Below are 56,810 nucleotides of genomic sequence, written 5' to 3'. Positions count from 1 at the left end.
GGATGGAGCACTGGTAGGACTGCCCACCCGGTCGCCTCTGGCGTGGCGGTATGGCGGGCAGTGTCTGCCCCGCGTCTCGGTCCGCGTTTGCTCCCGCGTCTCGGAGAGGGGAAACCCGACGAACCAAGTACCGCCTCATCGTCCCGGCTACGGCATCGCCTGTGGTGATCCCGTCTGATGTTTGGCTGCTGAGACCGGCTGTCACGGATAGTCGGTATTGGACCAGCCCGTCGATGCCTATGGTCGCGCGGGCCCGTTGGCGGGCGGCGCGTCTGGGCTCAGGGCGGCGTGGATGAGCCCGGACTCATGCGCGTACACATGGCGCCGCTCGATGGAGTTTCTCCTCATCGTCCCCGAGTGATTCGGCGATGTGGTCGAGCAGCGCGGGCGGCTCCTGCGGTGGAGTTGGCTCGAACGGCGCGATCCGTCAGTGGAGTACGCAGAATCGGTTGCCTTCCGGGTCGGCCAGTACGGTCCAGCCCGGGAACTGGTTCACCTGCGTCGCTCCGGCGTTGAGCAGGCGGTCGATCTCCGCTTCGGGTCTGCCTTGGGCCTTGAGGTCGACGTGCCAGCGGCCCGTGGCGGGCTCGAGGTCCGCGACGTTCTCCAGGTACCAGATGGTGTTCGGCGCGGACGGGTCGGTCAGCGAGGCCGACCCGTCGGCGCCGACTTTCCGGTCCCATCCGAGCGCTTGGGCCCAGAAACTGGAAAGCAACTCGGCGTTGTGGCAGTGGATGGTCAGGTTGGCGATGGTGCTCATGGCTTCCGTTCTCCGGGACGGCGGGTACTGGGTGATGAGGTGTCGGCCGCGGCCGCAGTGCGGCGCCGGTAGTAGTCGCGTGCTCGGTTGCGGTCGCCGCACCCGGACGCCGAGCACCAGCGCCGGTTCTCGGCTCGGCTGGTGTCGAGGTAGATCCAGCCGCATTCCGCGTCCGCACACTGCCTGATCGCCGCGGACCTCTCGCTGGTCAGCAGTTCGACAGCCGACCGGGCCAGCCGGTCGGCCGGGGTGTTCGGGCCCAGTTCGACGTCCTGCCACGCCCAGCGCCGGTTGCCGCGCGTCAGCCGCGCACGGTGGAGCCCTGCCGTGAAGGCATGCGCCAGGGCGTCGGCCACGTCTTGCGACATGGCTGCCTCGTAGATCGCTTCCCGGAGTCCTCGTGCGTCGTCGACCGCGTCGGCAGCGACGCCACGGACATCCGACCGCAGCGTGGCGGTCTCGCGTGCGTCGAGGATGCCGGCACGTGAGGACCAGGTCACCAGGTCGTCGAACGTTGTTAGGGCATCGAAGTGGCGGCTCGGGGCCAGGCGCCAGTGCAGGGTGTTGACGAAGTCGAGCGCCGGATGCCCGCCGATGAAGCCGAACCTCTCCACAGCCACCACCCTCTCATGCGTTCGGACCATCTTGACCGTGAGAATCTAGCATGACACAGTCTCACGGTCTTCAGCGTATGAGCCCATGAGGATTGGAATGGGATGGTGGCAACTCTGCTTGGACGAGACGCGAACTTCCGCTGGTACTGGCTGAGCCGGACGGTGTCGCTGGGTGGCAGTCAGGTCACCGCGTTCGCGCTGCCGCTGGTCGCTGCGGTCAGTCTCGGCAGCGGCCCTGCAGGCGTCAGCGCAGTCGCGGCCGCGACGTTCCTGCCCAACCTGATCTTCCCGCTGTTGGCCGGTCACCTGCTCGAGCGGATTCGGAAACGGCCGGTGATGATCTGGTCGGACGTACTGCGGGCACTACTGCTGATGGTGGTACCAGTCGCGTGGTGGACCGGCACGCTTAGCCTGCCGCTGGTCATCGCCGTCACGTTCGCGTCCGGGACGATCACCGTCTTCTCCGACATCAGCGGCTTCGCCCTCATTCCGACGCTCGTGTCCGAAAAGGACCTGCAGGCAGCCAACCAGGCCGTGCAGGGTTCCGCCACGGTGTCACAGATAGCCGGCCCGGGGACGGCTGGCGTGCTCGTACAGACGTTGGGAGCACCAGCGGCGCTTCTCTGCGACGCTACCTGTTACCTGGCAAGCGCCTTCTGGCTCAACCGGACACGCGGCGGCGACGACCACGTCACTGCCCAGCGAGGGCGGGTGCGAGACGGAATCCTCCTACTGCTCCGCAACGTCCACCTCCGCGCACTCACCACGCACGCGGCCCTCTACAACGCCACCGCGCAGATTCTCACCATCAACCTGCTTATCTGGGCGATCCAGCAGCGCGACCTGTCCGCCGGCGCCTACGGCGTCGCTCTCAGCTGCGCCGGAGTCGGCGCCCTTGCCGGCACGCTGCTCGCGACAGGGGTCCTTCGGTGGCTCTCCTTCGGCGGCACCTTCGCCACCGCACTCTGCTTCTCCACCGGCGCCCCACTGGCCATCCCCCTGATCCCGGGATCCGGCCCGCCGTTCGCGATCGCGCTCGGCGCGATCCAACTCGTGTCCGGCCTCGGGCTGGGCTGCGCGAACGTCCTGTCCACGACCCTGCGACAGATCGTGGTACCCAAGGACCAGGTCGCCCGCACCAACGGCGGCTACCGGTTCCTGATGTTCGGCTCCATCCCCATCGGTAGCGCCGCAGGCGGCATCCTCGGCTCCACCTTCACCCCGCACCTGGGCGTCACGGTGGGCACAATCGGCCTCGCGATCTCCGCCCTGCCAATGCTCACACCACGAGTGCGCCGCCTGGCAAAGCCACAGGACGCGACAGACCCAACCGCCTCGAGTACGTCGAAAACCGCACACGACGCGTCTCGATGAACGCGATGACCCTGCGGGCAACGCTGACGTCCACAGTCGGCGGCGTTCACGAGACCCCGAAGATCGGAGTGCTGACGCCGTTGACGCAGGCGATCACCTCAGCGAACTTCACGTTCGCATGTTCCCAATACACGCGCCAGAGGTCGTGGGACTGTTGAGCACCCGCACTCGGTTCTTGGTTCCTCACGATTGCCCTCTGATACCCCGGGCAAGATGTCCGATTGTTCCCTTATGAGGCCGAGGGCAAGTCCGCCAAGAACCGCGTCCACCTCAACGTCCGCGCCGCGCCCGGCTTGCAGGGCGAGGAGCCCCCGATGGGTTTCGGCCACATCGTGATGACCGACCCCGAGGGCGACGAGTTCTGCCTCGACTGAAGATCAGGCTTCGCTGAAGGTCCGTCGATAACTGCCGGGCGTGGTGCCGAGATGCACCCGGAAACGGCGACGCAGGTTGACCGCCGAGGCGAGTCCGACCCTGGTGGCGATGGCCTCCACCGGAAGGTCGGTCTGTTCCAGCAGTATCCGTGCCGCGTTGAGGCGTTGGCCGAGCAGCCACTGTCCCGGGCTGGTGCCGAGCTGTTCGGTGAACCGCCTGGCGAGGGTGCGGCTGGACAGTCCGGCGCGTTCGGCGAGGTGGTCGATGGTCAGTCGGGTGTCGAGATGGGAGGTGGCCCACTCCAGCAGTGGCGCCAGCGACTCGTCCGCCCTGGCCGGTGCGGGGTGTGCGGCGTACTGGAGTTGGCTGCCCTCCCGGTGCGGTGGCAGGACCATGCGCCGGGCGACCTGAGCGGCGTACGCCGCGCCGTGGTCGGAACGCACCAGGTGTAGGCACAGATCGATGCCGGCGCCGGTCCCGGCGCTGGTCGCCACGTCGCCGTGGTCCACGAAGAGCACGTCCGGATCCACTCGCACCTCGGGGAAGGCGGCCGCGAACCGGGCGGCGCTGCGCCAGTGGGTGGTGGCACGGCGACCGTCGAGCAGTCCGGCCTGCGCGAGGACGTGCGCCCCCGTGCAGATGGCGACGATCCTGGCCCCGCGCCGGTGGGCGCTCCGCAGCGCCTCGGCGACGTTTGGCGGCACGGTTGCGTCGGGCGGCTGCCGGCCGGGGACGACCACGGTGTCCGCTTCCTGTAGGGCGGACAGCCCTGCCTCGACGAGGATCGCGTAGCCGGCGGTGGTCGGCAGGGGTCCGGGGCGCTCGGCGCAGATCCGGAAGCTGTAGCTGGGCGGCGCGCCCTCCGGAACGGTGCCGAAGACCTCGGAGGCACAGGCCAGCTCGAAGGGCGGCTGCGGCGCGCTGACCAGGGCCACCACCCGGTGAAGGGTCATGGCAGGAATGTACCCAAGGGTGTCTTTCCAGACTCTCGGCGGGAAGGCTGACCCCCGTCAGAGTGGACCCATGAGCGAGATCGTCGAAACGACAGTGCTGCGGACCGAGATCCAGGTCGACGGCGAGATGGCCAGCTACCTGACCGTGGAGCGGGACGGCCCGGCCGTGTTGCTGCTGCACGGGACGTACTGGAGCCGGGTCTGGCTGCCGGTGCTGGACCGCCTCGCCGCGGCGGGGCTGCGACCCATCGCGGTCGACCTGCCTGGACTCGGGCGCTCGGACGGCGAACTCACCCTCGAAACGGGCACGGTCCCCGCCCTCGCGGATTGGGTGGCGCGCTTCGCCGCGGCGCTGCGGCTCTCCGGGCCGATCGCCGTGGCGGGTCACGACATCGGCGGCGCCATCGCCCAGCACCTGCTCGTCCACGATCGGCTGGACGTGTCCCGGCTGGCATTGGTCAACTCGGTCACCTACGACTCCTGGCCGGTGGCCGGCGTGGCCCGGTTCCGGGACCCGCGGGTCGTCGCCGCCATCACCGCCGACGAGATTCTCGCCGCCCGCCGGCAAGCCGTGACAGCGGCCCTGGCCGGTGCCGCCACCGAGGAGCGGATCGCGGACTATCTGGATCCGTGGGCCGACGCCCGGGTACGCCGCTCCTGGATGGCCCTGGCCGGCGCGGCCGACAACCGGTACACCCGCGATGCCGTTCCCGCGCTGCGGCAGGACGCGACACCCAAGCTGCTGATCTGGGGCGAGGACGACGGCTTCCAGAAGGTGGAGTACGCCGAGCGGTTCGCCGCGGAGATGCCGCACACCACCCTCATACGCATCCCGAACGCCGGGCACATCCCCACCGAGAACGCGCCCGCCCAGGTCGCGCGCGCACTCGCCGACTTCTTCACGCCATAGCGGCTGAACGGTCGGTCCATTCGTCGGGCAGGTCCTCGGGCAGCAGGGTGGTCAGCTCCTCAGCGGTGTGCGTACCCGAGCGGGCCAGCCGGTTCGCGTGCTCGGCCACCATCGTCTCGAAGGTGCGGCGAGCCTCACGGCCGTTGCCGAAGCCTTCGCCGCGCGGCAGCTGCGCGTAGTAGGCCAGCAGGTCGCTGCGGGTCCGCTCGGCCTGCGCGTGTAGTCGCGCTGGCCCGTCAGCGACTCGAATTGGCCTTGAGCTACCGCGGCGTCCGCCGTGCGCGGTGCCCGTTGCTCCCGCGGCCTCACCCTCCGCGGCCACACAACCTCCCCGCGGACCGCCCCGCGTCAGGGGAAGTACTCGAACAGGGAGCGGGTGAACGAGACGTTGATCTCCCGTGGCCCGAACCAGCCTCCCTTGGGATTGGTGGAGACCTTGACCTCCCAGTCGTTGAAGTTGATCAGGCCGTTGTCCTTGACGCCCCAGCCGACCGAGTACCGGCCGACCGTGATCGACATGCTCTGCTTCTCGCGGTTGCCGGCCTTCGCCGAGTAGCCGAAGTTCGGAAACAGCGTGTCGATGCCGGGTGTCGACGACTTCAGCTGCCGGGCGATACCGAAGCGGAACTTGCCGTCCTGGATCTTGATCTTCGTGCAGTTGTGGCCCTGGCACAGCGACCACTCGGAGAAGAGGCGCTTCTTGAGGTGGTCGAGGATGCCGCCGCCGCTCGACTTGGCCGCGATGGGGCGGCTGCCGCACTTCGCCGAGCGTTGCGCGCCGTACTGGGCCACGCAGGCGTTCCACTTCTTCTGAGCCGCCTTCTTCGCGGCCTGCCTGGCCTTCTTGGCCGCCTCCTCGCGGGCCTTCTTCGCGGCGTACTCCCGGGCCAGCCGGCGCGCCTCGGCCGCGATCCGGTTGTCGTGCGCGCGCAGGTCGCCCGGGTACACCTTCTTGGCGGGCCGCTGCTTGTAGTAGTTGCAGCTGTCGCAGTAGTACGTCGTCCGCTTGCTGCTCTTCTTCTTCGCCTTCTTCTTTTTCGACTTGGAAGGCTTGTGGACGTAGTCGCCGCTGCAGCCGTCGCAGTAGTGACCGCCCGGCAGCACCGCCCACCGGCCATCGGGGTCGTGCAAGGTGACGGGGGTGTTGTTCGAGTACGCGTACGCGTTCATCTGCTGCGGGTCGTTGTGGTCGATCACCGGGTCGACCGACATGAACCGCCCGAGGTCCGGGTCGTACTCCCGGGCGCCGAGGTGGGTCAGGCCGGTCTCGTCGACGGTGCCGCCGATGTAGCCCTTCTCCGTCGGCCAGCTCGCCGGTGCCGCGCCGCGCTGCTCGCCGAACGGCAGGAACCGCCGCTGCGTCACCGCCAGGTCGTCCGCGTCGACGGAGAGCTGGGCCGTGCCCAGCCGGTCCTTGGCCTCGAACGACAGGCCGCCGCCCGTGGAGCGCACCGCCGTCACGCCGCCCAGCTGGTAGAACCGGGTCGCCTCGACCGCGTTGGTCGCCTTCGTCAGCTCCAGCTCGGTGCCCTCCGTGTAGAGGGTCACCTTGTCGGCGTCCTTGCGGAGCAGCCGGTTGCCCTCCGCGTCGTACAGGAACTCGGACGTCTTACCGTTCTCCGTCACCGTGGCCAGGTGCCCCTCGGCGTCCCATGTGAGGGCCTGCCCCGGCCGCGTGGTGGTGTTGCCGGCGGCGTCGTAGCCGTAGCTGGAGGTCTGACCGTTGGTGGTGACGCTCGTGAGCGCGTGCGGCCGGATCCCGCCGGCGGCCGGGTAGGTGTAGCCGCTGGTGGTGTTGGCTTTGTGGTCGGTCTCCGTCAGCCGGTTGCCGGTCTTGTCGTACGTCCACGCCTGCCAGTACGGCGCCGGTCCACCCAGGACAGACGCGCTCGGGCCGGTGGCGCACTGGTTCGTCGCCGTCCACGCGCTCGACAACCGCTTCAGGTAGTCGTACGTGAAGCACTGCACGTCAGACCCGTCGGCGATCTTCGTGACGTTGCCCGCCGCGTCGTAGCTGTAGTTCACGTCCGCCAGGCGGGTGGGCGAGACGTTCCGGTCGACGATGGTCCGGCTGAGCTTGCGCGTCGCGTCGTCGTACATGAGCGTCTGCACCATCTGCTTACCCGTGACCGCCTGCAGCGTGTACTGCGCCGGCTCACCGTACGGCGTGTACGTCGTGCCGGTGAGCAACGTGGACAGTCCTGTTTGGGCGGTGACGAGCCGGTCGTGGGCGTCGTAGCCGTACCGCAGCGTCTCCGCCGCCAGGCCGCCGGCCGCCGGGTAGCTGACGAGCAGCGGCTGGCCGGTGTCGGTGTACCCGTTGTTGACCCGGTAGCTGCCGGCGAGCGCGCCTTCCGCCGCCGGGATCGACACCGTCGAGCCCAGCGAGCGGTACATCGGGTCGTAGGCGTTGACCGCGGTGGTGTAGGCGCTGCCGTTCACGTACCGGGTGGACGAGGTGAGCTTGCCCTTCACGAGCGTGTCGTACGTCCACTCGGACAGCTTCGTCCCGGACGTCGAACCCTCGTGGATGGCCGTGCGCCGGCCCAGCGCGTCGTAGCTGAACGCGAGCGTCCTGGTGCGCGCGTCGGTCGCGGTGAGCACCTGGTCGGCGTTGTCGAACGTGTACGTCGTGACGCCCTTGTCCGGGTCCTCGTCCCTGGTCTTGCGGCCGCGCAGGTCGTAGCCGTACTTCCACACGTTGCCCGCCGCGTCCGTGACGCTCGCGATCTCACCGGCGCGGTTGTACGTGTACTTCGTCGCGTCGTACCCGCTGGCCGTGGTCGCCCCGGTGTGCTGCCACAGCTCGGTCGTCTTGCCGGCGGCGTCGCTGATCGTCGTGGTGACGGTGCCGCCGGCGGGCGGGATGACGGAGACCCGGTCGCCGCCGTACGTGGTCAGCGTCCGCCACTTCTCGGTGCCGTAGGAGCGGAAGATCTCGGTCGTCTCCCGCTCGTCGCCGTCGTAGACGTAGACGGTCTGCGCCGGCACCGTGTTGTCGGTGACCGTGGCGAGCGTGGTGCCCGCCGTCCCCTCGTTCCAGTACACATCGTTCGTCTTGGCCTTCAGGCCACGCGAGTCGTAGAAGGTGTCGGTGACGACCCGGCCGCCGTCGGGTGCCGGCTTCTGGGTCTGGCGCTGCCGCAGCCTGCCGTCGAAGAACTCGTACTCGGCGTCGTACCCGCCGTCGTCGCGCACCGCCTCGGTGGTGATGACGCTGGGCGCGCCGGTGCGCACGAGATACGTGTACTTCTCGTTCGGCGTCTGGCCGTCCGCTTTGGACCGGTCGGCGAGCCACACGGCGGTCACCTGGCCGAGCGGGTCGTAGGTGAGGTCGGTGCGCCGCCCGTTGGCGTCCACGATGGAGGTCTCCTCGCCCCACGCCGTCTCGTACGTGGTGGTGACCACGTGCCCGAGCGGGTTGGTGAGGGTGCTGCTGGTCGCCAGGCCGCCGGTCGGCGGCGTGAACCGGGTACTGGTCTTGCGGTCCAGCGCGTCGAAGCTGTCCAGCGTGCGGCCGTAGATGTCGTAGGTCGCCCGGGTCGACTGCACGTACACCGGCGTGGTGCCCGAGTACGAGGCCAGCTCCTGGGTCAGCGTCTCGTCACCCTTGGTCGGCGCGGCACCCGCGGTGGTCGAGCCGTCGTAGAACGTGCGCACGTCCGAGAGCACGTCGCCCGGGCGGGACGGTGTCGCCGCACAGGCCACCGAGACCCGCTCCTCCCGCGCCGGGAACGCGATCAGCCACCTCGTGGTGTCCCTTGTGGTGTATGTCGTGCGCACGCACTCGTCGTCGTCGCTCCTCGACGTGTCGCCCAGGTCGTTGGCCTGGATCGGCAGGCCGTACGAGTCGTACGAGGTCTGCTCCTCGGTGCGGCGCCAGCCACCCGCGGCGAGCGCGAGCCGGTTGCGCTTCTTCGACACGTCGCTCAGGTACGCCTTGGTGGAGCCGCGCGTCGCGGTGGCCGCCGAGATCCAGTAGTCGCGGATCTCCCCGTCGAGCACCGCGCCGCCCGGCCCGTTGTAGGTGATGAGCTCGCGGGGCTGTCCGGCGAGCGCTTCGTGGTCCGTGACCGCCACGCCTTCGGAGTCGGTCAGCGACGCGCTACGGGTACCACTGGATAGCTTGTCGCCGTCCATGCCCCGGTAGTACAGCGTCTCGGTCTGGGAACGCACGTCGCCCGGCGCGCCATGCGTCACCTTGACCCGCGCGAACCCGCGCCACTCGCTCCACGTCCGGTACTTGGCCGGCGTCAACTCGTTGTCGTCGTACCGCCACGCGCCACCGCCCACGTACTCGTAGTCGGTCTGCTCGATCCCTGCCACCCCGGACTGGTCGTCCTGCAACACCTGCACCGCGACGTACTTGTGGAACCAGTCGAGCTTCGGCGCGCTGGCGCCCTCCGGCGTCCAGTAATGGGGGAAGCACCGCTTGGTGTTCGAGTCCGGCGCCGGCACGCTCGCCCGCGCGCACTCCTTGCCCGAGTAGTTCACCCGCACGTGCCCGCCGAACTCGTCGTACACGTCGGTGAGGCGCCACCGGTACATCGGCGGGATGCCCTCCTCGGCGTCGACCCGGTTCTCCAGTTGCGTGCCCTCGAAGGTGACCGAGGGCACCGGCGCGGTGCCGCCCACCTTGCCGCTATGCGCGATCGACGACAGCCACAGCTGCTGCGAGGTGCCGTCGCCGGGCTCCCGGAACGCGTACCCGAGGGTGTAGGCGTCGACGTCCTTGTACGTGGTGCCGGAGACCAGGACCCGCGTCGTCACCGTCTTGAGCCGCTTGCGCGACCAGAACGTCGGCGCGAACAGGTCGGTACAGGTCGCGCCCTCGTTGCAGTTCTGGTCGTACGGCACGTCCGGCCAGTTCTTCGCGGTGTCCTTCGTGATGGTCGCCGTGCCGCAGGTCGCGCCCGCCGCGCACCGCTCCTCCACGCCGAAGACCACCTGCGCCGGCGCCGCCGCGCTGTAGACGGTGTCCGAACGCTGACCGTAGTCGATCCGGCTCAGGTAGCCGCCGCGCACGTACGCGGTGTCGTCGGTGGCGACGCGGTTGCGGCCGTAGTAGTTCCACTCCTTCGAGTACCAGTACGACATCGCGTTGCCGTTCGGGTCGACCACGTAGTCGAGGTTCCACCGCCAGGCCTGCGTGCAGTGCGAGGCGGCGAACGTCGTGGCGTGGCACGGCTCGCCGGAGTCGTTGCCGTAGACCGGCGCGGTCCACACCGACTGGGTCACCGCCGCGCCGTCGGTCCAGCCGGGCAGCCGGTGCATGCCGAAGAAGTACTGCGTGCCGTCCGTGGTGGTCAGCTTCCAGTACTCGCCGTCGTTGTCCCAGTTGGTGGCGCCGGTCAGCCGCTCCACCTTGGACCCGTCGTCGTTGCGCAGCTTCCAGGTGCCGCTGCTGGCGTCCTTGACCAGCTCGGCGGTCTTGTCACCCAGGTTGAGGAACGCGTTGTCGGTCTCCCAGCACAGGTCGTACGGCTTGGTCGTGGTCGTGACATCGTCCGAACAGGACTTGTAGCGCCGCTCGACGAAGCCCTCGGTCAGGTCCCAGCCCTCGCCCACCCAGGACGTCTGGTTGTTGGTGCTGGCGGTGCGGCCGTCGACCGCGCTGGAGTTGTACCGCAGGTCCAGGTCGGGCGCGGGGCCGCCGAACGCCGGTGGCGTGTCCATCTGGTACGACCAGGAGAAGTCGCCGGCCGCGCCGCCGACCTCCCACGACGACGAGCGCGACAGGGCGGTCGCCTTGTAGTCTCCCGCGCTGCCCGACGGGGCCGCCGCGGCGGCGAGCACGGTGGCGGCGCCGGCGGCCACGTTCGCGCTCAGGGTGCCCGAGCGGACCTCGTTGGTCGTCGGCAGCGGTGTGGCCGTGCGGCACTCGGCGCGGTCCGGAGTGGACAGCGCGCACGCCGGCAACGCCACCAGGCGCAGCCGCGACGCCCAGTCGCCGCCGTACGCGTGCCGGAACGACGAGTAGTCCACCTCGACGGACATCGGCGAGCGCGCGGCCCCGGCGTCCACAGTGAACAGCAGGCCGGAGACGCCGGCCTTCTCGGCGGCCAGCCGGTCGTGCACGCGCACCTTCGCCGTGCCGGCGCTAGCCGCGGCGAGCGAGACCGGCAGCTTCCCGGCCCTGGTACGGGAACGGCTCAGGGACACCGACGCGTCGCCGGGCGCCGGCCAGGCCACCGTCGCCGGCTTCGCTGCTGCCGCCGGCTTGGCACGCTGGCCGCGCGGCACGAAGTCCTTGACCGGCACCGACTTCTCGTTCTGGATGGCGGGCGCCCGCCATGGTGCGGGCTTCGCGGCAACGGGAGTGGCGATCAGGAGACTGGCCGCCATCACCGCCGCGGTCACCGATGCGATCCACTTTTTCATGAGGCGTCCCCCGTCACGCGGCCGCGATAGCGGTGTAGATGTCGAAGATCTCCTGGTCGCTCAGGACACCCGTGTACGTCCGGACGTCGTCGATGCCGCCCGTCAGGTACTGCGAGAACGTCACGTTCGGCGCCTGGCCGCGCCCCAGCAGGACGCTGCCGCCGGCGTTCCACGAGCTGGCGTGGTACGTCTCGTCGACGGCCTGACCGTCCACATAGAGCCGCAGCTTGTGCGCCTCCGCGTCGTACACGGCCACCAGATGCGCCCACGTGCCGGCCGTGGGCACGTCGAACAGGTCCGATGCCTCGCGCAGCGCCGCGCCGGAGGCGTCGTTCGACGAGGTGCGGATCGACCACAGGTACGCGGAGTAGTCGGGATCCCACGCCCAGCCGAGGTTGAACCCGCCGACCGCGCCACCCAACTGGCTGACCGCGATCCCGTTCTTGCCCAGCGCGTCCGGGCGTACCCACGCGCTGACCGAGAAGCTGCTGTCGGTGCGCACCGCGGGCGTCGCGGTGGTGAGCACGCCCGCGGTCCCGTTGACGGCCACCCCGTTGCCGCTGACGCCGGTGGTACGGGACACGCCGCTGGCCGACCACGTTGCGGTACGCCCACCGACCGCGTCCGCGGCGGTGGTGCCCGAGGTCTCGTCGAGCTTCCAGTGGCTGGTCAGCCGGGGCACCTGCTGCAGTTCGCCGGGCAGCAGCACCCGGTCGTACACCTCGACGCTGTCCAGGTCACCGGGGAAGAAGTCGACCAGCGCGTCGGTGGTCTTCGCCCGGCCGATGGTCAGCGGCCCGGTGCCGTTCCAGGCCCCGCTGTAGGCGGCCGAGCCCTGGAGCGCGCCGTTGACGTAGAGCCGGATCTGGCCCGCGTCCCTGTCGTAGACGCCGGTGAGGTGCACCCACTGGCCCAGCGGCACCGACGACGTGGAGTCGACCGTCACGTAGCTCGGGCGCTCCACGCTGTCGGCCACCGGGAAGGACCAGCGCCACCGGTCGGTCGCCGAGAAGTACTGCAGGTAGAAGGAGCTGCGGTGGGCGCCGTCCTGGCTGAGCACCGCACGGTTGCCGGTCTTGCTCGTGAGGCGCGCCCAGGCGGAGACGGAGAACGACGCCGACGTGTCCAGTACCGGGCCGGCCGTCTGGGCGTACCCGGTCGTGCCGTCCAGGCGCAGCGCGCCACCGGCGACGCCGTCCTCCCACGTCGCACCGCCGGCCAGCGTGGCGTGGCGGGCATTCGCGGTGGAGTCCTCGGCGACCAGGCCGTCGGCGGTCTCGTCGAGCGCCCAACTCCCGGTCGGGCCGGACGGTACGTCGGCGTAGAAGACCACCGTGGCCACCGCCGACCTGTTCGCGGCGCCGTCGACCGAGCGCACGTGCAACCAGTTGACGAACCGGTCGGGCGTCACCGTCACGGTGACCGAGCCGCCGCGCGTACCGGGTGTGGCCTTCTTGCTCAGGGCGGTCGAGTCGCCGTTGAGCACGTACTCGTACGAGGCGACGTCGGTGCCGCCGTTCGCGGACATCGTGACGCTGGCCGAGCGGCCCATCACGGCGTCACCCTCGGCGCCGTCCGGGAACGCGGTCGAGGTGAGCGTCGGAATCGGTGGCCTGCTGGTGTCGATCTGGAACTCGCAGAACGGGCTCCACGCGCTGCTGTCGGTGCCGTCCTCGGCGCGTACCCGCCACTTGGCGGTCGCCCCGTTGGCGAACGCACCGGACGGGATCGGCTTCGCCACCGTCGTGGGCTTCTTGCCCGCCACGGAAGCCGAGGTCCACTCCCCGACCGGCGCGGTGCCGTCGACCTTCCACCACTGGAAGTGCGCCTTCACCGCGTTGTCGGCGTCGCTGACCGAGGCGCGCAGGGTCGGAGTGGCGGTGCCGATGACAAGCCGGCCCGAGCCGGTGGCACAGGTCGAGGAGCCGTCGGTGGTCAGGTTGGTCGGCTTGCCCGGCACCGTGTTGTACACGATGGTGATCGACGGGTTGTTGCGGAACCGCTTCCAGGAGTGCGGATCGCGGTTGGACTCGGCGGTCGCCGACGCGCGCAGCCCCTGCGTGATGGAGCTCCATCCGCCCTTGGCCGCCTTGGCCACGTGGCCGGTCACGGTGAACTCCGCACCGCCGGCCGGGCAGCTCGACGACGACCAGCCCTTGGCGAAGCTCTTCGCGGTCAGCTTGGCGATCCAGCTCGGCTGCTTGTTCCACGTCGTGGCCGAGGAGATCCCGCCGGTCTCCCAGACCTGCACCTCACGCGCGGTACACGAGTACGACCACACCTCGAAGGTCTGCAGCGTCGCCTTGAGGATGTGCTTGCCCTTCACGCCCGTGGTGTCGAAGCGGAAGAACGAGCGCGTCTTCTTGCCATCGTTCTGGTCGTAACCGACGCGCGCCTCGTCCTCGGCGTCGTTCGCGCCGTTCCAGAACGAGGTCGTCGGCAGGTTGCTCCACACCTGCGTCCACGCCGTACGCGAACCCGACCACGACGGGTCGATGTAGACCGGGTACCTCGTGCCGGTACCGGTCAGAAGCGCCTTGTCGGGCGTCAGCGCCAGCTCACCGGCGCTGACGCCGACCCGCATCGCGCGGACCGTGCCGGCCGGCTTGCGGGCGGCCACCCCCGCCGACGAGTCCCACATGTACGGGGTCGGCGCCTCGAAGACCGCGGCGCCGCTCGGGTCGACGGCCGCCAGGGCGCCGTTCGCCGCGGCCCGCACGGTCAGGCCCTTCGTCGCCGTGCCCAGCCGCACCCGCGACAGCGCCGGGTTGGCAGCCGCCCGTGCCGACTTGACCACGAGCAGTTGCGAGAACCCCTCTACGTCGGCGCGGACGGTCAGGTCGACACCGGGCAGCACCTCCGGATAGGTGGCGGTGTCACCGCGAAGTACCGGCTCAGGCAGCCGCCCCGGCCAGCGCAGCGCCAGCTCGCGGCCGTCCCGCCGCAGGCGTACCAGAGGCTCCGAACCGCCCGCGGAGAAGGCCATGTCCAAGGTGGTCGCGCCCGGCGCGACCATGCCGTCAGCGGTCCTGCGCAGCGTGGTGTCGACCGCCGCCCAGCCGGCGCCCCGGCGCACCCGCACGGGGATGACCGACTGCTCCAGGGTGAAGGAGCCGTTCGGGTTCGCGAACACCTGCTGCCGCTCGGTCCGCAAGGCGGTGGCCTCGACCCGCCGGCCCGACGCCACGGCGGCGGTGCGGGCCTCGGCCTCGCCCACGACGCGCGGCGCCGGCTCGGCGACCGCTGTCTGCGCGGGGGCCACCACGACCGCGGACGACGCCACGATCATGCCCGCGATGAACCAACTCCGGGTACGCATGATCAGCAGAATCCGGGCGGCCGCCATCACGCGGCCACCGCTCCGCCACCGTCAAACCTGCCTTGACCTGCGAGAAGTCCGCCATTCACCGGCGGTTCAGCCCTCGCTCACCCAAGGCCCGATCGGGCACTCTTGGAGCCTGTTGGTAAGCCGGGAACCGATCGGAGCCGTAAACGGTGTACTTCGCATGAACCTCCAATCGACCCGCGAACGAGCCGGGCCCGCCGACGAGGCGGGCCCGGCCGATGATCGATCGTTCGAAGCCTTCTACCGCAGCCACGTCGACCGCGTGTACCGCGCGCTGGCACTGACGCTCGGCAACGTGGAACTGGCCCGCGAAGCCACCGATGAGGCCATGGCGCGCGCCTACGCCCGATGGGACCGGCTGTCGACCTACGACAATCCGGGTGGCTGGGTGTATCGGGTCGGGTCGAACTGGGGCACCTCGTGGTGGCAGAAGCTGCGCCGGGAACGGCCGATGCCCGAGCACCCGATGACCGCGGCGGCCGCCGGCGACCCGGCCGGCCAGTTCGCGCTCGAAGCGCTGGGGCGACTGCCGCGACCGCAGCGGGCCGTGGTGGTGTGCCGGGTCCTGCTGGACCTGTCGACCGCCGAGACCGCGACCGCCCTGGGCATCGCCGAGGGCACCGTGAAGAGCCGACTAGCCCGTGGCCTGGCTGCGCTCCGGGGCATCGTGACGGAGGAACGAGGATGACGACAGTACGAGAAGAGGCGCTCCCCGAGGACCTGAGCGCCATCGTCCGCGACGCGGCGGCGGCGCTGCCGCCGGGCGGGCACCAACTGGGGCACGTGGCGCCGCGGCGGCAGGCCCAACGCCGCCGGACGGTGCTCACGACGGCGCTGGCCGGCGTCACCGCGCTGGCGGCGCTGGTGGCGGTGCCGCTGGTGCTGCGGCCCACGCCCGGGCCGGATCCGGCGGCGCCGGCGACCGTCCCCGCACAGCGAATGTACGTCTACGGTTTCGGCGGCGGTGGCCTTGAGGGCATCCGCAGGCCCACGAAACTCGACGACAAGGACGGCGGGGTCGGGGTCCGCGTCCCGGAAGGGCTCGTGGAGATCACCGATTCCGGGCCTGTCCTCCTGAATGACAACCCCGACCTGGACATGATGCAGGACAGCGTGGTCGGTCTGCCGGACGGCCGGGTGGTGGTCTTCGGCGCGTGGGACCGGTCGGACGGCGCCACGAAGCCGGATGGCACGGCCGTCATGGACATGCGCTACACGCTCGTCGTGCTGGACAAGGACGGCCAGACGACCACCAAGCGCGACCTGGGCGCCGCCAACGGCACCACCCGGATGCCCGGGGTCACCGGCGACGCGGCGTACATCCTGCGCGGCGAGCGGCTCGTGCGGCACGATCTGGCGACGGGCACCGAGGCGGACGTGCCAGCCGCCTCGCGGATAAGCCAGTACCTCGCGCAGAACTGGCAGCTCGTGGCCGTCGGCGGCGGGCGCGCCATCCTCGAGAAGGGCGAAAACCTCGGCACCCTCGCCAAGGTGGTGAACCTCGACGGAAGCGGCGCCGACTCAGCCGGCATCCGCGTGTGCGGCTCCAACTGCGACCTCATCGGCCTGATCCGGCTGTCGCCCGACGGACGCCACATCGCCCACGCCTACCCGACGGGGGCGGGCAAGACCCGGCTGGTCGTCTCGGACCTGAACACCGGCCGGGAGGTGGTCGGGCGCGACTTCGACGGGCGCGTCCAGTTCGGCGGCCTGGGGTTGATGGCCTGGGCCGACGACGACACGCTGCGGTTGGGCCGGGTCGTGGCACCGGAGAAGGACGGCGCGTACGACCTGAAGGACGTGCTCAGCGTCGAGACCGTCAAGATCTGATGTGGAACCGATGCCCAGCCCGGCGGCGCCGGGCTGGGCATCACCGTCAGTAGTCCATGAGGAGTGGCTGGCGGTGCTGGAGCGCCTTCTCGACGAGCTCGAGCATCACCGCGAGGCCGAACCGCGCGGTCTCCTCCACCGAGGCGCCCGCGTCGGGCGGGTCGCTCCGGAACTCTTTCGGGTCACGCCCGGCGAAGACGTTGGTCCGCTCGCTGAGCAGGCGCAGCTCCCCGGCCAGGCGGTCGATGGAGGCCATCCGGATCGGCTCCCCGTTGGGCCGGGGCGCCTCGATCACCACCGGGTCCTCGGTCAACGGCAGCCACCATTCCACGCCGGCCAGCAGGCTGATGTACCGCTGCGGCTGCTCCGATGCCGCCTGGTACGCGGGAGCGTCGCTGAACTCGCGCGGACTGTCCTGCTTGGACCCGGGGGCTGGACGCAGGTCCGGGCGCTCGTCGTAGGCGGCGAGCAGGATGACGGCGCCGAAGCCGTCCCAGTCGGGCTTGTCGGTCCAGTACGGCTGCGTCGCGCTCTCCAACCAGGCGGCGGGACTGCCGAGCGCCTCGCCGAGCCACTGCTGCCAATCCCGCACGGCGTCGTACACGACAGCCGGGTCGGTCTCGGTTTCCTCCTCCTCGTGCGCCCGGACGATGCGCACGTCGTACCCGTTCTGCGCGCCGATCTGCTGCATGATGGTCTGCCAGTTACCCAGGTGGTAACGCGTCAGCGGTCCAACGTAAAGATCAAGGCCCATGCGGGGCATTCTGTCCCACCCGCCGCGACACGGCTCCAGCGCCCCGCGCACGTCCTTGACTTCGAGTGCGCTCCAAGTTGGACCATCGGGTCATGAGGGTGCTGGTGACCGGAGGCACGAGCGGGCTGGGTGCGGCCATGGCCTCCGCCCTGGCCGCGACGGGCGCGACGGTCGCGCTGACCGGGCGATCCGGGCGGCGCGCCGCCTCCTTCGCCGCCGGGATACGCGGCGCCGTCGGCATCGAGATGGACGTCCGGGACGAGGCGTCGGTGGCCAGCGGCGTCGACGAGGCATGGTCCCGGCTGGGCGGCATCGACATGCTGGTGAACAACGCCGGCCTGGGCATGCGTACCGTCAACGCGCGTTTCATGACACAACCGCAGGGCTTCTGGCAGCGAGGCGCTCTCGCGGGTCATGGCCGCCGACCTGCGCGGCACCGGCGTGACCGTCAACCTGCTGCTGCCCGGAGGTCCGACCGCCACCGGGATGCTGCCCCTCGACGCCGTCCCCGAGGGGCGCACGTATCTGGACCCCGCCGTCATGGGGCCGCCGATCGTCTGGCTGGCCTCCGCCGGCGCGGACGGTGTGCACGATGAGCGCATCGTCGCCGTCGAGTTCGAGCGGTGGTTGCGCGAGCGAGTGTGAAGCGGCGTGGCCGTGTTTGCGGTTGACGACCACGCCGCGTGCAAGATCGTAGCGTCTGGGCTGGTCTCAGAGCACGTCAAGGTCCACAGTGCCGTTGGGGCACTTGTCCGCCAGCTGGCTGAGGCGCTGTGACAGCTCGGCGGGATCGGGGTCGAGCTGCTCAAACAGGTCGATGTACGCCTCGACGAGCGGGTTGCCGACCTCCTCGGGATCGACACCCCTGACCTCATGAGCGTCGATCAGGTGTCCGGCCAGCCCGTCCCAGACGAGGATGGCCCGCTCGACCAGGTCGAGCGCCTCCGTGGTGGCCGGCAGTTCGCACAGCACCGTGGCCTCCGCCGCGAGCCGCAGGCCCGCCTCCTCCACGTGGCTTATCTCCCAGTACGGCCCGCGAGTGACCACCGCCGACGTCTCCACCAGCACGCGCAGCCGGCGTTGGGCGTCCTCGTGGTCGGCCGCGTCGAGCATCCCGGCGGTACGCAGCAACACCGTGGCGAACAGCCGGTCGTCGGCGGCCTGGTCGACCACGAGCGCGGCCAGTTGCCGGGGCGCGAGCCGCTCCACCGCCGCCGCGTACCGCAGCCGCTCGGACGGCACCTCCGCGGCGCTGGGCGGCACGGCGGCGCCGGACCAGCGCAGGTCGTCGTCGAACGCGGCCAGCGCCACCGCGACCGCGTGGGCGCACAGCCCGCCGTCGCCGCGACACTCACACTCGCCGGTGAACGCACCGTCGACGATGCCGATCCAGGGCTGCAGGATCCTGGCACCGTCGCGGACGACCGCCTGCGCCCCTCCCCCGGCCTCCTCCAACCCGCTGACAGCGCCCGCGCGCCGGAGCGCGGACGCCGCCTCACGCGTCGCGGGCCGGATCGCCTCGCCGAACGCCTCGATGTCGATTCGCACTGCCACGGCCGCCGACCCTACGCCATCCCAACGCACCCCCTCCCACTCCGCACTCACCGCGCGCGAGCGCCGTGATCACGGCGAGATAGTTTCAAGTGGTGGAGATGACGCGGGCGGCGCTGGTGGTGCGAGGCGGATGGGAGGGGCACCAGCCGGTCCGGGCGACCGAGCTGTTCATCCCCTTCCTCGAAGGCAACGGGTACGCGGTCCGGGTCGAGGAGACGACGGAGGTGTACGCCGACGCCGAGGCGCTCGCCGCCACCGACCTGATCGTCCAGTGCGTCACGATGTCGCAGATCACCGGCGACCAGGTCGCGGGCCTGCGCACCGCCGTCGAGGCCGGCACCGGGTTCACCGGCTGGCACGGCGGCATCTGCGACTCGTTCCGCGCGTCGTCGGACTATCTGCAGCTGGTGGGCGGCCAGTTCGCGACCCACCCGGGCAAGGAGCCGTGCGAGCGGGTCGGCGACGAGCGCGACAACTTCCTGCCGTACACGGTCAACGTCACCGACCTCGGCCGAACGCACCCGGTCACCGCCGGCGTCGACGACTTCGACCTGCGGACCGAGCAGTACTGGGTGCTGCACGACGACCTCATCGACGTACTCGCCACCACCACCCACCCGACCCAGCCGTGGCACCCGTGGCACCGGCCGATCACCTCGCCGGCGGTCTGGACCCGGCGCTGGGGGGCCGGGCGGATCGTCGTGACGACGCCCGGTCACAGTCTCGACGTGCTGGAGAACCCCACCGTCCGCACGATCATCGAAAGGGGCATGCTGTGGGCGACCCGCACGGCATCGGCATCGTAGGTCTCGGCGTCATCTCCCGGCAGTACCTGGACACCCTCGCCGGACATCCCTCGGTGCGCGTCGCCGCGGTGGCCGACCTCGACGCCTCCCGCTCGGCGGCGATCGCCGCCGAACTTCCCGGTGCCGAGGCGCTCAGCGTCGAGCGGCTGCTCGACAGCCCCGACGTGCGAACCGTGGTCAACCTGACCGTCCCGGCCGCGCACGCCCAGATCGCGCATGCCGCGATCGAGCGCGGCCGCGACGTGTACGCCGAGAAGCCGCTCGCCGTCACCTTCCCGGACGCCCGCGCGATCATCGACCGCGCGAGCGCGGCGGGCGTCGTGATCGGTTGCGCTCCGGACACGGTCCTGGGCACGGGTACCCAGACCGCGCGCGCCGCGATCGACACCGGCCTGATCGGGCGGCCGCAGAGCGCGACGGCGGTCATGTTCACGCCGGGACACGAGCGCTGGCACCCCAACCCCGACTTCTACTACACCGCCGGCGGCGGCCCGCTGCTCGACATGGGCCCGTACTACGTCACCGCGCTCGTCCACCTGCTGGGCCCGATCCGCGCGGTCACCGGCGCGTCGAGCCGGCTGCGCCGCGAGCGGGTCATCGGCTCCGGCCCGCGTACCGGGCAGACCATCCCCGTCGAGGTCGACAGCCACGTGTCCGGCGTGCTCGAACACGCGAACGGCGCCCTGTCGACGATCACGACCAGCTTCGACGGGGTGGCCACGACGGCGGCGCCGATCGAGGTGCACGGCGAGACGGGCAGCCTCTGCGTACCGGACCCGAACCAGTTCGACGGCGAGGTGCGCCTCTTCGAGCTGGGCGGTACCGGGTGGCGCACGCTCGCGACGTCCGCGGGGTTCGCCGGCGGCGGCCGGGGTCTGGGCCTGCTCGACCAGATCGCGGCCGACGGGCAGCGGGCGCCGCGGGCCAGCGGCGAGGTGGCCCTGCACGTACTGGAGGCGATGACCGCCCTGCTGAGCTCGGCGACCGAGGGGCGCCGGATCGAGCTGACCACCACCATGGAGCGCCCGGCGCCCGTGCCGCTGACCCCGAAGGACTCCTGGCGCACCCTCCTCCCGTGATCAGGGCGTCCCTCAAGTCGCTCTAACGACTTGAGGGACGCCCTGATCACAGTGGATTACTGATGCCGATTGACGGCATATACCGATAGCCGGTACGTTGACGCGGTGGCTGCTGTCCAGGAACCGACGTTCTTCATACTCACCGCGCTGGCCGAGGAGCCGCTGCACGGATACGGCGTCATGCAGTCCGTGTCCGAGCTGTCCGCCGGCCGGCTCAAGCTGCGCGCCGGCACGCTGTACGCGGCGCTCGACCGCCTGACCGACGACGGCCTGGTGGTCGTCGACCGGGAGGAGGCCGTCGACGGGCGGCTGCGCCGGTACTACCGGCTCACCGACGACGGCGCGGCCCAGTTGCAGGCGGAGGTGGAGCGGCTGCGCACCAACGCCAGCCTCGCCGCCGCCCGGCTGCGCAAGGCCGGCCGCCTGCGCCCGGCACCGGGCGGTGCCGGGTGACCCGCTGGTACCAGTTGCTGCTGCACGCGTACCCCCGCTGGTACCGGCGCGAGCGCGGCGCCGAGATGCTGACCACCCTGCTCGACGCGGCCGAGCCGGGTCAGCGCCGTCCGCACCCGCGGGACGCGCTCGACCTGCTCCTGGGCGGCGTGCGGTGCCGGTTCGCGCTCCCCCGCCGCCCGATGTTCGAGGCGCACCTGGCCTACGCGGCCCTCGTGGCCGCCTTCGTGGGCCTCGCCACGGCGGCGGCGATCGGGGTCCTCGCCTGGCCCACCGCCGCGCCCGCACCCGACGCTGTCGCGGCGCGGGCCGCCGCCGACACCGCGATGCCGTTCCCCCTGTCCGGCTCCCCCACCCGATACGACGCTCCACTGGAGCTCGGCTACGGCGACGAGGCCGCGCCGCGGGAGTTGCGGCCGGGCTCGGCGCGGATCGAGTACAGCTACGTTCCCCCCGCCGGCGAGACATTCACGGACTCGGTCGCGGAGGCGCACCGCCGCCTGGCGGCGGCCGGCTGGCAGGTCCACCCAATCCGGCCAGGCGACCACACCGCCGGCTTCTGGGGCAGCAGGGACGACCAGGTGATCCTCGTACGGGGCTACTCCGGAGTGTCCGGCACGGATCCGCTGCAGGTGGCGGTGTACGGGCAGGCGGCGCGCTGGATGACGGCGCTGGTGGGCGTAGCCGCGTGCGCCGGGTTCGCCACCGGTTGGCTGCTGGCCGCGTGGACGCTGCGGCGGTTCTGGCGGCACGGCCTGCGCGGGCGCCTCGTGGCCGCCCTGTTCGTCGCGCCGGGGCTCCTCGTCGCCGGCGTCGCACTCCTCGCCGGAGCCTACGAGGGCCTGGTCGTGGGGCTCGAGAACGGCTGGGCGCCCAACGACTCGCTGTTCGCCGCGGCGGCTCTCGACGAGGCGGGGCCGCTGGCCGGCATCGGCGCCGCCGGGCTGCTACTGGCCAGCCTCGTCCTGGCGATGCCGGCGCGCCCCGGTCCGCCGTCGCCGGTGACGAGCGAACGCGTCTGGCGGTACGGGCTGTGGACCATGACCGGCGCCCACCTCGCGTTCGCGCTGGCCTGGGGCACGGTGGTCGGGCTGTTCCTGGCGCACGGACGGCGGCTGGTCGACGCCGACGGCCCGATGGACCTCATCCCGTTCGGCTACCACCCCATGAACCCGTTCATGTGGCTGTACGCGATCCTGGCCATGCTGTACCTGTTCGGGTTCCTGGCGAGCCCCGCCCTGCTGTCGGTGTCGGTGCCGCTGCTGGTCACCGGGCGCCGCGTCGCGCACGCCGCCGGCCTGCGCACCGCCTGGCTCGCCCTCCTCCTGGCGGCGTTGACCGCATTGGCCCTGCCGATCGCGACCTCCACCTCACTCGGCCACGACGCGACCGCGTGGTGGAGCGACTGACCCTTCTCCGTGATCATTGCGTCATTCACGTCGTCATGGCGACGTGAATGACGCAATGATCACGCTGGGGTGGGGGTGCACTCGAATGAGGTCCTCGCGGCCGAACGCGAAAGCGGCCGCACGGCAGTGCACCGGGCTGCTGGCGATGACGTCGAACGTGGTGTGGACGAACTGCGTGGACGGTGCCGGCACGCCGCCGGCGTCGAGGCGTACGGCACGGTGGCACCGGCGTTGAGCAGGGCCAAGAACGCGTCGATCGGCCCGGTGTCGGCGCTGGCCTCCGCCATTCCGCGCCGATAGAGCTCGAAATGGCTGATGTAGCCGTCGCCGTATTCGTCGCTCTCTTCGACCAGCACGATGTCGTTGATGAGTCGCCGGCTCGCGGCCGGCCCGGCGGGCAGCCAGGGTACGTCTACACAAGTAAGGCTACGCTGAAGAGACTTGAGCAGGGACATGATGTTCCATGAATGTCACGAGGTCACGCCCGCTATTCAGCCCGCGATAGATGAGATGGCCGGTGACCATGTCGCGAGCGGGCGCGATTTCGGCCCGGATCCGTTCGATACCAGGGTGTGTCTGACCCCATTCGTAGCGAGACATCGCCGTCCTTTCTGGACCTGAGCAGTCGTTCAATCGTGCCCCGCGGCCGCCACGCTCGACAAGTACCCGTGCGTTTGCGCGCCATCACGCGACATCATGAAAGAGCAGTTCAGCGCGCATTTATGGCGCATGATCTCTTGAGAAAATTTACGTTCCGTGATCTCGCCATGGACGAACCGTCATATATTCCTTAAGCAATACTAAAGTGGTTGACGGTTGAACGATCTCGGCGTCGAATCCGTATCCAGCGTCGGGAGGTCAGGGAATGGAAGCCGCGCCGGTAACGGTGACCATCACCTTTCGGGTGGCGCCTGGGCACGAGCCCGATTTCCATTCCTGGGCCCTGGAGGAATTGGCGGAATCGTCATTGTACGGCGGCCATCTCGGCGGCGGAGTATTGGCGCCCGGAGACGGTGAACGCGACTGGCGAATTGTTATCAGCTTCGACGACGAGAAGGCGGCGCGGCGATGGGAAGACTCGTTCATGCGTACCCGCAGCGCGTCGCTCGCCCGCAGCGTGCGGTGGCAGGCCGGCAAGGCCCGGATCAGCGGCCCGCCGACCACGGCACGGCGCCGCGAGCCCGCACCGCCGGAGCCACCCGCACCACCGGAGCCGCCCGCCCCGCCAGCGCCGCCTCCAAAGTGGAAGATGGCCATCGTCACGCTGAGCGCGGTGTTCCCGCCGGTGCTGTTCTTCAACCTGACCGTGATCCCGTACCTGGGCGGGTTCTCGGTCGTGGCCCGCAGCCTGGCGCTGTGCGTGGCCGTCACCGCCGTCACGACGTACGTGCTGATGCCTCGCCTGATGAAGCTCTACAAGACGTTCCTGTACCCGCTCGCGGGCCGCCAGCGCGCGGGGTCACCGGGCCCTGTCCGGCCCCAGTACCCACCGGCACCACCGGCACGCATCGTGTCACCCAGCCGCCAGTCGTGGCCGGAGCGTGACGCGAGCAGCGGCGCCGGGCGGCAGCCGGACCACCGTTCCGTGTTCCGGAGAGAGCGTTGATGAGGACCCTCCTGCTCGACAACTACGACTCGTACACGTACAACCTGTTCCAGCTCATCGCCGAGGTGAACGGCGTGCCTCCGGTGGTGCTGCGCAACGACGACCCGCGCGCCGCCGACCTCGACCTGAGCGCTTTCGACAACGTGGTCATCTCCCCCGGGCCCGGGCACCCGGGACGCGGCCGCGACTTCGGCGCCTGCGCCCGCGTCCTGGCCGAAGCCACGATCCCGGTGCTCGGCGTCTGCCTCGGCCACCAGGGCATCGCGGTGAGCGAAGGCGGTCGCGTCGGTCCCGCCCCTGAGCCCCGGCACGGGCACCTGACCCGGGTGCGGCACGACGGCCGGGACCTGTTCCGCGACGTGCCGCAGGAGTTCGTCGCCGTCCGGTACCACTCCCTGGCGGTCGACGAGCCGCTGCCGTCCACACTGGAGGCGACCGCCTGGGCCGAAGACGGCGTCATCATGGGGATGCAGCACCGCGAGCGGCCGCTGTGGGGCGTGCAGTTCCACCCGGAGTCGATCCTCACCGAGCACGGTCGCCAACTGCTGGCCAACTTCCGGGACCTCACCCGCGGCGCGGCGGCGCTGCGCGGGACGCGCCGGACCCAGGTCGCGCCGCCGCCCGAGCCCGCACCCGCGAGCGCTCCGGCTGGCCGGTACCGGCTGCACACCCGCACGATCGCCGCGCCGGTCGACGGCGAGGCCATCTTCACGACGCTCTTCGCCTCGGCGCCCCGGGCGTTCTGGCTGGACAGCGCCCGCCCGGACGGCACGAGGGCGCGCTTCTCCTTCCTCGGCGACGGCACCGGTCCGCACGCCGAGTTCGTCCGGTACGACGTGCGCGCCGGCACCGTCGAGGTGGAGCGGCCCGGTGGCCCGACCCAGCTCGTGGCCGGCAGCGTCTTCGACTACCTGAAGCGGGAACTCGCGCAGCGCCGGATCGACGCGCCGGCGCTGCCCTTCGACTTCGCCTGCGGGTACGTGGGGTACTTCGGTTACGAGCTGAAGGCCGACTGCGGCGCCCGTGCCCGGCACCGGGCCGCCACGCCGGACGCCTGCTGGCTGTTCGCCGACCGGATGGTCGCGGTGGACCACCTGAAGGGGGTCACGTACGCGCTCTGCCTCGCCGAGGACACCCCGGCAGGGCAGGAAGGCGCGGAGCGCTGGCTCGACGGCATCGCCACCCGGATCGACCGGCTGCCCGCCGCGGCCCCACCGCCGGCGCCACCGGTGACCACTGTGGACACCTCGGCGGTCGAGCCATGGCTGGTCCGGGACCGCGCCCGGTACCTGGACGACATCGCCGCCTGCCAGCGCGCGCTCCGGGCCGGCGAGAGCTACGAGATCTGCCTGACCAACGCCGCCTGGCTGCCCGCGCCCGTCGACTCCGCCGTGTTCTACCGGCTGCTGCGCCGGCTCAACCCCGCGCCGTACGCGGCGTACCTGCGCTTCGGCGACGTCGACGTGGCCAGCTCCTCGCCCGAACGCTTCCTGCGGATCGCGGCCGACGGCACGGTCGAGGCCAAGCCCATCAAGGGAACCGCGCCCCGCGGACGTACACCGCGCGAAGACGAGGCACTGCGTGCCGCGCTCGCCGACAGCCCCAAGGCGCGCGCCGAGAACCTCATGATCGTCGACCTGCTCCGCAACGACCTGGGCCGGGTGTGCGAGGTCGGCACGGTACGGGTGCCCCGGCTGATGGCCACCGAGACGTACGCCACCGTGCACCAGCTCGTCTCCACCGTCCGCGGCAAGCTGCGGCCCGGTACCGATGCCATCGACGCCGTCCGGGCGTGCTTCCCGGGCGGCTCGATGACCGGCGCGCCGAAGCTGCGCACCATGGAGATCATCGACGAGCTGGAGACGGAGGCGCGCGGCGTCTACTCCGGCGCGGTCGGCTACCTGAGCTGCACCGGCGCCGCCGACCTGAACATCGTGATCCGGACCGCGGTCTTCGCGGGTGGCCGGATGCAGCTCGGTGCCGGCGGCGCCATCGTCCTCGACTCCGACCCCGAGGAGGAGTACGCCGAGATGCTGTTGAAGCTCGCCGCGCCGATGCGGGCGTACCAGGCGTGCGCCCCGGAGGCCGGACTGCCCCCGCTGGTACCCGCCCCGCTGCCCCGGGAGCGTGCCCGGTGAACCTCGCCGAAGATCTCACCGCGCGGTCCAAGCGGAACGGGTGGGACGCCCGCCCGGCGTTCCTGACCGGCTCGCGCGCATGGAAGCACGGCGAGGTGCACGACCTGGCCGCCCGCGCGGCCACCGTCCTCGCCGCTCGCGGTGTCCGCCCCGGCGACCGCGTGCTGCTCGCGCTCCCGGACGGCATCGGCTGGGTCACCGCGTTCCTGGCCACCGCGCGGCTGGGCGCGGCCGCGGTGCTGGCGAATCCGGACCTGCCGGCCGCCGACCACGCGTTCCTCGCCGCCGACAGCGACGCCGCGCTGTGCGTCAGCCGCGCCGACCTGGAGTCGCGGTTCGACCCTCTGAAGTGGATGGACGTCGACTGGCTGCTGGTCGCGGCGGCCGCCGCCGTGAAGGCCGCCACACACCGCACCGGGCCGTACACGCCGCTCTACGTGCAGTACACGTCGGGCACCACGGGGATACCGAAGGGCGTCGTACACCGGCACCGCGACCCCGGCCTGTACCACGACACGGTCGGCACGCGGGTGCTCGGCGTCGACGCCAACGACGTCACGCTGTCGGTGTCCAAGCTGTACTTCGCATACGGGTTCGGCAACGCGTTCGCCTTCCCGCTCTACTCCGGGTCGGCGGCGGTGCTCGTACCGGACCGGCCGGGCCCCGAGCGCGTCCGCGAGCTCGTCGACCGGCACCGCGTCACGCTCCTGTACGCCGTGCCGTCCGCGTACGCCTCCCTTGTGGACAGTAGCGGCTTCGCCTCCGTGCGGGCGGCGGTCTCGGCGGGCGAGTCCCTGCCGGCCGCGGTCGGGGCACGAGCCGCCGAGCTGATCGGGGCGCCGGTGCTGGAGCAGATCGGCTCCACCGAGGCCGGTCACGCGTTCTGCGCCAACTCGGTCGCGCGCAACGTCCCCGGCACGGTCGGGCACCCGGTACCCGGGTTCGAACTGTCCCTGCGCGACGCCAGCGGTCACCGGGTGCCGGACGGCGCCGAGGGCGATCTGTGGGTACGCGGGCCGACCCTGCTGCGCGAGTACCTCAACCGCCCCGCCGACACCGCCGCCGTACTGGTCGACGGCTGGCTCAACACCCGGGACCGGGCCTGCCGGCTGCCCGACGGCGCGTACCGGCACACCGGCCGCGTGGACGACATGGAGATGGTCGGCGGCATCACGGTGTCGCCGCTGGAGGTCGAGCGGGTGCTCGTGGAGCACCCGGTGGTACGCGAGGTGGCCGTCGCGGCCGTCGCCGACCCGCGCGGCGCGACCAAGCTGCGGGCGTTCGTGGTCGCGGCGACCAACGCCCTGAGCCCGGCCGCTCTGGAGGCCGAACTGATCGCCCTCGCCCGGCGGCGACTGGCCGCTTTCAAGGTGCCCCGCTCGGTGCGGACCGTGCCGGCGCTACCCCGGACACCGACGGGCAAGCTGCGCCGCTTCGAAGTCCGCAACGGCACGTGGTAACTCACCGACTGGAGGCTTCTGGCATGTGGCAAAGGTTCTTCACCGGACGCGGCTTCTACCTCGGGCTGATGTTCCAGCAGGCGGCGGCCCGCCACCCCGACGTGCCGGTCTTCCTCGACCGCCCGCTCGACGTGACCGGCGACGACCGGCGCGACTACACGTACCGGGACTTCGCGAACCTTGTCGACGACCTGTCCGCCCGGCTGTGGACGGCCGGGGTGCGCCCCGCCGACCACGTCGCCATCCACAAGACGGACAACGTCGACATCGCACTGCTGGCCTGCGCGGTGTCCCGCATCGGGGCGGTACCGGCCATGCTGTCACCGGCGCTGACCGGCGTCGTCGTCGCCGGGCTGCTGGCCCGGCTCCAGCGGCCCTGGCTGGTCACCGACGAGGCCAAGCTGACCGGGTCGCTCGCCGAGGTGGGCGTGCGCGAGCTGGCCCGGCGAGTACTGACCGTGGGACTGGCGGGCGCGGAGTCGCCCGACGTCACCAACCTGACCGCGCTCGCCGGCGGCGGCACCCGGCGCCCACCCGTGCGGCTGTCGCCCCGCGACCCGGTACTGGTGACGCACAGCTCCGGCACCACCGGCGTACCGAAGCTGGCCGTCCACTGTGCGCAGACGATGTGGCACCGCCTGGTTCCGCAGAAGATGCTGGGCTGGCCCACCCGCGGCGAGACCGCTGCGCTGCACATGTCGTTCGTACACTCGCGCTTCTACCACGCGCTCGGCGTGTTCCTCCACTATGGAAGCCCGCTCCTGCTCCTGGTCGACCCCGACCCGAAGAGCGTCGCGCCGATGCTCACCCGCACCCGGCCGGGCATCCTGGAGACCCACCCCAACACCTATGTCCTGTGGGAGGACCTGGCGGACGCGCCCGGCGCGCCACTGGCCAGCGTCCGCTGCTTCGGCAGTACCTTCGACGCCATCCACCCGCGCACGCTGCGACGGCTGCTAGGCGCTTCGAAGCGGCGGTCGCCGTGGCTGACCCAGCTCTATGGACAGAGCGAGACCGGTCCCGTCGCCGCCTGGTGGTACACCCGGCGCAGCGCCCGGAAGGTGAACAGCCGGCTGGTCGGCAGGGGGCTTCCTGGCTTCACCCGGATCCGGGTCGTCGACCCGGACGGCAACCGTGTCAAGGCCGGCACCCCCGGCCACATCGAGGCCCGCACCCATGGACGCTGCCTGACCTACCTGGGCGGTGAGCAGCTGTACGCGCGCCAGCTCGACGCCGGCTGGTGGCGGATGGGCGACATGGGGTACCTCAACCGGTGGGGCGCCCTGCACCTCATCGACCGGGAGGTCGACCAGATCGACTCCGTGGCCAGCGGCCTGGAGGTCGAGGACGTGCTGATGTCGCGACTGGACGAGCTGCGCGAGGTGATCGTCGTACCGGACGGCGCCGGGAAGGCGGTGCCGGTCGTGTGCACCCGCGACGACGAGCCGATCGCGCCGGAGCGGTGGAAACGCGCCACCGACGACCTGCCCGCCATGACCGGTCCCATGCAGTGGCGCTTCGAGGACCTGCCCCGCACCTCGACCTGGAAGATCAAGAAGCTGGAGCTGGCCCGCATGATCGCGGCCGGTGACGTCCCCGCGGTCCGCTACGGTGGCTGACCATTTCCACACGCCGGTCCTCGTCGTCGGCGCGGGTCCCGTCGGGCTGACCGCCGCGCTCGCCCTGCGCGCGCACGGCATGCCCGTCACCGTGCTGGAGGCGGATCCGGAAGACCGGGTCCGCCCCGGCAGCCGGGCGCTGTTCGTACACCGGGAGTCCCTGCGGCTGCTGGAGCGGGCCAGCCCCGGGCTGGGCGCCTCGATCGCCCGGCACGGGGTGACCTGGCGGACCCGCCGCACCCTCTACCGTGGACGGCAGGTCTACGCGCGCTCGTGGCCACCACCGGTCGGCGGCGCCCTGCCGCCGTTCGCCAGCCTGCGCCAGGTGGAGACCGAACGCTTCCTGTTCGACGCCTGCGCGAAGGCCGGTGTCCGCTTCGAGTGGGGTGCCGCGGTGTCCGGCGCCACCGCGACCGCGTCCGGGGTCACGCTGACCACATCGGACTGTCGCGAGTGGACAGCGGGGTACGCGATCGCCGCGGACGGCGCCCGGTCGGCGGTGCGGCGGGCGCTGGCGATCCCGATGTCGGGTACCCGGTCAGCGGGGCGGCACGTCGTGGTGGACGTCGCCGGGGACCTGTCCGAGCGGGTCTTCCACTACGAACACCCGGGCCTCGGCGGGCGCACAGTGCTGCGGGTGCCGTTCACCGGCGGGTTCCAGGTCGACCTGCAGTGCCGCGACGATGACCCGCCCGAGGCGTACGACACGGCCGACGCGGTGCGGCGCTGGCTGCCGGCGGTCATCGGCGATGGGCACGGCGACCGGGTCCTGTGGGTGTCGACCTACCGGTTCCTTCAGGTCGTGGCCGACTCGTTCGCCGACCCGGCGCGCCGGGTGCTGCTGGTCGGCGAGGCCGCGCACCTGTTCCCGCCGTTCGGCGCGCGCGGCATGAACAGCGGCATCGCCGATGCCGTCGCCGCCGCGGACGCCATCGCGGCGGCGCTCGCGAACCCTGGCCGGGCACCGTGGGCGGTCGACCTGTTCGCGACGACCCGCCGCGCCGCCGCCGTGTCCAACAGCGCGGCGGCCGGCCGGGCCTTGGCGCACCTGCGCCCCGGACCGGCGATGCGGGCCCGGCAACGCGCGGCGGCGGCGCTCACCCCGCTGCTCCCCCGCCTCGGCTCCTGGCTCGAACACGCCCCATACGGCCCCCGCCACCCCTACTAAGCGGGCTAGCCCGCCGGAGTCATGCGGGTCGCGATGGCGATCCGGTTGTACGCGTTGATGACCGTCGCCGCCCAGATCAGCGCGGCGAGCTCGGCCTCGCTGAAAACCTGCGCCGCCGCCCGATACACGGCGTCCGGCACCCGTCCATCGTGGACCAGCGTGACCGCCTCGGTCAGCGCGAGCGCCGCCCGCTCCCGCTCAGAGTAGAAGGGCGACTCCGACCACGCGTTCAGCGCGTAGATCCGCTGCTCGGACTCTCCCGCCGCCCGGGCGTCGCGGGTGTGCAGGTCCAGGCAGAACGCGCAGCCGTTGATCTGTGAGGCCCGGATCCGCACGAGCTCCAGCAGCGGCGCCTCCAGCCCCGCCGACTCGGCCGCTGTCACGGCGGCGGTGTGCAGCGCGCGCATCGCGCCGGACACGTCGGGGGTGACCTTCTTGAGGGCGACTCGTGCTGTCATCGTGTCGGTCGTCATGCCGCGATCGTATCCACGCGCGCGGCGGCCGGTGATCGGTTGCTCGGCCCACCGGCGCGGTTCACAGTTCCTCGCCCGGGATAGCGAGGTATGCCTCACGCAGCTCGCGGACGATCCCGGCCGCCGCCTCGTAGGCGGTCTCGTCGATCCGGCCGACCGGCCGCACACCGACCGCGGCGTTGGCCACGAACGCCACCGGCATCGACGCCGCCGCCGCGAGGTCGACCTCCCGCACCGTCTCCGCCCGGCCCAGCGACCGCAGCAGCGCCACGGTCACGCCGGGCAGACACTCGGCCACCGGCCACACCAGCCGTTCGCCGTCGAAGAATCCGACGTTCCAGGTGGCGCCCTCGGAGACGTTGCCGCGCCGGTCGACGAACAGCACATCGTCGTACCCCGCCCGCTGCGCGAGCCGCCGCAGCCGGATCGCCGCGAACAAACCCACATGCTTCACCCCGGGCTCGTCGCGCTCATGGCGCGCGGTCCGCAACCGCAGCGGCGGCGGCTCGCCATCGTGTACCGGCCGAGTGGTCACCAGGATGTGTGGCTCGGCGGCACGCGCGGGGCGTGCGAGGTCCAGGTCGGGCGCGAAGACCGTCACCCGGACCATCGTGGCGCCCTCACCGCAGGCGCGCCGCACCAGCCGCCGCACGGTGTCCGGGTCGAGGTCGGCGTCGAAGACGGTGCGGCAGTTGTCGACGAGCCGGCGCAGGTGCAGCGACAGGCCCCGGACCCGCCCGCCGTCGACCCGCATCGTGGTGAAGTGGCCGTAGTTGTAGAGCGCCAGGGCGGCGAGCTCCTCCGGCGTCACGCTCCGGCCGTCGAGTTCCATGTGATCAATCCTGCCCGACCGGAGCGACCTGCTCGAAGCGGAACTCGCGGATGAAGCAGTCCCGAGGCTGGCTCACCGCGAACAGTACGCAGTCGACGACCGACCGCGCGGTGAGTTCGCTGGACGCGTCGCGGGGTCCATCCTGGACGAAGTCCGGCGGAAACAGCGACACGACACGGATCCCCTCGGCACGCACCCGATGCGACAGGATCTCGGCGAACCCGGCCTGCGCGTGCTTGGCGGCGTAGAAGGCCGGGTGCGCTCCCGAGCGGCGGTGCCCCACCTCGCCGCAGCCGGAGATGAGGTTGACGATGTCGGGGCGCGCCGAGGCGCGCAGCAGCGGCAGCAGGTGCTTGGTGAGCAGCACCGTACCGGTCGCCGCGCCGGCGATCGCGTCGACGATGTCGTCGTCCTCGACGTCGCCGAGGTCTTCGCCGTGCAGGTAGGCGGCGCCGTTGTTGACCAGTACGTCGACCCGGTCCGTGCGGCCGGCCAGCGCCACCGCGAACGCGCGCACCGAATCGGGGCTGGCCAGATCGCAGGCGAACGGCTCGGCACCGCCATGCCCACGCTCGCGGATCAGCTCCGCGGTCCGCTCGGCGGCGTCCACTCGGCGGGCGGCCACGAAGACGTACGCGCCGCGTTCGGCGAAAGCCGTCGCCAGTAACCGTCCCGTGTCGCGCCCAGCCCCGGTGACCACTACCCGTATCCCGTCAAGACTCACCCCAGGACGATATTCCAGCGGTGATCGACCCGAGCGGCGGGCGCCCCCGTGTCCGGGACCGCCCGCCTCGTCCGGCGCCGAGCGTGCTCAGCCGATGGCTACGTCGCGGCCATGTTCATTTCCACGGTTCTGAACCTCCTGGGTTGGTCAGCGCTTGCCGACGATGGTGATTTGGGCGGTACCGTCATCCAGCCCGGCGATGGCCACGGCGCTGCCGCCGGCGGCGTTCGTCGTGCCGATACCGCGCACGGGCTGGAAGCCGGTCCACTGGGCAGCGGCGTCACGGATCTGGTGATAGACGCCGCCGTCGGCACCGACTATGAGAAGCTGAGCCGACTTGTCCGGCATCCCGGCGATGGCCACGTCGCTGCCGCGCGCGGCGTCCGTGGTGCCCATGCCCCGCAGCAGTTGGAAGCCCGACCAGCAGCCCTCGGCGCTGTTGCAGACGCGTGCCACGTTGTCGTCGCCGGGCATGACGTAGCGGTGCGGGTAACGCAGCTGGTGGTACACGCCGCCGTCGGCGCCGATGATGAGCACCTGGGCCACCCCGCCGGGCAGCCCGGTGATGGCGACCCGGCTGCCCTGCGCGACGCCGGTGGTGTTCATGCCGGCCAGTGGCTGGAATCCGGTCCACTGGCCGTCCGTGCGGAGGATCTGGTGATACACACCGCCGTCCGCGCCGATGATGAGCACCTGCGCCGAGCCGTCCGGCATACCGGTGATGGCGACCCGGCTGGCCTGCGCCGTGTCCGGCACGCCCATCCCCGGCAGCGGCTGGAGTCCGCTCCAGTTGCCGTCCGCACCGCGCACCTCGTGATAGACGCCGCCGTCGGCGCCGACGATCAGCACCTGGGTGGAGCGGTCCGGCATCGCCGCGATCGACATGTCTCGCGCGTCGCCGGGCAGGCCCGTCAGGTATCCAAGCATCGGCTGGAAGCCCGACCAGTTCCCGTCCACATCGCGTACCTGGTGGAACATCGGCCCGGACAGTGGCGCCGGCGGCACCGTGTCGGCCACGCCGGGTGGGCTGACGTACCCGGAGATCAGCGCGTTCTGCCCACCGGAGCGAGCGGTCCGCGGGTCGATGGTGCGCCGCGCCACCCGATCGCCGTAGTTGCCGTCGATCGTGGTGATCGTGCCGTCGCCGTTCACCGAGTACACGATGGACACGTGGCCGCCCTCACCCGATCCGGGCTCGCCGTAGACCACGATGTCGCCCGGGAGCGGGTTGCCCGCCGCGCCCGCCGGCCGCCGCTTGAACAGTCCACGTTCGACACCCCACGAGCCGACAGCGGTCGCCACCCATGTGGTGGGTACCGGCGCCACACCCGTGTTGCTCCACACCCACTCGGCGCCGCGCGACCCGGTCGCGCGGCTACGCCTCGCGGCGGTATGGCCGCGCCGGTTGGCGGCGATCTCGTCGGCCAGCGCAGACCCGACGCCCGCGCCTCGCGCGGACGCCCGCGATCCGCACCGACGCCTGCGCAAGGCCGCACTTTCCGGGAAAACGTCCCCTCCGCTCGGCCCTGATGCCGCAAGTTCCCCGAAAATGCACGATCCCCACCCCGCAGCGCGCAATCCTCACCCAGCGCCGCGCGACCCCCACCCCGCGCCGCGCGACCCCCACCCCGCGCCGCGCGACCCCCACCCCGCGCCGCGTGGTCCCCCGCCCTCGCCACGCGATCCTCACGCTGCGCCGCGCGATCCCTTGCTCTGCGCCGCGCGGTGGCGCGCGAGGCGGCCGCCGCGGCCGCCCGGCCCCGCCGATCAAGGGCAATCGCAACGATCAAGGGCGAATGCACGCGGTTTAGAGATCGAACCACGTGCGTTCGCCCTTGATCGGCGCACAGGGCGTGGCGACACGCCGTCACGGGCGGGCGGCGGCGCCGGGGAGGGCGGCGGCGCGGGGCTCGCGGGGTGGCTGTGGCGTTGAGGTAGCGGGTGGGCACGCTACGGTTTCGGTCATGCGCGACCTCGTATACCCGCCGGTCATCGCCTTCATGAAGGGGGCGTTCCGGGCACTCGACCTTCGGATCACGCTCCAGGGCGCCGAGCACATCCCGTCGACCGGTGGCGCCGTGCTGGCGAGCAACCATGTCAGCTACCTGGACTTTATCTTCTGCGGGTTCGCCGCCCAGCCGGCGAAGCGGCTGGTCCGGTTCATGGCGAAGCAGGAGGTTTTCGCACACAAGATCAGCGGACCGCTCATGCGTGGTATGCATCACATCCCGGTGGACCGGGACGCCGGCCTGGCGTCGTACAAGGCGGCCCTCGCCGCGCTCAAGGCCGGCGAGGTGGTCGGTGTGTTCCCAGAGGCGACGATCAGCACCTCGTTCGTGCCGAAGGAGTTCAAGAACGGGGCGGTCCGGATGGCGGCCGCGGCGGGCGTGCCGCTGGTGCCGATGGCGTTGTGGGGCACGCAGCGTATGTGGACCAAGGGGCGCAAACGCACCCTGACGAAGCGGCACCTTCCGGTGACGCTTCTCGTGGGCGAGCCGCTGCTGCCGGGGCGCCGCGACGACCACGTCGCGGTCAACGCCGAGCTGCGGGCGCGGATCACGGATCTTGTCGACAAGCTGCAGCGGGAGTACCCGGACAAGCCGGCCGGCGCGGACGACATGTGGTGGTTGCCTGCCCATCTGGGCGGTTCCGCACCTGGTCCCACGCTCGCGACTGGCGGCGACTAGCTACGGTACCGTAACCTACGAGACCGTAGGTAGCTGTACTTCCGGGAGGATCGCTGTGCCCGCTGAGATCACCGACACGCACGCGTTGCTGCGGGAGCTCGAGCCCGTCGTCGAGGTCAACGTCAACCGCCACCTCGCGACGGCCAAGGAGTGGTTCCCGCACGAGTATGTGCCGTGGAGCCAGGGCACCGACTTCGACGGTGTGCTCGGTGGGCAGGCGTGGGAGCCGGGCCAGTCCAAGCTGTCCGACGTGGCCCGCACGTCCCTGATCGTCAACCTGCTCACCGAGGACAATCTGCCCAGCTACCACCGCGAGATCGCCACCCTCTTCGGTCGCGACGGCGCGTGGGGCACCTGGGTGCACCGCTGGACCGCCGAGGAGGGCCGGCACGGCATCGCGATCCGCGACTACCTGCTGACCACCCGCGCGGTCGACCCGATCGCCCTCGAACGGGCCCGGATGACCCACATGGAGCAGGGCTACGACAACGCCTACGACGGCGTCATCGAGTCCATCGCGTACGTGTCGTTCCAGGAGCTGGCGACCCGGGTGGCGCACCGCAACACCGGCCGGATCAGCGGAGACCCGATCTGCGACCAGTTGCTGGCGAAGGTCGCGGCCGACGAGAACCTGCACATGCTGTTCTACCGCAACGTGCTCAGCGCGGCGTTCGACCTGTCGCCCAACGCGGCGATGCGCGCGGTGACCGAGGTGGCGAAGAGCTTCCAGATGCCCGGCCACGGCATCGAGAACTTCGGCCGCAAGTCGGTGCAGATCGCGTTCGCCGGGATCTACGACCTGCGCATCCACCACGACGAGGTGCTCATGCCGGTGCTGCGCCAGGTGCGGGCGTTCGAGCGGGACGCCATGTCCGGCGACGGCGAGGCGGCCCGCGAGGAGCTGGCGGCGTTCATGTCCGAATTGGACACCAACGCGTCGCGCTTCACCGCCCGCCGCGAGGCGGCCCAGGCCCGCGCCGCCAACCGGGCCGCCGCCGTGGCCTAATTCGGCACGACCCGATCAAATCGAATAGTTGCTACGAACCTAAATCCGAATGTATTTCGGAATAGCGGATTCGGTGAATGGTGACGGCACCGACCGGGTCGAAATCAATGGCCACCAGAATCACGCCAGCGGAAATAACGGTCGATGACCTGGGCAGTTGGCGTAGCTCCGGAGATCGACCACACTGGTCACCATGACGCCCGCCCCGGGGCTGCTCCCGGACGCCCGAAATGCCATAGTCGACCGGATCGGCGTCGGCGCGGCGTCCGACCCGCTGAGCCCGCCGCTCCGCCACTAGGACACCCGTGGACGGGGGACGCGTACGTCCAGGTGAGTACGTTCCTGAGCGGACGACTGGCCCGGATCTAGACCATACGCTCAGTCACGTGCGCCCGTTCGGCAGATGGCCAGACCCGCTGGTGCCGCTCGACATCGTGCTGGCTGTCGCGGTCGGCTTGTTCGTGATCCTCACCGCGCCGCAGGTCGGCAGTGCGGTGGGCACCGACACGCCCAGCCACCTGGACGCGACCGGCTACCTCCTGGTGATCACGACCGCCGCCGCCCTGGTCTTCCGGCGCCGCTTCCCCGACGTCGCCCTCGCGGTCGCGGCGGCCGCCACGTTCACGTTCGTCATGCTCGGTTACCCCGACGGACCGATCTACCTGGGCGTGATGGTCGCGATGTACTCGGTGGCGGTCGCGCGCAGCACGCGGCACGCGGTCGTCTGGGCGGTCGTGCTCGCGATCACGTACCTCGTCTGGCTCGTGGTCGTCACAGGACAGTGGACGGACGCGCTGGACACCCTCGGCTGGCTCGCGGCTCCCCTCGGCCTCGGCGTCGCGGTGCGTACGCACGGGGAGGCCCGGTTCCGGGCGGTGGCCCACGACCGGCGCCGCCAGGTGTACGAGGAGCGGCTGCGGATCGCGCAGGAGGTGCATGACGCGGTGGGCCACAGCCTCGCCATGATCAGCATCAACGCCGGGGTCGCGCTGTACATCCTGGCCAAGCAGGAGTCGCCGCAACCGCAGATGGAAGCCACCCTGCGGGCCATCCGGCAGGCCGGCAACGGCGCGCTCGACGAGCTGCGGGCGACGCTGGCCACCTACACCGGGCAGGTGTCGCCGCCCGATCAGCGCCCACCGCCCGGCCTCGCCGCTCTGCCCGACCTGGTGAGCGCGACCGCCGTCGACGGGCTGCGCGTGCACCTCGACGTCACCGGTGTCCCGAACGGCGTGCCGTCCACTGTCGACCACGCCGGCTACCGCATCGCCCAGGAGGCACTGACCAACGTGATACGGCACGCGGCCGCCGAGCACGCCACCATCCGGGTCGAGTACGGCCCGCACCAGATCGAGCTGCTCATCACCGACGACGGCCGGGGCGGCAAGCCACCCAACCCGGCCGGCAGCGGGCTGGCCAGTATGGGCGAGCGGGCCCGCGCGCTCCGCGGCTCGTTCTCCGCCGGCCCGGTCGAAGGCGGCGGCTTCGAGGTCCGCGCCATCCTTCCGTACGGTGGTCAGGTGGTCCGATGATCCGCGTGCTGCTAGTCGATGACCAGGCGCTCCTGCGCATGGGGCTCCGGACGCTCATCGAGGTCGAACCCGACCTGGAGCTGGCCGGCGAGGCCGAGGACGGGCACGCCGCGCTCGCGATGATCCGCGAGCAACGGCCCGACGTGGTGCTGCTCGACGTGCGGATGCCCCGCCTCGACGGTCTGGCCACGCTCCGCCAGCTCGCCGCCGACGCCGACCTGTCCGCCGTACGGGTCGTCATCCTCACCACGTTCGAGCTCGACGACTACATCTTCGAGGCGCTCCGCGCGGGAGCATCCGGTTTCATCACCAAGGACGCCGAGCCCGAGGAGCTGTTGCGGGCCATCCGGGTGGTCGCCGAGGGCAACTCGCTGCTGTCCCCCGCGGTCACCCGGCGGGTCATCCGGCGCTTCGGCGCCGATCCGTCGGCCGGTCGAACCCACCGCCCGCACCCCGAGCTCCACCTGCTCACCGACCGGGAGCGGGAGATCGTGGGCTGGGTCGCGACGGGCAGCTCCAACGAGACGATCGCCAAGCAGCTGACGGTGAGCACGGCGACCGTGCGCACCCACGTCAGCCGCGCCATGGTCAAACTCGGCGCCCGCGACCGTGCGCAACTGGTCGTCATCGCCTACCAGTCCGGGATGGCGGTCCCGTACGTATAGCCAGAGTCGGGCCCGCGTACGCCGCGTGACGTAGGCGGGAGAGCCGGTCTGTGGCCGACGCGCGCGACGGCGTCCAGGCGGCACCCTCCGTAGGACACCGTTTCCATCGGAGGTTCCAGTCATGTCCGTGTGGCACAAGCTGGCCGGCTTACCGGCCGACCGCCGCGCTAAATGGGTTACCGCGGCGGTCTGGCTGCTGCTCGCCGTGCTCGCCGTGAGTCTCGCCGGGCAGAGCGGCGAAGACAGCGGCAGCGATACCGACGCTCTACCCGCCAACGCCGAGTCGACCAAGGCCGTCGAGCTGGCCGACCGCGACTTCCCGCCGGAGCCGGAGCAGCTGCTGCTGGTCTACGCCCGGGACGGTGGCATCACCCCGACCGACCGAGCAGCGGCGACCGCGGACGCCTCGGCACTGCGCCGGTTCGCGGACGGCGAGATCCCGCCGCCCATCCCGTCCGAAGACGGCGACGCGCTGCTCGTCATGATCCGCCTCGCGCCGGAGCACGCCGACGACGCGCACATCGGCGATACGCTCGCCACCGCCCGGGACACGCTCGCGGCCGGCCGGCCAACCGGGCTGGACGCCCGCGTCACCGGGGGCGCCGCCGCCTCGACCGACTTCAGCGAGGCGTTCAACTCCGTCGACACCACGCTCCTGCTGGCCACCGTCGTGGTCGTCGCGGTGCTGCTCCTGCTGACCTACCGCAGCCCGATCCTCCTGCTGATCCCGCTGCTGTCGGTGGGACTGGCCAGCCAGCTCGCCAGCGCGGTGGTCAAGCTCCTGTCCAAGTACGGCGGCCTGGTCGCGGACGACATCAGCGGCGGCATCCTCACCGTACTCATCTTCGGCGTGGGCACCGACTACGCGCTGCTGCTCATCTCGCGGTACCGCGAGGAGCTGACCCGGCACGCGGACCGGCACGAGGCGATGCGGGTGGCGCTGACCCGGGCCGTCCCGGCCGTCGCGGCGTCCGCGGTGACGGTGATCCTGGCCCTGGTCGCGCTCACGCTGGCGGAGCTCAACTCCACCCGCGGCCTTGGCCCGATCGGTGCGATCGGCATCGCCTGCGCTCTCCTGGTGATGACCACGCTCCTGCCGGCGCTGCTGGTCGTCTGCGGACGATGGATCTTCTGGCCGCGCACCCCGCGCTTCCGGCCGCACGAGACGCCGGCGAAGCCGGGCGTCTGGGCCCGGGTGGCCGGCGCGGTCAGCCGCCATTCCCGCCCGATCTGGCTCGTGGCGGCGCTGGCGCTCGCGGCGACCAGCCTCGGCACGACGCAGCTGTCCACCGGCTTGGAACGCGCCGAGGCGTTTGTCACCAAACCCGACTCGGTACTCGGGCAGGAGCTGCTGGCCGCGCACTTCCCGGCCGGCGCCACCGGGCCGAGCGAGATCTTCGCACCGGCCGCCAGCGCTGAACGGGTGGCCACGGCGGCTCGGGCCGTGCCCGGCATCGCCCAGGTGGACACGGAGGACGCGACGACGTCACGGAGCGGCGACTGGGTGCGCTACCCGGTCATCCTGGACGACGAGCCGGAGACGCAGGCGGCGGAGAAGACCGTCGAGCGGCTCCGTGCGGCAGTGCACGATGTGGACGGTGCGGTGCTGGTGGGCGGTACCACCGCGGAGCGGCTCGACGTCGACGACGCGATGAACCGGGACCTCCGGCTGATCCTGCCGTTGATCCTGCTCATCGTGCTCGGCGTGCTGATGGTCCTGCTGCGGGCGGTGGTGGCGCCGCTGCTGCTGCTCGCCAGCGTCGTGCTGTCGTTCGCGGCGGCGCTGGGCGCGGCCACGCTGGTGTTCCACGCGATCGGCCACCCGACCATCGACCGGGTGGTGCTGCTGTACGGCTTCCTCTTCGTGGTCGCCCTCGGCGTGGACTACACCATCTTCCTGATGGCACGCGCCCGGGAGGAGACGGCCGCGCTCGGAAACGCCAGGGCGGTGGAGCGGGCGCTCGCCTCGACCGGCGCGGTCATCATCAGCGCCGGCCTGGTGCTGGCCGGCACGTTCTCCGTGCTCAGCGTCATGCCGATCGTGTTCATGGTGCAGATCGGCATCCTGGTCGCGATAGGCGTGCTCCTGGACGCGTTCGTGGCCGCGTCGCTGCTGGTGCCGTCGCTGGTGACCGCCACCGGCCGCCGCACCTGGTGGCCCGGCCGCCTCGCCCGCGAGCCGCGGCCAGACCCGGACCCGGTCGAAGGGCGGGCGCCCCTGGAGGCGGCGGAGCCGTGACGCGGGAGAGGGTGGGCCCCGCACGGGCCCACCCTCTCATCGTCGAACCCGGCTAGCCGACCAGGTGGTCGCTTCGGGCCGGCACTTCGAACAGAGCGGGCGGAAAGTACGTCTGCACCTCCTGGCCCACCAGTGCGGCCAGGCAGTCCGCCGCGTAGACGCGGGCGAGGCCCAGAAACACGTACCGGTGGGCACGCCCGCTCCTGGTGTCGACCATCGCGAGCAGGTGGCACTCGACGAGCCGGGCGAGCACCATCTCCGCGACGAGCGGCGGGCAGCCGAGCAGCGACACCACGTCCTGTGCGTCGAACGCGCGGTCGCCGAGCAGGCACAGCAGTCGGAGCGCCCACCTTTCCCGTTCGTCCAGCCGCTCGTAGCTGGCCGTGTACCGGGCTCGTACGTCGATGTCGCCGATGCTCAGCTCGGCGAGGCGGGTCGGAGCGGCCGACAGCTGCTGAGCGAACCTGCGCAGCGACACGTTGGGCGAGGCCGCCAGCCGGGCCGCCGCGCCGCGCACCGCGAGCGGCAGGTTGCCGCAGAGCCGCACGATGTCCGCGGCCGCGTCGACCTCGGCGTCCACCCGCCGCCGCCCGATGACGCCGCTGAGCAGGCGCAGGCAGTCGTTGAGACGTAACGGCTGCACCGCCGCCGTGCGGGCGCCCGGCAACCCGTGCGCGAACCGGCTGGTGACGATCACACCGCACCGCGCGTCGCCCGGCATCAGCGGCTCCACCTGCCATGCCGAGGCCGCGTCGTCGAGGACGATGAGGACGCGGCGTTTGGCACACCAGCCGCGGTAGAGCCGGGTGGCCGCGCCAAGCTCGATATCCGACCCGCCGGCCGGCAGCGCGTCGACGGAACGGAGGAAGTCGAGCAGCACGTCGTACGGCGCTGCCGGCTCGGCGTCGGTGCCGCGCAGGCGAGCGAAGAACTGGCCGTCCGGAAACCGGGCCCGCACGCGGTGCGCGAGATGCAGCGCGGTGGACGTCTTGCCCACCCCGGGCGTGCCGGTCAGGGAGACCATCCGGCCTTCGGCCCGCCGGTGGTCGGGGCTGGTGAGGAACCTTTCGAGGTCCAGGATGAGCTGCTCGTGGCCGGTGAAGTCCGCGACGGCGGGCGGTAGCTGCGCGGGCACGGGCGCCGGCGCGACCGTCACCGGACCGGAGGCGGCGCCCGCCAGACCCGACTCGACGGCCAGCGGGGTCGGTGTGGCGCCATCGGCTGGCGCGATGGCCGGCACCGCCGGACCCCCCGCCGCGGCGCGTGCGGCCGCCGTGGGAAGTGTGGAGACGGTGGCGACCTGCCGCACCGGTACCGGACGGGAGGTGAGGATCGAGTGCTGCAGGGCTCGCAGCTCGGCCGACGGCTCCAGGCCGAGCTCCTCGCGGAGGATTCGTTGCAGCCGCCGGTACGCCTCGAGCGCTTCGTGTGGCCGGCCGGCGAGGGCCAGCGACGTGATGAGCTTCGCGTAGAAGGTCTCGCTCAACGGGTGCGTCATGATGAGGGCTTTCAGCTCGCTGATCAGGCTCTGGTGGTTGCCCAGCTGAAGGTCGGCCTCCATGCGCATCTCCAGCACCCTGAGGCGGCGCTCCTCGAGGCGGGTCGCCTCGGCGGCGAGAAGGTTGCCCACCGGCACGTTGGCGAGGGCCGGACCGCGCCACAGCCCGAGCGCCTCGGTGAGGGCGCGGCGCGCCTCCTCGGGCGCGCCCCGGTCCAGCGCGCGTGCGCCCGCGTCGGCCTGCTCCTCGAACTCGTCCAGGTCGAACTGCCCCCCGGAGACCTGTAGCTGATAGCTGTATCCGTTGGTGCGCAGCAGTTTGCTGCCCTCCCCCGGCCGCTCCACGTCGAGCATCTTGCGCAGCTTGTAGATGTACGTCTGGAGCGTCGGCAACGCGCTCTCCGGCGGGCATTGCCCCCAGAGCTCGTCGATCAGCGATGCCGTCTGCACGGTGCGGTTGCGCCGCAGGATAAGCAGCGCCATAACGGCGCGCTGTTTGGGCGCGCCTGGCGTCAGATCACGGCGATCACCCGCGATCTCCAGCGGCCCAAGGACCTGAAACCTCATCCGTCTGTTCCTTCCCCCGCGTCTGCCGAATCTCCCGCAAGGTCGAATTCAGCGACCCATTTCACCCCATACCGAAAGGTTTGCGCAATTGGACTTTTGTCAATGTTGTGCCATCCGCCAATGCATAGACTTGCAATGAGACGCCAGAAACGGGCCTTCGTTACGAGCCAGGGTGACCGCCCTTAATCAATGCGGCCGCAATGTGGCGGGCTGGACATCGCCTCCCCTTTAGATACTCTATCGTATCCAAGGAGAAAGTTAACACGGTGCGGAACAGCGACGCAAGGCTTCTGCCATTGATTAGGTTATATTCATGTTGCCTGAGTGGGTAACAGCAGATGAAACGGCGCAAATGACCGGCCATTGGGGGCGAAAGTTACCACTCCGTACGCAGAACTGCGTACGGAGAACTACCGCAATCAACGTACGATGCCTGCACGATTGGCCGTACATTCGAAACACCTCGCGGCCGATGACCGCGACGTTCAGTTCCGTAGAATGAGTTCTGCGCCAGTTGTGGGGATGTTGCGGGACAGCACCGGTTTCCACGGTTTCTCCCTGCGCCGCGCGCGCCGTAGTCGCGCCCCGCTGATTCCAGGGAGATGATCTTGTCATGGCGACGACGGACGACCCGACGAACGCACCCCGCCGAAGGCGAGGAGACGCCCTACTCCAGGCCATCTACGACAGCGTGCTGGCCGAGCTGGCCGAGGTCGGCCTTGGGCGACTCACCATGGAGGGGATCGCCGCGCGGGCCGGCACCGGCAAGATGCCGCTCTATCGCCGCTGGGCGTCCCCCCACGACCTGTTACTCGAGGCCGTGCGCAACCTGCTCGCCACGGTGGCCCCCAACGACGGCGCGCTGCCCGACACCGGCAGTCTGCGAGAGGATCTCATGATCCTGCTCAACCACCCGCGGGACGTCATGGCCGGTCCAGTGGGCCCGGCGATCAGCGCGGTCATCAGCGAGCGGCACCGCTACCCGGCGCTGATCGGGGCCATCAGCAACAGGATCTTCGGTACACACACGAGAATCGAGGCGGTGCTACGCCGGGCGGCCGAGCGTGGCGAGATCGACGCGGAGCGGATCACGCCGCACGTCTGCCTGGCCGGTCCGGCCCTTCTGATCCTGTGCTACCTGGTGGAGGGCAAGCCGCCCGCGCGGACGGAGATGAACGCGATCATCGACAGCGTCGTGCTGCCCGCCCTGGGAGTGGTCCCGGATTGAGGGCGGCGACCGGACGGCACACTTCAGGGCGCCCCGCGTGATGCGGGACGCCCTGATCGGAGGTGCGGTGGAACCGGAGGTGCGGTGAATCAGGCCCCGCGGCAGAGGACCCGCTCCAGGGCCTCGCCCAGCGCCTGGGCGGGGTCGGCGACCGCACCCGGCGAGCGCCACGCCACGAAGCCGTCCGGGCGTACGAGCACCGCGCCCGTGTCACCGACGCCGTACGCGGTACCCCAGGCGCCGTCGACGTCGCGCAGGTCGTCCGGGCCCGACCCGAACTGGTGGCAGGCCACGCTGACGCCCAAGGCGCCACCGGCGACCGCCGCCGCCTTCTGCCACCCCTCGCCTTCCGGACCGGTCAGCAGGACGAAGCCGTCGCCGTACAGGTCGAGGAGCGAGCCGCGCTCACCGTCCCGGTCGACGACCACGTGCGCGGCCCGCGTACCCGGGCGGCCGCTCGGCCGGCGCGGGTCTTCCAGCGGCTCGCCGTCGTCGGGCGCCTCGACTACCACGGCACGCGAGCGGTACCGGTACCCGAAGACGACACTGCAGTGATCGTGCGGCGCGTACGGCTTGCCGTCCGCGCCGCCCGGGTTCCGCGCGCCGAACATCGGGGTACGGGCGACCGCCTCCTTCATCGTCAGCGACCCGACCGGATGCCGCTCCTGCTCGTACGTGTCCAGCAGCGCCGGTCCGGCCGTGCCGTCGAGCACCGCGGCCAGCTTCCAGGCCAGGTTGTGCGCGTCCTGGATGCACACGTTGCCGCCGAACCCGCCGGTGGAGGGCATCACGTGCGCGGCGTCACCGACCAGGAAGACCCGGCCCTCCCGGATCCGCTGGGCCACCAGCGCGCCAACCTCCCAGGGCTCCGCGCCGACCACCTGGGGCCGCAGGTCCGGCAGCCCCACCGCGATCCGGATGAGGTCGACGCACCGCTCCTCGGTGAAGTCGGCCGCGGTCTCGTGCGCCTCCCGGGGCAGCGTCAGCTGCCACCGGCCGCCGTGCCGGGGCAGCAGGCCGCTGCCGGGGAACCGCTCGATCATGCAGATCTTGATGCTGCGTCCCCGGACCACCTCGCTGAGGTCGGCGTGGAACAGGATGCTGCACCGGTATCCGAAGACGCCCGGCCCGACCCGCTTGATGGCCAGCCGTTCGCGCACCGGGCTGTGCGTGCCGTCGGCCGCCACCAGGTACGACGCGCGGACCACCCGCTCGGTGCCGGTGGCCACCGTACGCAGGACCGCTCGGACGCCGTCCGCCTCCTCGCTGAACTCCACCATCTCGGTGCCGAACCGCACGTCGGCGCCGAGCTCCATGGCCCGCCGGTGCAGCACCGGCTCGAGCAGGTCCTGGTCGCACATCGCCTCGACCGTGGGGCTGACGCCTTCGAACGCGTCGTTGTGCGGGGGCACCAGCTCGCGGATCTCGCGGCCGGCCAGGGACTCAGCCATGATCACCCGAGAACCCTCGTTGGCGCTGTCGTCGATTTCCTGGATCGCCGGCGTCAGCCCGACCTGGTCGAAGCATTCCATCGACCGGGCCGACACGCCGCGAATCCGCGGGTGGCGCGAACTGCCCGCCCGGCGCTCCACCACCATGCACGGAACACCGTGGTGAGCCAGGAACACCGCCGTCGATAGCCCGCTGACCATGCCGCCGATGACCAGGACCGGCGTGTACTCTTCCATGCCTTCCTCCTGAAGCACGTGGCCACGCTCGCTCAGAGCTGCCGCACCTCGGCCGCCTCGTGCGAGAAGACGACGTCGTACGCCTTCTGCTCGCCCTTGGTCAGCTCTCCGATCGGTCCGAAGTACGGCGCGACGGACGGGTCGCGGACCATGGCCTCGAAGTCCTCCCGGCGCTCCCACTGCGTGTAGTCCACGACCAGGTAGCCGTCGACGCTGCGGTGGATGTTGGTGGACACGTAGCCGGAGCGGTGCCTGATGGTGCCCTCGTGCGCCTTGATCAGTAGGTCGACCAGCTTGGCCTGGTCACGGGGGCGGGTCGGGAACACGTTGATAAACGTGACGACCCTGTTGTCGGACGAGATCTCCGGCATGCCGGGTCCCCTTTCGTTCGGCGTGGATCTGTCAGGTGGTGGTGCGTACCAGGTACGGCCGGTGCTCGCGGCTGATGGTCGTCTCCACGATGGGCTCCGACAGTTCGGAGAACCGGTGGTGGTTGGCCCAGGTCTGGTAGTGCGCGGGTGTCTCCCACTCGCTCGTGATGAGCCACTCCCGCGGATCGTTCGGCGACTGGCAGAGCTGGTCCAGCACGTGACCGGGTGCCTGCGCGACCTTGTGACGGATTCGCTCGTACGCGGCCAGGAAGTCCTCTTCGCCGTCCTCGGCCACCCGTGCGAAGAACAGGATGCGCAGCCGGCCGTCGGGAGTCTCCACTTCGGACACACTCATGGCTACGCCTCGGGCACGTACGCGGTCAGCGTGTGCAGACTCGTGCCCGGTACCGGCTGGACCGCGCCGGGCCGCAGCCCCGCCTGCTCGAAGAGCTTGGCCAGACCGTGCCGCGTGTGCTTCTTCCCGCCCACGTTCAGCAGCAGGAACAGGTCCATCGCGGTGGTGACCTTCATCTCCGAGCTGGCCTCGACGAGGTTCTGTACCAGTACGACGCGGGCGCCGGGCCGGCCCGCCTGGCGAGCGTTGCGCAGTGCGGCGAGCGAGCTCTCGTCGTCCCACTCCAGCACGTTCTTGAAGACGTACAGGTCGGCGCCCGGGGGCACGCTCTCGCGGCAGTCGCCGCCGATCACCGTGCACCGGTCGGCAAGCTCGCCGCCGGCGGTGATCGCCGGGATGGCGCCGGCCACGACCTTGGTCAGGTCATACAGCACGCCCTTGACGTCCGGGTGGCGGCGCAGCAGCGTGGCGACCAGGTGGCCCTGGCCGCCCCCGATGTCCACCACGGTCCGCACGCCGGCCAGGTCCAGCACCTCCGCGACCAGCTCCGAGGTGATCTGGCTGGACTGGGTCATCGCCCGGTTGAACACCTTGGCCGACTCGGGGTCGCTCTCCTGCAGGTACGTGAAGAACTCCTGGCCGTAGATGTCCGGGAAGACGGCCTTGCCGGTGCGGACGGCCTCGTCCAGCCGCGGCCAGGCCTCCCACGTCCAGGGCGCGCTCGCCCACAGGACGATGTACTTCATGCCCTTCGGGTGGTCCTCGCGGAGCAGTCGCGAGGTGGCCGTGTGGGCGTACGTGCCGTGTTCTACCTCCTCGAACACGCCGTGCGAGGTGAGCGCCCGCATCAGACGGTCGAGGGTGTCGGCGTCGGCGTCGACCGCCTTGGCCAGCACCTCGGCGCTGGCCGGCGCGTCGCCGAGCACGTCCGCGACGCCGAGCTTGGCGGCGGCGCGCACCTGGGCGGCGAAGCCGAGGCTCATGCCGAGCTCGCGCATCGCGGTCGCGTTCGCGCTCTCTTCGGGTGTGGTGGTCGTCATCGGTGGCACCTTTCGGACGGCGCGGTCAGCTGGGAACGTCGACGGCGTCGTCACCACGGGCCAGGCCGGAGACGAGCGTGACGAAGTCGACATTGGCGGGGAAGTGCTTGTCCGGGTCGATGATCGCCTGAGCACCGACGTGGTAGTCCTTCTGGCCCTTCGTGCGGTCGTAGAAGAAGCGCACGAACTCCAGCAGGGCGTTGAGGAAGTCGCGGTAGCTGTCCTCGTACGTCTGCAGCGTGTCGCGCTCCTTGGCCGGGTCGACGAGCGCCTCGTGCACGGCCCGGGAGATCGTGCTCCCGCCGCGCATGGCGAGCGTCACGCCGGTGGAGAGCAACGGGTCGATGAACGCGGCGGCGTCGCCGACCAGCGCGTACCCGGGGCCGGAGAACCGCTCGCAGACATACGACCAGTCCCGCGCGGTGCGGTAGATGTCGACGCGGCGGGCGTTCTCCGTGAGCCGCGCGACCTCGGAGGACTCGGCGATCTGCTTGTCCAGCATCGCCTCCGGGGTGAGCCCGGACTCGGCCAGGCGGGAGGAGGGCGTGACGTACCCGATGCTGGTGATGTCCTTGCTGAGCGGGATGTACCAGAGCCAGCCGTGCGGCCGGTTCTCGGTGAGGATGTTGCCCTCGGTCTCACCCTCGTACCGCAGCCCGCCCTGGTAGTAGCTCCAGGCGGCGATGTTGCGCAGGTCCTCGTGCCACTCGACCATGTCGAAGTGGCGGCCCAGCCAACGCTGCTGCCCACTGGCGTCGATAGTGATCTTGCCGCTGACGTCGATGGTCTTCGGCTCGTTGCGCAGCGAGTACCGGACACCGACCATCCGGTCGCCGTCGAAGAGCGGCTCCTTGACCGAGGCGCCCTCCAGCACCACGACGCCCAGTTCCCGGGCCCGGTCCAGCAGCAGCGCGTCGAAGTCGGCGCGGCGCACCTGGTACGCGTGCTCGTACTTGCCGTTGCCGGTCTCCCTGAACTTGAACGTCCACGGCTTGGAGTGCCCCTTGCCCCACAGCAGGCTGCCGCCGTACTTGCGCTGGAAGCCGAGCTCCTCCATCCGCTCGGTCAGTCCCAGCCGGGCGAGCGTGGGCAGCACGCCGGTGATCAGGGACTCGCCGATGTGGTAGCGGGGAAACTTGTCCCGCTCCAGAAGCAGGACACTGTGGCCCTGCAGGGCCAGCAGACCGGCGGCGCTGGACCCGGCCGGTCCACCTCCGACCACGATGACGTCGTACTCTTCATGTCCGTTGTTCATTGTGGACAATCCTCCTGAGTTGGCTCTGGATAGGGCTGCCGGTCACGGCTGCTGGATCACGCCGAGCCCGCGCTCCCAGTGGTAGAACTGCTTCGCGGACGCCTGCTCGACGCTGCCCCACCGGCCCGTGAACGGGATGATGTAGTCGTCGAGGGCCTTGCTGATCTCCTGGAACAGCGGGTGGTCGTGCAGCCGCGTGACGTTGGCGTCGACCTTCCGCTCCACTCCCTGCACGAGGTGGATGTAGACGTCGTGGAACGTGTACAGCCGCCGGCTCTGCACCCCGATCAGGTCCGGCAGCTCGGTGGCGTCGGATTGGGCGAACAGCCGGGCGATCTCCCTCTCCGAACCCGGCTTGAAATTGGTGACGATCAGTGTTGGATCCATTGTGGACTCCTATGGGTCTCGCGACTTGTACCACTCAGGTGGCCGCAGCCGAGCGCGCGGCCGCCTCCACCCGCTCCTTGATCAGGGGCAGCTGGACGCTCGTCCCCTTGTTCAGACGATCCGTCATCGCGGCATCGTCCACCGGGGAGTCGGCTCGCATGTGGAAGTCCTGGATCCACTTGAGACGGACGCCGTGGTCGGTCTGCTCGTAGGCCCAGAAGATGTCCATGTACTCGAACCAGCCCGGCTCGACGCGGCGCGCCCGCACGATGAGCTTCTCCCGGTCGGGCGTGCGCTCCGACACCCAGCTCCAGGCGTTGCCCTGCGGGTCCGGGTGCATCGTCAGGCGGAACCGGATCGTGTCACCGTCCCGCTCCAGGATCTCCGCCTTGCTGTACTCACTGAACAGATCGGGCCACGACTCCACGTCGTTGGTCATGTCCCAGACCAGATCCAGTGGCGCGTCGATGACTATCTCGTTCTCGGTGTGTCCTGGCACGGTCCTCACTCCCTGCGGTAGGTCAGATGGGGCTCATCCGGTCGTTGAGGTAGTCGATGGTCTGCCGCGGGGTCTTGAGCTCGGTGACGTCCTCGTCGGGTATCGCCACGCCGAACTCCTGCTGGATCTTGGCGGACATCTCCAGCAGCGCGAGCGAGTCGTAGCCGAGATCGGTGTAGGCCTCGTCGACGATGCCCGCGTTGAGCTCGACGCCGTCCGCCACGCCGCCGGCGCTCCGCAGCAGGCGGATCAGGTGGTCGATCGTGAACTGATCCATCTTTCCTCCTCTATGGACAGTCGTGGGTCACAGGCTCGGCGCGGTCACGACAGCGGCCGCGTTGAAGCCGCCGTACCCGCGCGCGAGCACGAGCGCCGTGGAGACCGAAGCCGGACGCGCGCGATCCCGCACCAGGTCCAGCTCGCACTCCTCGGCCTGGCGCAGGATCCCGATGGTGGGCGGGATGACGCCGTCGCGGATGGACAGCAGCGCGACCGCCACGTCCAGGGCGGCACCGCCGGCGTACAGGCGGCCGCTCATCGTCTTCGGCGCGGTCACCGGGACGCCGTACGGGCCAAAGATCGCCGTGATCGCCGCGGCCTCCTGCCGGTCCAGCTCGGGCAGGCCGACCGCGTCGGCGAAGACGACGTCGATCCGATCCGGCCCGATCCCCGCGTCGGCCAGCGCCAGCTCGGCCGCGCGCCGCAGGCCCGGTTCGCGGCCGGTCTCCGGTGCCGGGTCGAACGTCGCACCGTAGCCCGCCACCGTGCCGTACGCGCGCGCGCCGCGGGCGAGCGCGGCCCGCTCGTCCTCCACCACGAGGATGGCCCCGCCCTCGCCGGGCACGTAGCCGCCGGCCTGCGCGTCGAACGGCACGTACGCCCGCAGCGCGTCCTGGCTCCGGCTGAGCCGGCCGCTGGCGAGCTGCGCGGTCAGCCCGTACGGGCACAGCGACGCGTCGGTGCCGCCGGTGAGCACCATCCGCGACCCGTCCCGCACCAGCCGGCGGGCCTGTGCGAGCGCGTCGAGGCCGCCGGCCTGCTCCGTGCAGACCACCCCGCACGGGCCGCGCATGCCGTGCCGGATGGAGATCTGCCCGGTGGTCGCCGCGTAGAACCAGGCGATCGACTGGTAGGCGCCGACGAACTGCGGACCGCGCCGCCACAGGCTCTGGATCTCCCGCTGGCCGAACTCCGTACCTCCCGAGGAGCTCGCGGTAACGACGGCCATCTCGTACTCGGGCACCGCCGCCGGTTCCAGTCGCGCGTCGGCGAGGGCCAGATCCGTCGCGGCCAGCCCGAGATGGGTCCACTGGTCGGTCTGCACGACGATCCGGCCGGGGACCCGCTCCTCGGCGACGAAGCCACGCACCTCACCGGCGAGCCGGGTCGGGTAGGGGCTCGGGTCGAACCGGGTGATCGGGCCGATCGCGCTGCGCCCGGCGAGGACGAACGCCCAGTACTCCGCGGCACCGAAGCCACCCGGCGCGACGATACCGAGCCCGGTGACGACCGTGCCGGTGCTCATGCCGCACTGCCCCTCGCGACTACCATCGCCGACTGGAACCCACCGAACCCGCTGCCGACGCTCAACACCATGTCGAGCTCCTGGTCGCGGGCCGTCAGCGGCACGTAGTCAAGATCGCACTCGGGATCGGGCGTGTGCAGGTTCGCCGTCGGAGGTACGACCTGGTGGGTCAGCGCCAGCGCGCAGGCCGCCACCTCGATCGAGCCGATCGCGCCGAGCGAGTGGCCGATCATCGACTTGATCGAGCTCACCGGTACCTCGTACGCCCGCTGGCCGAGGCTCCGCTTGAACGCCGCGGTCTCGTGCCGGTCGTTCTGCTTGGTGCCCGAGCCGTGCGCGTTGATGTAGTCGATGTCTTCGGGTGCCACGCCGTTCTGGGCCATCGCCACGGTGATGGCCTCGGCCATCTCCCGGCCGTCCGGCTTGAGGCCGGTCATGTGGAAGGCGTTGCTGCGGCTGGCGAAGCCGACGATCTCGCCGTAGATCCGGGCGCCCCGTGCCCGCGCGTCGTCGAGGCGCTCCAGCACCAGCACGGCCGCGCCCTCGCCGAGCACGAACCCGTGCCGGTTGAGGTCGAACGGCCGGGAGGCGTGCTCGGGGTCGTCGTTGTCCGGCGAGGTCGCCTTGATCGCGTCGAAGCAGGCCGCCGTGATCGGCGAGAGCGGCGCGTCGGCCGCACCGGCGATCACCAGGTCGGCCGAGTTCTCGTACAGCAGGCGCAGCCCGTGCCCGATCGAGTCCAGCCCGGCGGTGCAACCGGTGGAGATGAGCGCCACCGGCCCCTCAGCGCCGGCCGCCCGCGCCGCCTCGGCCGCGATCGTGCTCGGCACCATGTAGTCGTAGGCGTGCGGTACCAGGTACGCCGGGTCGACCAGCCACTTCTCGCCACCGTTGCTGAGCACGACGTACTCGTCCTCGAGCCGCATGGTGCAGCCCACGGCGCTGCCGATGCTCACGCCGATCCGCTCCGGCGGCACCAGCCCGGCCACGCCGCTGTCCGCGATCGCGTCCCGCACGCAGACCAGCCCGAACTGAGCCGCGCGGTCCAGCCGCCGGATCTCCTGCGGGCTCAGCCCTTCCTCTTCCGGGTAGAAGTCACACTCCGCCGCGACCCGGGACCGGAAGCCGGTCGCGTCGAAGAGGCTGATCGAGCGGGTCGCGGTGCGGCCGGAGGTCAGCAGGTCCCAGAACGCCTTGACCCCGATGCCGCCCGGAGCCACGACCCCCAGCCCCGTGATGGCGACCCGCGGCCGTCCATTGCGGAGGGTCGCCGGTGTGGTCACGCCGACCCTCCCACCTCGACCTGCGGCTCCGACGCCGCAGGCAGCTCCTCGGTGTCGACATGGCCGAGCTCCGGCCGCGGCGCCAGCGGGCTGAGGTGGAACGGCACGACCGCCGGCACCGTCCCCACGTTCGTCACCCGGTGCCGGACGTTCTTGGGCACCATGAGCCCTTCACCGGCGCGCAGCGTCAGCTCCTGATCGCCGTCGATCCGCACCAGCAGGCTGCCGGCGGAGACGTAGATGAACTCCTCCGAGTACGGGTGGTAGTGCTCGGAGACGAACTCACCCGGCGCCAGGGTGAGTACGCCGAAGAAGCCGGAGGTGGACTGGACGGTCTTCGGACTGAGCAGCACGCGGATCTCGCCGCCGCGGCGACGGTTGACCGCCACGTCGTCAAGCGCGACCTTCTTGATGTGCGTACCGGACACTGACTGTCTCCTCGCTGTGGCTGCCGGGCCGCTGTGGCTCGTCGCCCGGCCGGGTGCTGAGCACCAACCACGCTCGGCGCACCGTCTAGCACGCCGATCGAGTGGCTCTAGAGCGGCCGCCGCCGTCCGGTCGATTCCGCCTCGACGGCTGGGTGTGGGGCGTGACGCAAAATCGCGTGACCTCGGTCCTGAGCGCCGGCTCGCGGGGTGGGCCCGGCACCCGGACCGCCGCTCGAGCGAAGGGAACCGTCGATCGTGACCGAACGGGCCGCCGCGTCCCCGGACACCACCGGTGACGCACCCGAGAAGCTGGACCGCCGCATCTACCTGCTGACGCTGACGGTGGTAGCCGGTGTGATCATGTCGGTCTTCGACACCACCGTCGTGATCGTCGCACTCGACGAGCTGAGCCGGCAGCTACACGCTCCACTGTCGACGGTTCAGTGGGTGGTGACCGCGTACCTCCTCGCCCTGGCCGTCGTGATACCGCTCAGCGGCTGGGCGACCGACCGGTACGGCGCCAGGACGGCCTGGCTCGTCGCGGTCACCGGGTTCACCGCCGGCTCCGTGCTCTCGGGCCTCGCCTGGAACATCGAGAGCCTCATCGCGTTCCGGGTGGTGCAGGGCCTCGCCGGCGGCATGATGATGCCGGTCGGACAGGCGCTGCTCGTCGTCTCGGCCGGGCCGCGGCGGATGGGCCGGGTGATGGGCATCCTGAGCGTGCCCATGGTGCTGGGCCCGGTGCTCGGGCCGATCCTCGGCGGCCTCGTCGTGCAGGAGGTCGGCTGGCGCTGGATCTTCTTCGTCAACCTGCCGACCGGGCTGGTCGCGCTCGCCCTGGCGCTCACCCTCCTGCCCGCCACGCCACCGGCACGCAAGGGCAAGCGGCTGGACGTACCCGGGCTCGTACTGCTCGCAAGCGGCCTGGTGGCCACCCTCTACGGCCTGTCCCGTGCCGCCTCCGCCGGCGGCTTCACCGGGTCGACGACGATCGCCTGCCTGGCTGCCGGCCTCGCGCTGCTGGCCGGTTTCACCGTCTACAGCCGCGCCCGCGGCGACGCCGCCATCATCGACGTACGCCTGTACACCAACAAGGTCTTCGCCGCCGCCTCGGCCAACACGCTGCTGCTGGCCGCCGCGATGTACGGGGCGCTGCTGCTCCTGCCGCTCTACTTCCAGTCGGTGCGCGGGAACGGCGCACTCGACACCGGCCTGCTGCTGATGCCGCTCGGCCTCGGCGCGGCCACCGCCATGCCGATCGCCGGGCGGCTCACCGACCGGCTCGGCCCCCGCCGTCCGATGCTGATCGGGCTGGGCTGCGCGCTGCTCGGCACGCTCGCGTACACCCGGATCGGCCCGGACACCGGCTACCCGCTGCTCGCCATCGCGCTCTACGTGAGCGGCCTGGGCATGGGCGCGACGATGACGCCGAACATGGTCGCCACGTACATCTCCCTGCCCAAGGCGGACGTGCCCCGGGCGAGCAGCGCGTACGGCATCCAGCGCCAGGTCGGCGCCTCCTTCGGCGCGGCCCTGTACGCGGTCGTGCTGTCGCGCAACGTCGACCGGCACCTGGACGGCGGCTCGCCCGATCCGGCGAGGCTGGCCGGCGCGTTCAACGACACCTTCTGGCTGGCCTTCGTGCTGACCGCGGCGATGATCGGTACCGCCATGCTGCTCCCGATGCGCGCGCCGGCTCCCGCGCGGCCGTCCGCCGCGCCCGAGGAGCCCGCGCGTGCCTGATTCCTCGCACTCCAGTGCCGTGCGGTCCGCGCACTAGCCGCGGACCGCAGCCTGGCATCGGTCGCCCCGACCCGTGGCGGAAGGAAGGCAGCTAATGACTGGACGACCGGCAGAGGCCGGGATCGCCGATCCCATCAAGACGATGCTCACCGGCAGCATGTTCACCCACGTCGGATACGCGCTCGCGGTGCTCGGCGTCGCCGATGTCCTTGGCGACAAGACGCTGCACACCAAGCAGATCGCCGAGGCGACCGAGGCGCACCCGGACGCGCTGCTGCAGCTCATGCGCACCGGTGCCGGGCTGGGGTTGTTCATCGAGGCCCCGCCGCGCTTCTTCGCGCTGACCGACGCCGGCCAGCGGATGCGCAAGGACGTACCCGAGTCGCGCTACGGCTCGTTCATCCGGAGCGTGGAACGGAACGGGCCGCTGCTCGCCGAGATCATGCACACGGCGCGCACCGGGCGTCCCGCCTGGGAGAAGGTACACGGCGGCGGAATCTTCAACCGGCCCGACGACGCGTACAAGCTCCAACTGCACGACTCACCGCAGCTCAAGGCGATCCTGGCCGGGTACGACATGTCCGAGGTACGGACCGTCGTCGACGTCGCCGGCGGGCACGGCAACCTCATCTCGTACCTGCTCGACCTGCATCCGCACATGCGGGGCGTGCTTTTCGAGCAGCCACCGGCGATCCGGCTGGCGAAGGAGACGATGGCCGCGGAGGTCGCCCGGCGCTGCTCCTTCGTCGAGGGAAGCTTCTTCGACAGCGCGCCCGAGGGCGGCGACCTCTACCTGATCACCCGGGCGCTGCACAACTGGAACGACGACGACGTCGTCACGATCCTGTCCACCATCCGGGCCGCGATGCCACCCACCGCCCGGCTGCTCGTCGCCGAGCGGCTGGTCGACGGCGGCGACCCGGACCCGATGAACCTCTTCCTCAGCATGCTCATGACGCTGCTGAACGGCGGCCGCGAGCGTAGCGAGGAGGAGTACCGCGACCTGATCGAGCAGGCCGGCTTCACGGTCGTCGGGGTGCGGTATCCCGAGCCGCAACCCGGCGTGCCGAGCGAGAGCGTCCTGGAGGCGACTCCGAAATGAGCGCGACGGACACCAAACCGGCACCGGGAGCGCCCGGCGCGCCCCGCGTGATCAACCCGACGCTCTTCGCGGGCGAGCTGGGCGTGCCCGGCCCGCCCCGCGAGGTGACCATCGGCGACCGCACAGTGTGGATCTTCTCCCGCTTCGAGGACGTGCGGGCCTGCCTGGCCCACCCCCGGCTGAGCCTGGCCACCCGGTTCGCCGCCGACCATGGGCTGGAGCCGCCGGCCGGCGGCCTCTTCGCCAACACCATGCTCGGCTCGGACCCACCGGACCACACCCGGCTGCGCAAGCTGGTCGCCGGCGCCTTCACCATGCGCCGGATCGAGGCGCTGCGCCCCAAGGTCAAGCAGATCACCGAGGACATTCTCGACCAGCTCGCCCCGCTCGGCGAGGCCGACCTGGTCGAGACGCTCACCTACCCCGTTCCGATGCAGGTGATCTGCGAGCTGCTGGGCGTACCGATCGCCGACCGTGACGACTTCCACGAGTGGACGGACATCATGTTCCGCCCGGGCGAGGGCCCGGACGGCATCGCCCGGGCCCGCGACGCGTCGGCCAAGCTCGCCGGCTACATCACCGACCTGACCGAGGCGAAGCGCCGCGAGCCGAGCGACGACCTGCTCACCGCGCTCAACGAGGCGTACGACGGTGACGACAGGCTCACGTTCGAGGAGGTGGTGGGGACCGGGCGGCTGCTGCTGCACGCCGGCTTCGACACCACCGCCAGCTTCCTCGGCAACTCCGTCTACAAGCTGCTGGTCCATCCGGCGGAGCGTGAGGCGGTACGCGAGGACCCCACCCTGCTGCGCACCGCGGTCGACGAGCTGCTGCGGCTGGACGGCCCCAGTACGGTCAACATGCGGTTCGCCAAGGAGGACCTGGAGATCTCCGGCGCGCGGATCCGCAAGGACCAACAGATCGTGCTCGACCTCGAGGGCGCGCACCGCGACCCGGCCCAGTTCGCGGCCGGCGCCGAGATCGACCTGCGCCGCGCACCCAACCCGCACCTGACCTTCGGGCACGGTATCCACCACTGCCTCGGCTCACCCCTCGCACGGCTGGAAGGCCAGGTGGTGCTGGTGGCGCTCTTC

The 56,810-nt window shown here is 71.0% G+C and carries 48 protein-coding genes and 2 pseudogenes (1 of these 50 only partly in view); 25 read left to right on the top strand and 25 right to left on the bottom strand.

Annotation, left to right across the window (positions count from 1 at the left end; translation table 11 throughout):
* Positions 1 to 427: 427 nt before the first annotated feature.
* Positions 428 to 760, bottom strand: a complete 333-nt coding sequence (locus QMG73_RS23190) for a VOC family protein (protein WP_281898938.1) — start codon at positions 758 to 760, stop codon at positions 428 to 430.
* Complete coding sequence (locus QMG73_RS23185) at positions 757 to 1,374, bottom strand: CGNR zinc finger domain-containing protein (protein ID WP_281898936.1); 618 nt, start codon at positions 1,372 to 1,374, stop codon at positions 757 to 759. The genes QMG73_RS23190 and QMG73_RS23185 overlap by 4 nt, the downstream gene beginning before the upstream one ends.
* 102 nt (positions 1,375 to 1,476) lie before the next feature.
* Between QMG73_RS23185 and QMG73_RS23180 the strand changes: the two genes are divergently transcribed.
* Both QMG73_RS23180 and QMG73_RS23175 read left to right on the top strand, forming a co-directional pair.
* Positions 1,477 to 2,748 carry an MFS transporter gene (locus tag QMG73_RS23180; RefSeq protein WP_281898934.1) on the top strand — a complete coding sequence of 424 codons (1,272 nt, stop codon included), beginning with the start codon at positions 1,477 to 1,479 and terminating at the stop codon, positions 2,746 to 2,748.
* A gap of 221 nt (positions 2,749 to 2,969) precedes the next feature.
* Positions 2,970 to 3,122, top strand: coding sequence for a hypothetical protein (locus tag QMG73_RS23175; protein ID WP_281898932.1), 153 nt, complete (start codon positions 2,970 to 2,972; stop codon positions 3,120 to 3,122).
* Positions 3,123 to 3,125: 3 nt separating this feature from the next.
* Here QMG73_RS23175 and QMG73_RS23170 read toward each other — a convergent pair whose 3' ends face one another.
* Positions 3,126 to 4,076, bottom strand: a complete 951-nt coding sequence (locus tag QMG73_RS23170; RefSeq protein ID WP_281898931.1) for a GlxA family transcriptional regulator — start codon at positions 4,074 to 4,076, stop codon at positions 3,126 to 3,128.
* 70 nt (positions 4,077 to 4,146) lie between these two features.
* Here QMG73_RS23170 and QMG73_RS23165 point away from each other — a divergent pair, with 70 nt between their 5' ends.
* A complete protein-coding gene (locus QMG73_RS23165; protein ID WP_281898930.1) occupies positions 4,147 to 4,986 on the top strand; it encodes an alpha/beta fold hydrolase in 840 nt (279 codons plus the stop codon).
* Here the strand turns inward: QMG73_RS23165 and QMG73_RS23160 are convergent.
* From QMG73_RS23160 to QMG73_RS23150, 3 genes are read right to left on the bottom strand one after another with little or no spacing between them, the layout of a single operon-like run.
* On the bottom strand, positions 4,976 to 5,308 hold the full coding sequence (locus tag QMG73_RS23160; RefSeq protein WP_281898928.1) for a hypothetical protein: 333 nt from the start codon (positions 5,306 to 5,308) through the stop codon (positions 4,976 to 4,978). The two genes, QMG73_RS23165 and QMG73_RS23160, sit on opposite strands and share 11 nt — an antisense overlap.
* A 26-nt stretch (positions 5,309 to 5,334) precedes the next feature.
* Positions 5,335 to 11,367, bottom strand: a complete 6,033-nt coding sequence (locus QMG73_RS23155) for an RHS repeat-associated core domain-containing protein (RefSeq protein WP_281898926.1) — start codon at positions 11,365 to 11,367, stop codon at positions 5,335 to 5,337.
* 13 nt (positions 11,368 to 11,380) lie between these two features.
* Positions 11,381 to 14,686, bottom strand: a complete 3,306-nt coding sequence (locus QMG73_RS23150; RefSeq protein WP_281898924.1) for a LamG-like jellyroll fold domain-containing protein — start codon at positions 14,684 to 14,686, stop codon at positions 11,381 to 11,383.
* A gap of 187 nt (positions 14,687 to 14,873) precedes the next feature.
* Between QMG73_RS23150 and QMG73_RS23145 the strand changes: the two genes are divergently transcribed.
* Positions 14,874 to 15,401, top strand: coding sequence for a sigma factor-like helix-turn-helix DNA-binding protein (locus QMG73_RS23145; protein ID WP_281898922.1), 528 nt, complete (start codon positions 14,874 to 14,876; stop codon positions 15,399 to 15,401).
* Positions 15,398 to 16,543 (top strand): hypothetical protein, encoded by a 1,146-nt coding sequence (locus tag QMG73_RS23140; protein WP_281898920.1) that lies wholly within the window; start codon positions 15,398 to 15,400, stop codon positions 16,541 to 16,543. The genes QMG73_RS23145 and QMG73_RS23140 overlap by 4 nt, the downstream gene beginning before the upstream one ends.
* Before the next feature lie 46 nt (positions 16,544 to 16,589).
* Here QMG73_RS23140 and QMG73_RS23135 read toward each other — a convergent pair whose 3' ends face one another.
* On the bottom strand, positions 16,590 to 17,297 hold the full coding sequence (locus tag QMG73_RS23135; RefSeq protein WP_281898919.1) for a hypothetical protein: 708 nt from the start codon (positions 17,295 to 17,297) through the stop codon (positions 16,590 to 16,592).
* Positions 17,298 to 17,389: 92 nt separating this feature from the next.
* On the opposite strand from QMG73_RS23135, the pseudogene QMG73_RS46415 reads away from it, so the two are divergent.
* Both QMG73_RS46415 and QMG73_RS23130 read left to right on the top strand, forming a co-directional pair.
* Positions 17,390 to 17,632, top strand: a pseudogene (locus QMG73_RS46415) (SDR family NAD(P)-dependent oxidoreductase); the annotation flags it as partial.
* Positions 17,633 to 17,711: 79 nt separating this feature from the next.
* Positions 17,712 to 17,942, top strand: a complete 231-nt coding sequence (locus QMG73_RS23130) for a Rossmann-fold NAD(P)-binding domain-containing protein (RefSeq protein ID WP_281898917.1) — start codon at positions 17,712 to 17,714, stop codon at positions 17,940 to 17,942.
* Positions 17,943 to 18,008: 66 nt separating this feature from the next.
* On the opposite strand, the gene QMG73_RS23125 is transcribed toward QMG73_RS23130, so the two are convergent.
* Complete coding sequence (locus QMG73_RS23125) at positions 18,009 to 18,851, bottom strand: SWIM zinc finger family protein (protein ID WP_281898915.1); 843 nt, start codon at positions 18,849 to 18,851, stop codon at positions 18,009 to 18,011.
* Positions 18,852 to 18,949: 98 nt separating this feature from the next.
* Between QMG73_RS23125 and QMG73_RS23120 the strand changes: the two genes are divergently transcribed.
* The 4 genes from QMG73_RS23120 to QMG73_RS23105 all read left to right on the top strand — a co-directional run bounded on the left by QMG73_RS23120 (position 18,950) and on the right by QMG73_RS23105 (position 22,598).
* Positions 18,950 to 19,657 carry a ThuA domain-containing protein gene (locus QMG73_RS23120; RefSeq protein ID WP_281898940.1) on the top strand — a complete coding sequence of 236 codons (708 nt, stop codon included), beginning with the start codon at positions 18,950 to 18,952 and terminating at the stop codon, positions 19,655 to 19,657.
* Positions 19,627 to 20,736 (top strand): Gfo/Idh/MocA family protein, encoded by a 1,110-nt coding sequence (locus QMG73_RS23115; protein WP_281898912.1) that lies wholly within the window; start codon positions 19,627 to 19,629, stop codon positions 20,734 to 20,736. Before QMG73_RS23120 ends, QMG73_RS23115 begins: the two co-directional genes overlap by 31 nt.
* A gap of 105 nt (positions 20,737 to 20,841) precedes the next feature.
* Entirely contained in the window at positions 20,842 to 21,189 is a 348-nt protein-coding gene (locus QMG73_RS23110; RefSeq protein ID WP_281898910.1) for a PadR family transcriptional regulator, read from the top strand.
* Positions 21,186 to 22,598, top strand: coding sequence for a hypothetical protein (locus QMG73_RS23105; RefSeq protein ID WP_281898909.1), 1,413 nt, complete (start codon positions 21,186 to 21,188; stop codon positions 22,596 to 22,598). The genes QMG73_RS23110 and QMG73_RS23105 overlap by 4 nt, the downstream gene beginning before the upstream one ends.
* A gap of 84 nt (positions 22,599 to 22,682) precedes the next feature.
* On the opposite strand, the pseudogene QMG73_RS23100 reads toward QMG73_RS23105, so the two are convergent.
* Positions 22,683 to 23,198, bottom strand: a pseudogene (locus tag QMG73_RS23100) (DUF3050 domain-containing protein); the annotation flags it as partial.
* 265 nt (positions 23,199 to 23,463) lie between these two features.
* Here QMG73_RS23100 and QMG73_RS23095 point away from each other — a divergent pair.
* The 5 genes from QMG73_RS23095 to QMG73_RS23075 are packed head-to-tail and all read left to right on the top strand — an operon-like array spanning position 23,464 to position 30,589.
* Positions 23,464 to 24,204: an antibiotic biosynthesis monooxygenase gene (locus QMG73_RS23095; protein ID WP_281898908.1), complete on the top strand. Its 741-nt coding sequence runs from the start codon at positions 23,464 to 23,466 to the stop codon at positions 24,202 to 24,204.
* Positions 24,204 to 26,342 (top strand): aminodeoxychorismate synthase component I, encoded by a 2,139-nt coding sequence (pabB, locus tag QMG73_RS23090; protein WP_281898907.1) that lies wholly within the window; start codon positions 24,204 to 24,206, stop codon positions 26,340 to 26,342. The genes QMG73_RS23095 and pabB overlap by 1 nt, the downstream gene beginning before the upstream one ends.
* Positions 26,339 to 27,802 carry an AMP-binding protein gene (locus QMG73_RS23085; RefSeq protein WP_281898906.1) on the top strand — a complete coding sequence of 488 codons (1,464 nt, stop codon included), beginning with the start codon at positions 26,339 to 26,341 and terminating at the stop codon, positions 27,800 to 27,802. The genes pabB and QMG73_RS23085 overlap by 4 nt, the downstream gene beginning before the upstream one ends.
* A 23-nt stretch (positions 27,803 to 27,825) precedes the next feature.
* Positions 27,826 to 29,421: a class I adenylate-forming enzyme family protein gene (locus QMG73_RS23080; RefSeq protein ID WP_281898904.1), complete on the top strand. Its 1,596-nt coding sequence runs from the start codon at positions 27,826 to 27,828 to the stop codon at positions 29,419 to 29,421.
* Complete coding sequence (locus tag QMG73_RS23075) at positions 29,414 to 30,589, top strand: FAD-dependent monooxygenase (protein WP_281898903.1); 1,176 nt, start codon at positions 29,414 to 29,416, stop codon at positions 30,587 to 30,589. The genes QMG73_RS23080 and QMG73_RS23075 overlap by 8 nt, the downstream gene beginning before the upstream one ends.
* Positions 30,590 to 30,594: 5 nt before the next feature.
* Here the strand turns inward: QMG73_RS23075 and QMG73_RS23070 are convergent, their stop codons facing one another.
* The 4 genes from QMG73_RS23070 to QMG73_RS23055 form a co-directional block, all read right to left on the bottom strand.
* A complete protein-coding gene (locus tag QMG73_RS23070) occupies positions 30,595 to 31,062 on the bottom strand; it encodes a carboxymuconolactone decarboxylase family protein (protein WP_281898902.1) in 468 nt (155 codons plus the stop codon).
* Between the two features lie 61 nt (positions 31,063 to 31,123).
* On the bottom strand, positions 31,124 to 31,894 hold the full coding sequence (locus tag QMG73_RS23065) for an aminotransferase class IV family protein (protein WP_281898901.1): 771 nt from the start codon (positions 31,892 to 31,894) through the stop codon (positions 31,124 to 31,126).
* Between the two features lie 4 nt (positions 31,895 to 31,898).
* Positions 31,899 to 32,618, bottom strand: coding sequence for an SDR family NAD(P)-dependent oxidoreductase (locus QMG73_RS23060; protein ID WP_281898899.1), 720 nt, complete (start codon positions 32,616 to 32,618; stop codon positions 31,899 to 31,901).
* Between the two features lie 147 nt (positions 32,619 to 32,765).
* Entirely contained in the window at positions 32,766 to 34,106 is a 1,341-nt protein-coding gene (locus QMG73_RS23055; RefSeq protein ID WP_281898897.1) for a CHAP domain-containing protein, read from the bottom strand.
* Between the two features lie 476 nt (positions 34,107 to 34,582).
* Here QMG73_RS23055 and QMG73_RS23050 point away from each other — a divergent pair, with 476 nt between their 5' ends.
* The 5 genes from QMG73_RS23050 (at position 34,583) to QMG73_RS23030 (ending at position 40,747) form a co-directional block, all read left to right on the top strand.
* Positions 34,583 to 35,305 carry a lysophospholipid acyltransferase family protein gene (locus QMG73_RS23050; protein WP_281898895.1) on the top strand — a complete coding sequence of 241 codons (723 nt, stop codon included), beginning with the start codon at positions 34,583 to 34,585 and terminating at the stop codon, positions 35,303 to 35,305.
* Between the two features lie 55 nt (positions 35,306 to 35,360).
* Positions 35,361 to 36,311, top strand: a complete 951-nt coding sequence (locus QMG73_RS23045) for an acyl-ACP desaturase (protein WP_281898893.1) — start codon at positions 35,361 to 35,363, stop codon at positions 36,309 to 36,311.
* A 386-nt stretch (positions 36,312 to 36,697) separates the two neighbouring features.
* Positions 36,698 to 37,843 carry a sensor histidine kinase gene (locus tag QMG73_RS23040; RefSeq protein ID WP_281898891.1) on the top strand — a complete coding sequence of 382 codons (1,146 nt, stop codon included), beginning with the start codon at positions 36,698 to 36,700 and terminating at the stop codon, positions 37,841 to 37,843.
* A complete protein-coding gene (locus QMG73_RS23035) occupies positions 37,840 to 38,508 on the top strand; it encodes a response regulator (RefSeq protein ID WP_281898890.1) in 669 nt (222 codons plus the stop codon). Before QMG73_RS23040 ends, QMG73_RS23035 begins: the two co-directional genes overlap by 4 nt.
* Before the next feature lie 121 nt (positions 38,509 to 38,629).
* Positions 38,630 to 40,747 (top strand): MMPL family transporter, encoded by a 2,118-nt coding sequence (locus QMG73_RS23030; RefSeq protein ID WP_281898888.1) that lies wholly within the window; start codon positions 38,630 to 38,632, stop codon positions 40,745 to 40,747.
* A 52-nt stretch (positions 40,748 to 40,799) separates the two neighbouring features.
* Here QMG73_RS23030 and QMG73_RS23025 read toward each other — a convergent pair whose 3' ends face one another.
* Complete coding sequence (locus QMG73_RS23025; RefSeq protein WP_281898886.1) at positions 40,800 to 42,812, bottom strand: AfsR/SARP family transcriptional regulator; 2,013 nt, start codon at positions 42,810 to 42,812, stop codon at positions 40,800 to 40,802.
* 613 nt (positions 42,813 to 43,425) lie between these two features.
* Between QMG73_RS23025 and QMG73_RS23020 the strand changes: the two genes are divergently transcribed.
* Positions 43,426 to 44,040, top strand: a complete 615-nt coding sequence (locus QMG73_RS23020; protein WP_281898884.1) for a TetR/AcrR family transcriptional regulator — start codon at positions 43,426 to 43,428, stop codon at positions 44,038 to 44,040.
* 89 nt (positions 44,041 to 44,129) lie between these two features.
* Here the strand turns inward: QMG73_RS23020 and QMG73_RS23015 are convergent, their stop codons facing one another.
* The 11 genes from QMG73_RS23015 to QMG73_RS22965 are packed head-to-tail and all read right to left on the bottom strand — an operon-like array spanning position 44,130 to position 52,871.
* Positions 44,130 to 45,728, bottom strand: coding sequence for an FAD-dependent monooxygenase (locus QMG73_RS23015; protein WP_281898882.1), 1,599 nt, complete (start codon positions 45,726 to 45,728; stop codon positions 44,130 to 44,132).
* Positions 45,729 to 45,760: 32 nt separating this feature from the next.
* Positions 45,761 to 46,099, bottom strand: coding sequence for an antibiotic biosynthesis monooxygenase family protein (locus tag QMG73_RS23010; RefSeq protein WP_281898881.1), 339 nt, complete (start codon positions 46,097 to 46,099; stop codon positions 45,761 to 45,763).
* Positions 46,100 to 46,130: 31 nt separating this feature from the next.
* Positions 46,131 to 46,454 carry an antibiotic biosynthesis monooxygenase family protein gene (locus tag QMG73_RS23005; RefSeq protein WP_281898880.1) on the bottom strand — a complete coding sequence of 108 codons (324 nt, stop codon included), beginning with the start codon at positions 46,452 to 46,454 and terminating at the stop codon, positions 46,131 to 46,133.
* 2 nt (positions 46,455 to 46,456) lie between these two features.
* Positions 46,457 to 47,494 carry a methyltransferase gene (locus QMG73_RS23000; RefSeq protein ID WP_281898879.1) on the bottom strand — a complete coding sequence of 346 codons (1,038 nt, stop codon included), beginning with the start codon at positions 47,492 to 47,494 and terminating at the stop codon, positions 46,457 to 46,459.
* A gap of 25 nt (positions 47,495 to 47,519) precedes the next feature.
* Entirely contained in the window at positions 47,520 to 48,749 is a 1,230-nt protein-coding gene (locus QMG73_RS22995) for an NAD(P)/FAD-dependent oxidoreductase (RefSeq protein WP_281898878.1), read from the bottom strand.
* Positions 48,750 to 48,791: 42 nt separating this feature from the next.
* A complete protein-coding gene (locus tag QMG73_RS22990) occupies positions 48,792 to 49,136 on the bottom strand; it encodes a TcmI family type II polyketide cyclase (protein ID WP_281898875.1) in 345 nt (114 codons plus the stop codon).
* A 34-nt stretch (positions 49,137 to 49,170) separates the two neighbouring features.
* Positions 49,171 to 49,635, bottom strand: coding sequence for an SRPBCC family protein (locus QMG73_RS22985; RefSeq protein WP_281898874.1), 465 nt, complete (start codon positions 49,633 to 49,635; stop codon positions 49,171 to 49,173).
* A gap of 22 nt (positions 49,636 to 49,657) precedes the next feature.
* Entirely contained in the window at positions 49,658 to 49,912 is a 255-nt protein-coding gene (locus tag QMG73_RS22980) for an acyl carrier protein (protein ID WP_281898873.1), read from the bottom strand.
* 27 nt (positions 49,913 to 49,939) lie between these two features.
* Positions 49,940 to 51,160 (bottom strand): ketosynthase chain-length factor, encoded by a 1,221-nt coding sequence (locus tag QMG73_RS22975; protein WP_281898871.1) that lies wholly within the window; start codon positions 51,158 to 51,160, stop codon positions 49,940 to 49,942.
* On the bottom strand, positions 51,157 to 52,443 hold the full coding sequence (locus tag QMG73_RS22970) for a beta-ketoacyl-[acyl-carrier-protein] synthase family protein (RefSeq protein ID WP_281898869.1): 1,287 nt from the start codon (positions 52,441 to 52,443) through the stop codon (positions 51,157 to 51,159). The genes QMG73_RS22975 and QMG73_RS22970 overlap by 4 nt, the downstream gene beginning before the upstream one ends.
* Positions 52,440 to 52,871, bottom strand: a complete 432-nt coding sequence (locus QMG73_RS22965) for a cupin domain-containing protein (protein WP_281898868.1) — start codon at positions 52,869 to 52,871, stop codon at positions 52,440 to 52,442. The genes QMG73_RS22970 and QMG73_RS22965 overlap by 4 nt, the downstream gene beginning before the upstream one ends.
* Positions 52,872 to 53,126: 255 nt before the next feature.
* Here QMG73_RS22965 and QMG73_RS22960 point away from each other — a divergent pair, with 255 nt between their 5' ends.
* The 3 genes from QMG73_RS22960 to QMG73_RS22950 form a co-directional block, all read left to right on the top strand.
* Complete coding sequence (locus tag QMG73_RS22960) at positions 53,127 to 54,614, top strand: MDR family MFS transporter (RefSeq protein ID WP_281898867.1); 1,488 nt, start codon at positions 53,127 to 53,129, stop codon at positions 54,612 to 54,614.
* Positions 54,615 to 54,708: 94 nt separating this feature from the next.
* Positions 54,709 to 55,716 (top strand): methyltransferase, encoded by a 1,008-nt coding sequence (locus QMG73_RS22955; protein ID WP_281898866.1) that lies wholly within the window; start codon positions 54,709 to 54,711, stop codon positions 55,714 to 55,716.
* Positions 55,713 to 56,810, top strand: the 5' portion of a protein-coding gene (locus QMG73_RS22950; protein ID WP_281898865.1) for a cytochrome P450 family protein. 117 nt of this gene lie beyond the right edge of the window; the window shows 1,098 of its 1,215 coding nt (coding positions 1–1,098); the start codon lies at positions 55,713 to 55,715; the stop codon falls past the right edge of the window. The genes QMG73_RS22955 and QMG73_RS22950 overlap by 4 nt, the downstream gene beginning before the upstream one ends.

The organism is Phytohabitans aurantiacus, from assembly GCF_027923225.1.
Taxonomy (GTDB): Bacteria; Actinomycetota; Actinomycetes; order Mycobacteriales; family Micromonosporaceae; genus Phytohabitans; species Phytohabitans aurantiacus.
This window is presented reverse-complemented; position numbering and strand designations above follow the sequence as displayed.

What these genes read in the sequence shown, in the direction of transcription:
- QMG73_RS23035 (WP_281898890.1), top strand. Translation starts at nt 37,840, where the DNA reads ATGATCCGCGTGCTGCTAGTCGATGACCAGGCGCTCCTGCGCATGGGG.
- QMG73_RS23120 (WP_281898940.1), top strand. Translation starts at nt 18,950, where the DNA reads ATGACGCGGGCGGCGCTGGTGGTGCGAGGCGGATGGGAGGGGCACCAG.
- QMG73_RS23170 (WP_281898931.1), bottom strand. Translation starts at nt 4,076, where the DNA reads ATGACCCTTCACCGGGTGGTGGCCCTGGTCAGCGCGCCGCAGCCGCCC.
- QMG73_RS23145 (WP_281898922.1), top strand. Translation starts at nt 14,874, where the DNA reads ATGAACCTCCAATCGACCCGCGAACGAGCCGGGCCCGCCGACGAGGCG.
- QMG73_RS22980 (WP_281898873.1), bottom strand. Translation starts at nt 49,912, where the DNA reads ATGGATCAGTTCACGATCGACCACCTGATCCGCCTGCTGCGGAGCGCC.
- QMG73_RS22995 (WP_281898878.1), bottom strand. Translation starts at nt 48,749, where the DNA reads ATGAACAACGGACATGAAGAGTACGACGTCATCGTGGTCGGAGGTGGA.
- QMG73_RS23130 (WP_281898917.1), top strand. Translation starts at nt 17,712, where the DNA reads ATGGCCGCCGACCTGCGCGGCACCGGCGTGACCGTCAACCTGCTGCTG.
- QMG73_RS22990 (WP_281898875.1), bottom strand. Translation starts at nt 49,136, where the DNA reads ATGGATCCAACACTGATCGTCACCAATTTCAAGCCGGGTTCGGAGAGG.
- QMG73_RS23030 (WP_281898888.1), top strand. Translation starts at nt 38,630, where the DNA reads ATGTCCGTGTGGCACAAGCTGGCCGGCTTACCGGCCGACCGCCGCGCT.
- QMG73_RS23140 (WP_281898920.1), top strand. Translation starts at nt 15,398, where the DNA reads ATGACGACAGTACGAGAAGAGGCGCTCCCCGAGGACCTGAGCGCCATC.
- pabB (WP_281898907.1), top strand. Translation starts at nt 24,204, where the DNA reads ATGAGGACCCTCCTGCTCGACAACTACGACTCGTACACGTACAACCTG.
- QMG73_RS23000 (WP_281898879.1), bottom strand. Translation starts at nt 47,494, where the DNA reads ATGACGACCACCACACCCGAAGAGAGCGCGAACGCGACCGCGATGCGC.
- QMG73_RS23015 (WP_281898882.1), bottom strand. Translation starts at nt 45,728, where the DNA reads ATGGAAGAGTACACGCCGGTCCTGGTCATCGGCGGCATGGTCAGCGGG.
- QMG73_RS23135 (WP_281898919.1), bottom strand. Translation starts at nt 17,297, where the DNA reads ATGGGCCTTGATCTTTACGTTGGACCGCTGACGCGTTACCACCTGGGT.
- QMG73_RS22975 (WP_281898871.1), bottom strand. Translation starts at nt 51,160, where the DNA reads ATGAGCACCGGCACGGTCGTCACCGGGCTCGGTATCGTCGCGCCGGGT.
- QMG73_RS23010 (WP_281898881.1), bottom strand. Translation starts at nt 46,099, where the DNA reads ATGCCGGAGATCTCGTCCGACAACAGGGTCGTCACGTTTATCAACGTG.
- QMG73_RS23155 (WP_281898926.1), bottom strand. Translation starts at nt 11,367, where the DNA reads ATGAAAAAGTGGATCGCATCGGTGACCGCGGCGGTGATGGCGGCCAGT.
- QMG73_RS23070 (WP_281898902.1), bottom strand. Translation starts at nt 31,062, where the DNA reads ATGACGACCGACACGATGACAGCACGAGTCGCCCTCAAGAAGGTCACC.
- QMG73_RS23150 (WP_281898924.1), bottom strand. Translation starts at nt 14,686, where the DNA reads ATGCGTACCCGGAGTTGGTTCATCGCGGGCATGATCGTGGCGTCGTCC.
- QMG73_RS23190 (WP_281898938.1), bottom strand. Translation starts at nt 760, where the DNA reads ATGAGCACCATCGCCAACCTGACCATCCACTGCCACAACGCCGAGTTG.
- QMG73_RS23020 (WP_281898884.1), top strand. Translation starts at nt 43,426, where the DNA reads ATGGCGACGACGGACGACCCGACGAACGCACCCCGCCGAAGGCGAGGA.
- QMG73_RS22955 (WP_281898866.1), top strand. Translation starts at nt 54,709, where the DNA reads ATGACTGGACGACCGGCAGAGGCCGGGATCGCCGATCCCATCAAGACG.
- QMG73_RS23080 (WP_281898904.1), top strand. Translation starts at nt 27,826, where the DNA reads ATGTGGCAAAGGTTCTTCACCGGACGCGGCTTCTACCTCGGGCTGATG.
- QMG73_RS23050 (WP_281898895.1), top strand. Translation starts at nt 34,583, where the DNA reads ATGCGCGACCTCGTATACCCGCCGGTCATCGCCTTCATGAAGGGGGCG.
- QMG73_RS23005 (WP_281898880.1), bottom strand. Translation starts at nt 46,454, where the DNA reads ATGAGTGTGTCCGAAGTGGAGACTCCCGACGGCCGGCTGCGCATCCTG.
- QMG73_RS23025 (WP_281898886.1), bottom strand. Translation starts at nt 42,812, where the DNA reads ATGAGGTTTCAGGTCCTTGGGCCGCTGGAGATCGCGGGTGATCGCCGT.
- QMG73_RS23095 (WP_281898908.1), top strand. Translation starts at nt 23,464, where the DNA reads ATGGAAGCCGCGCCGGTAACGGTGACCATCACCTTTCGGGTGGCGCCT.
- QMG73_RS23180 (WP_281898934.1), top strand. Translation starts at nt 1,477, where the DNA reads ATGGTGGCAACTCTGCTTGGACGAGACGCGAACTTCCGCTGGTACTGG.
- QMG73_RS23065 (WP_281898901.1), bottom strand. Translation starts at nt 31,894, where the DNA reads ATGGAACTCGACGGCCGGAGCGTGACGCCGGAGGAGCTCGCCGCCCTG.
- QMG73_RS23165 (WP_281898930.1), top strand. Translation starts at nt 4,147, where the DNA reads ATGAGCGAGATCGTCGAAACGACAGTGCTGCGGACCGAGATCCAGGTC.